The sequence below is a fragment of the Amycolatopsis taiwanensis DSM 45107 genome, assembly GCF_000519205.1.
Classification (GTDB): domain Bacteria; phylum Actinomycetota; class Actinomycetes; order Mycobacteriales; family Pseudonocardiaceae; genus Amycolatopsis_E; species Amycolatopsis_E taiwanensis.
This window is the reverse complement of sequence record NZ_JAFB01000004.1, coordinates 1-56,486: the sequence shown is the minus strand read 5'-3', so window position 1 is coordinate 56,486 and position 56,486 is coordinate 1. Positions and strand designations below refer to the sequence as shown.

Annotated in this window: 56 protein-coding genes (1 of these 56 running past the window's edge); 32 read left to right on the top strand and 24 right to left on the bottom strand. The window is 69.5% G+C overall.

The window, feature by feature from the left end:
* Together A3CU_RS0102645 and A3CU_RS0102640 are read right to left on the bottom strand one after the other, a co-directional pair.
* Positions 1-744, bottom strand: partial view of a carboxyl transferase domain-containing protein gene (locus A3CU_RS0102645; RefSeq protein ID WP_027940949.1) — the 5' portion only. 582 nt of this gene lie to the left of the window's left edge; the window shows 744 of its 1,326 coding nt (coding positions 1-744); the start codon lies at positions 742-744; the stop codon falls past the left edge of the window.
* Positions 741-2,201 (bottom strand): acyl-CoA synthetase, encoded by a 1,461-nt coding sequence (locus A3CU_RS0102640; RefSeq protein ID WP_027940948.1) that lies wholly within the window; start codon positions 2,199-2,201, stop codon positions 741-743. Before A3CU_RS0102640 ends, A3CU_RS0102645 begins: the two co-directional genes overlap by 4 nt.
* A gap of 134 nt (positions 2,202-2,335) precedes the next feature.
* Here A3CU_RS0102640 and tsaB point away from each other — a divergent pair, with 134 nt between their 5' ends.
* From tsaB to A3CU_RS0102620, 4 genes are all read left to right on the top strand, one after another.
* Entirely contained in the window at positions 2,336-2,989 is a 654-nt protein-coding gene (gene tsaB, locus A3CU_RS0102635) for a tRNA (adenosine(37)-N6)-threonylcarbamoyltransferase complex dimerization subunit type 1 TsaB (protein ID WP_027940947.1), read from the top strand.
* Between the two features lie 55 nt (positions 2,990-3,044).
* Positions 3,045-3,512: a ribosomal protein S18-alanine N-acetyltransferase gene (gene rimI / locus A3CU_RS0102630; protein WP_027940946.1), complete on the top strand. Its 468-nt coding sequence runs from the start codon at positions 3,045-3,047 to the stop codon at positions 3,510-3,512.
* Positions 3,513-4,559: a tRNA (adenosine(37)-N6)-threonylcarbamoyltransferase complex transferase subunit TsaD gene (gene tsaD, locus A3CU_RS0102625; RefSeq protein ID WP_027940945.1), complete on the top strand. Its 1,047-nt coding sequence runs from the start codon at positions 3,513-3,515 to the stop codon at positions 4,557-4,559.
* Between the two features lie 155 nt (positions 4,560-4,714).
* On the top strand, positions 4,715-5,026 hold the full coding sequence (locus A3CU_RS0102620) for a TetR family transcriptional regulator C-terminal domain-containing protein (protein WP_084143059.1): 312 nt from the start codon (positions 4,715-4,717) through the stop codon (positions 5,024-5,026).
* Between the two features lie 15 nt (positions 5,027-5,041).
* On the opposite strand, the gene A3CU_RS0102615 is transcribed toward A3CU_RS0102620, so the two are convergent.
* Entirely contained in the window at positions 5,042-5,632 is a 591-nt protein-coding gene (locus A3CU_RS0102615) for a TetR/AcrR family transcriptional regulator (protein ID WP_027940943.1), read from the bottom strand.
* 103 nt (positions 5,633-5,735) lie between these two features.
* On the opposite strand from A3CU_RS0102615, the gene A3CU_RS0102610 reads away from it, so the two are divergent.
* Positions 5,736-6,704, top strand: a complete 969-nt coding sequence (locus tag A3CU_RS0102610; protein WP_027940942.1) for an ATP-binding cassette domain-containing protein — start codon at positions 5,736-5,738, stop codon at positions 6,702-6,704.
* 21 nt (positions 6,705-6,725) lie between these two features.
* A complete protein-coding gene (locus A3CU_RS0102605) occupies positions 6,726-7,487 on the top strand; it encodes an ABC transporter permease (RefSeq protein ID WP_027940941.1) in 762 nt (253 codons plus the stop codon).
* Between the two features lie 46 nt (positions 7,488-7,533).
* On the opposite strand, the gene A3CU_RS0102600 is transcribed toward A3CU_RS0102605, so the two are convergent.
* From A3CU_RS0102600 to A3CU_RS0102585, 4 genes are all read right to left on the bottom strand, one after another.
* On the bottom strand, positions 7,534-7,902 hold the full coding sequence (locus A3CU_RS0102600; protein WP_027940940.1) for a VOC family protein: 369 nt from the start codon (positions 7,900-7,902) through the stop codon (positions 7,534-7,536).
* Positions 7,903-7,912: 10 nt separating this feature from the next.
* Positions 7,913-8,167, bottom strand: a complete 255-nt coding sequence (locus tag A3CU_RS0102595) for a hypothetical protein (protein ID WP_027940939.1) — start codon at positions 8,165-8,167, stop codon at positions 7,913-7,915.
* 5 nt (positions 8,168-8,172) lie between these two features.
* On the bottom strand, positions 8,173-9,324 hold the full coding sequence (gene wecB / locus A3CU_RS43250) for a non-hydrolyzing UDP-N-acetylglucosamine 2-epimerase (RefSeq protein WP_043840560.1): 1,152 nt from the start codon (positions 9,322-9,324) through the stop codon (positions 8,173-8,175).
* Positions 9,325-9,959: 635 nt separating this feature from the next.
* Positions 9,960-10,316, bottom strand: coding sequence for an MmcQ/YjbR family DNA-binding protein (locus A3CU_RS0102585; RefSeq protein WP_027940938.1), 357 nt, complete (start codon positions 10,314-10,316; stop codon positions 9,960-9,962).
* 239 nt (positions 10,317-10,555) lie between these two features.
* Between A3CU_RS0102585 and groES the strand changes: the two genes are divergently transcribed.
* Positions 10,556-10,849 carry a co-chaperone GroES gene (gene groES, locus A3CU_RS0102580; protein WP_027940937.1) on the top strand — a complete coding sequence of 98 codons (294 nt, stop codon included), beginning with the start codon at positions 10,556-10,558 and terminating at the stop codon, positions 10,847-10,849.
* Positions 10,850-11,064: 215 nt separating this feature from the next.
* A complete protein-coding gene (gene groL, locus A3CU_RS0102575; protein ID WP_027940936.1) occupies positions 11,065-12,678 on the top strand; it encodes a chaperonin GroEL in 1,614 nt (537 codons plus the stop codon).
* Positions 12,679-12,732: 54 nt separating this feature from the next.
* On the opposite strand, the gene A3CU_RS0102570 is transcribed toward groL, so the two are convergent.
* Positions 12,733-13,473: an SDR family NAD(P)-dependent oxidoreductase gene (locus tag A3CU_RS0102570; RefSeq protein WP_027940935.1), complete on the bottom strand. Its 741-nt coding sequence runs from the start codon at positions 13,471-13,473 to the stop codon at positions 12,733-12,735.
* Positions 13,474-13,568: 95 nt separating this feature from the next.
* Here A3CU_RS0102570 and A3CU_RS0102565 point away from each other — a divergent pair, with 95 nt between their 5' ends.
* The gene (locus tag A3CU_RS0102565; protein ID WP_211246328.1) at positions 13,569-14,162 is read left to right on the top strand and encodes a TetR/AcrR family transcriptional regulator; all 594 of its coding nucleotides are present in this window, start codon (positions 13,569-13,571) and stop codon (positions 14,160-14,162) included.
* Between the two features lie 45 nt (positions 14,163-14,207).
* On the opposite strand, the gene A3CU_RS0102560 is transcribed toward A3CU_RS0102565, so the two are convergent.
* On the bottom strand, positions 14,208-14,510 hold the full coding sequence (locus A3CU_RS0102560; protein ID WP_027940933.1) for a WhiB family transcriptional regulator: 303 nt from the start codon (positions 14,508-14,510) through the stop codon (positions 14,208-14,210).
* Positions 14,511-14,724: 214 nt separating this feature from the next.
* On the opposite strand from A3CU_RS0102560, the gene A3CU_RS0102555 reads away from it, so the two are divergent.
* The 5 genes from A3CU_RS0102555 to A3CU_RS43245 all read left to right on the top strand — a co-directional run bounded on the left by A3CU_RS0102555 (position 14,725) and on the right by A3CU_RS43245 (position 18,914).
* Positions 14,725-15,651, top strand: a complete 927-nt coding sequence (locus A3CU_RS0102555; protein ID WP_043840559.1) for a MerR family transcriptional regulator — start codon at positions 14,725-14,727, stop codon at positions 15,649-15,651.
* On the top strand, positions 15,632-16,492 hold the full coding sequence (locus A3CU_RS0102550; RefSeq protein ID WP_052371408.1) for a hypothetical protein: 861 nt from the start codon (positions 15,632-15,634) through the stop codon (positions 16,490-16,492). Before A3CU_RS0102555 ends, A3CU_RS0102550 begins: the two co-directional genes overlap by 20 nt.
* A 120-nt stretch (positions 16,493-16,612) precedes the next feature.
* On the top strand, positions 16,613-17,209 hold the full coding sequence (locus A3CU_RS0102545; RefSeq protein ID WP_027940930.1) for a response regulator transcription factor: 597 nt from the start codon (positions 16,613-16,615) through the stop codon (positions 17,207-17,209).
* A gap of 208 nt (positions 17,210-17,417) precedes the next feature.
* The gene (locus A3CU_RS0102540; protein WP_027940929.1) at positions 17,418-17,990 is read left to right on the top strand and encodes a sigma-70 family RNA polymerase sigma factor; all 573 of its coding nucleotides are present in this window, start codon (positions 17,418-17,420) and stop codon (positions 17,988-17,990) included.
* Positions 17,991-18,914: an anti-sigma-D factor RsdA gene (locus A3CU_RS43245; RefSeq protein WP_425388215.1), complete on the top strand. Its 924-nt coding sequence runs from the start codon at positions 17,991-17,993 to the stop codon at positions 18,912-18,914.
* A 135-nt stretch (positions 18,915-19,049) separates the two neighbouring features.
* On the opposite strand, the gene A3CU_RS0102530 is transcribed toward A3CU_RS43245, so the two are convergent.
* Positions 19,050-19,445, bottom strand: a complete 396-nt coding sequence (locus tag A3CU_RS0102530; RefSeq protein ID WP_169739586.1) for a DUF5319 domain-containing protein — start codon at positions 19,443-19,445, stop codon at positions 19,050-19,052.
* Positions 19,446-19,607: 162 nt separating this feature from the next.
* Between A3CU_RS0102530 and guaB the strand changes: the two genes are divergently transcribed.
* The 3 genes from guaB to A3CU_RS0102515 all read left to right on the top strand — a co-directional run bounded on the left by guaB (position 19,608) and on the right by A3CU_RS0102515 (position 24,181).
* Positions 19,608-21,110: an IMP dehydrogenase gene (gene guaB, locus A3CU_RS0102525; protein ID WP_027940927.1), complete on the top strand. Its 1,503-nt coding sequence runs from the start codon at positions 19,608-19,610 to the stop codon at positions 21,108-21,110.
* Positions 21,111-21,180: 70 nt separating this feature from the next.
* A complete protein-coding gene (locus tag A3CU_RS0102520; protein WP_027940926.1) occupies positions 21,181-22,311 on the top strand; it encodes a GuaB3 family IMP dehydrogenase-related protein in 1,131 nt (376 codons plus the stop codon).
* Positions 22,312-22,522: 211 nt separating this feature from the next.
* A complete protein-coding gene (locus tag A3CU_RS0102515) occupies positions 22,523-24,181 on the top strand; it encodes an FAD-dependent oxidoreductase (protein WP_027940925.1) in 1,659 nt (552 codons plus the stop codon).
* Here A3CU_RS0102515 and A3CU_RS0102510 read toward each other — a convergent pair.
* Positions 24,176-25,621 carry an aldehyde dehydrogenase family protein gene (locus A3CU_RS0102510; RefSeq protein ID WP_027940924.1) on the bottom strand — a complete coding sequence of 482 codons (1,446 nt, stop codon included), beginning with the start codon at positions 25,619-25,621 and terminating at the stop codon, positions 24,176-24,178. The two genes, A3CU_RS0102515 and A3CU_RS0102510, sit on opposite strands and share 6 nt — an antisense overlap.
* A gap of 103 nt (positions 25,622-25,724) precedes the next feature.
* Between A3CU_RS0102510 and guaA the strand changes: the two genes are divergently transcribed.
* The gene (guaA, locus tag A3CU_RS0102505) at positions 25,725-27,281 is read left to right on the top strand and encodes a glutamine-hydrolyzing GMP synthase (RefSeq protein WP_027940923.1); all 1,557 of its coding nucleotides are present in this window, start codon (positions 25,725-25,727) and stop codon (positions 27,279-27,281) included.
* A gap of 275 nt (positions 27,282-27,556) precedes the next feature.
* Here the strand turns inward: guaA and A3CU_RS0102500 are convergent, their stop codons facing one another.
* Entirely contained in the window at positions 27,557-27,781 is a 225-nt protein-coding gene (locus tag A3CU_RS0102500) for a hypothetical protein (RefSeq protein WP_027940922.1), read from the bottom strand.
* On the bottom strand, positions 27,774-29,021 hold the full coding sequence (locus tag A3CU_RS0102495) for a PspC domain-containing protein (protein WP_156960205.1): 1,248 nt from the start codon (positions 29,019-29,021) through the stop codon (positions 27,774-27,776). Before A3CU_RS0102495 ends, A3CU_RS0102500 begins: the two co-directional genes overlap by 8 nt.
* 116 nt (positions 29,022-29,137) lie before the next feature.
* Between A3CU_RS0102495 and A3CU_RS0102490 the strand changes: the two genes are divergently transcribed.
* On the top strand, positions 29,138-30,439 hold the full coding sequence (locus A3CU_RS0102490; protein ID WP_027940920.1) for an ATP-binding protein: 1,302 nt from the start codon (positions 29,138-29,140) through the stop codon (positions 30,437-30,439).
* Positions 30,436-31,095 (top strand): response regulator, encoded by a 660-nt coding sequence (locus A3CU_RS0102485; RefSeq protein ID WP_425388214.1) that lies wholly within the window; start codon positions 30,436-30,438, stop codon positions 31,093-31,095. Before A3CU_RS0102490 ends, A3CU_RS0102485 begins: the two co-directional genes overlap by 4 nt.
* 91 nt (positions 31,096-31,186) lie before the next feature.
* Here the strand turns inward: A3CU_RS0102485 and A3CU_RS0102480 are convergent, their stop codons facing one another.
* The 7 genes from A3CU_RS0102480 to A3CU_RS0102450 form a co-directional block, all read right to left on the bottom strand.
* Positions 31,187-32,119: a serine/threonine-protein kinase gene (locus tag A3CU_RS0102480; RefSeq protein WP_027940918.1), complete on the bottom strand. Its 933-nt coding sequence runs from the start codon at positions 32,117-32,119 to the stop codon at positions 31,187-31,189.
* A 47-nt stretch (positions 32,120-32,166) separates the two neighbouring features.
* Positions 32,167-33,639: a serine/threonine-protein kinase gene (locus tag A3CU_RS0102475; RefSeq protein ID WP_027940917.1), complete on the bottom strand. Its 1,473-nt coding sequence runs from the start codon at positions 33,637-33,639 to the stop codon at positions 32,167-32,169.
* Between the two features lie 250 nt (positions 33,640-33,889).
* Positions 33,890-34,735 carry a hypothetical protein gene (locus A3CU_RS49610; protein WP_052371407.1) on the bottom strand — a complete coding sequence of 282 codons (846 nt, stop codon included), beginning with the start codon at positions 34,733-34,735 and terminating at the stop codon, positions 33,890-33,892.
* A 134-nt stretch (positions 34,736-34,869) separates the two neighbouring features.
* The gene (locus tag A3CU_RS43235) at positions 34,870-35,979 is read right to left on the bottom strand and encodes a hypothetical protein (RefSeq protein WP_052371406.1); all 1,110 of its coding nucleotides are present in this window, start codon (positions 35,977-35,979) and stop codon (positions 34,870-34,872) included.
* A gap of 356 nt (positions 35,980-36,335) precedes the next feature.
* Positions 36,336-36,641, bottom strand: a complete 306-nt coding sequence (locus A3CU_RS0102460; RefSeq protein WP_027940916.1) for a hypothetical protein — start codon at positions 36,639-36,641, stop codon at positions 36,336-36,338.
* A gap of 54 nt (positions 36,642-36,695) precedes the next feature.
* The gene (locus A3CU_RS0102455; protein ID WP_027940915.1) at positions 36,696-36,989 is read right to left on the bottom strand and encodes a chorismate mutase; all 294 of its coding nucleotides are present in this window, start codon (positions 36,987-36,989) and stop codon (positions 36,696-36,698) included.
* A 164-nt stretch (positions 36,990-37,153) separates the two neighbouring features.
* A complete protein-coding gene (locus A3CU_RS0102450) occupies positions 37,154-37,537 on the bottom strand; it encodes a DUF1707 SHOCT-like domain-containing protein (RefSeq protein WP_027940914.1) in 384 nt (127 codons plus the stop codon).
* Positions 37,538-37,647: 110 nt separating this feature from the next.
* Between A3CU_RS0102450 and pcrA the strand changes: the two genes are divergently transcribed.
* The gene (gene pcrA / locus A3CU_RS0102445; RefSeq protein ID WP_027940913.1) at positions 37,648-40,032 is read left to right on the top strand and encodes a DNA helicase PcrA; all 2,385 of its coding nucleotides are present in this window, start codon (positions 37,648-37,650) and stop codon (positions 40,030-40,032) included.
* 236 nt (positions 40,033-40,268) lie between these two features.
* Here the strand turns inward: pcrA and A3CU_RS0102440 are convergent, their stop codons facing one another.
* A complete protein-coding gene (locus tag A3CU_RS0102440; RefSeq protein WP_027940912.1) occupies positions 40,269-40,946 on the bottom strand; it encodes a M23 family metallopeptidase in 678 nt (225 codons plus the stop codon).
* Positions 40,947-41,580: 634 nt separating this feature from the next.
* Here A3CU_RS0102440 and A3CU_RS43230 point away from each other — a divergent pair.
* The 5 genes from A3CU_RS43230 (at position 41,581) to A3CU_RS0102415 (ending at position 48,075) form a co-directional block, all read left to right on the top strand.
* Entirely contained in the window at positions 41,581-43,323 is a 1,743-nt protein-coding gene (locus A3CU_RS43230; protein ID WP_052371405.1) for a hypothetical protein, read from the top strand.
* Positions 43,324-43,489: 166 nt separating this feature from the next.
* Positions 43,490-44,659 carry an ADP-forming succinate--CoA ligase subunit beta gene (gene sucC, locus A3CU_RS0102430; RefSeq protein WP_027940911.1) on the top strand — a complete coding sequence of 390 codons (1,170 nt, stop codon included), beginning with the start codon at positions 43,490-43,492 and terminating at the stop codon, positions 44,657-44,659.
* A gap of 5 nt (positions 44,660-44,664) precedes the next feature.
* Positions 44,665-45,555: a succinate--CoA ligase subunit alpha gene (gene sucD / locus A3CU_RS0102425; RefSeq protein ID WP_027940910.1), complete on the top strand. Its 891-nt coding sequence runs from the start codon at positions 44,665-44,667 to the stop codon at positions 45,553-45,555.
* 198 nt (positions 45,556-45,753) lie between these two features.
* A complete protein-coding gene (locus A3CU_RS0102420; RefSeq protein WP_027940909.1) occupies positions 45,754-46,449 on the top strand; it encodes a DUF5336 domain-containing protein in 696 nt (231 codons plus the stop codon).
* Positions 46,450-46,584: 135 nt separating this feature from the next.
* A complete protein-coding gene (locus A3CU_RS0102415; protein ID WP_052371443.1) occupies positions 46,585-48,075 on the top strand; it encodes a cell division protein PerM in 1,491 nt (496 codons plus the stop codon).
* Here the strand turns inward: A3CU_RS0102415 and A3CU_RS0102410 are convergent.
* Positions 48,072-48,893, bottom strand: a complete 822-nt coding sequence (locus tag A3CU_RS0102410; RefSeq protein ID WP_245616855.1) for an alpha/beta fold hydrolase — start codon at positions 48,891-48,893, stop codon at positions 48,072-48,074. The genes A3CU_RS0102415 and A3CU_RS0102410 overlap by 4 nt on opposite strands.
* 185 nt (positions 48,894-49,078) lie before the next feature.
* On the opposite strand from A3CU_RS0102410, the gene purN reads away from it, so the two are divergent.
* A complete protein-coding gene (purN, locus tag A3CU_RS0102405; protein WP_027940906.1) occupies positions 49,079-49,696 on the top strand; it encodes a phosphoribosylglycinamide formyltransferase in 618 nt (205 codons plus the stop codon).
* On the top strand, positions 49,693-51,243 hold the full coding sequence (purH, locus tag A3CU_RS0102400) for a bifunctional phosphoribosylaminoimidazolecarboxamide formyltransferase/IMP cyclohydrolase (protein ID WP_027940905.1): 1,551 nt from the start codon (positions 49,693-49,695) through the stop codon (positions 51,241-51,243). The genes purN and purH overlap by 4 nt, the downstream gene beginning before the upstream one ends.
* Before the next feature lie 50 nt (positions 51,244-51,293).
* Here the strand turns inward: purH and pip are convergent, their stop codons facing one another.
* On the bottom strand, positions 51,294-52,247 hold the full coding sequence (gene pip / locus A3CU_RS0102395) for a prolyl aminopeptidase (protein ID WP_027940904.1): 954 nt from the start codon (positions 52,245-52,247) through the stop codon (positions 51,294-51,296).
* Positions 52,248-52,287: 40 nt separating this feature from the next.
* On the opposite strand from pip, the gene A3CU_RS0102390 reads away from it, so the two are divergent.
* Positions 52,288-52,773: a MarR family winged helix-turn-helix transcriptional regulator gene (locus tag A3CU_RS0102390; protein ID WP_027940903.1), complete on the top strand. Its 486-nt coding sequence runs from the start codon at positions 52,288-52,290 to the stop codon at positions 52,771-52,773.
* Here the strand turns inward: A3CU_RS0102390 and A3CU_RS0102385 are convergent.
* Positions 52,736-53,473, bottom strand: a complete 738-nt coding sequence (locus A3CU_RS0102385) for a methyltransferase (RefSeq protein WP_245616854.1) — start codon at positions 53,471-53,473, stop codon at positions 52,736-52,738. The genes A3CU_RS0102390 and A3CU_RS0102385 overlap by 38 nt on opposite strands.
* Positions 53,474-53,828: 355 nt before the next feature.
* On the opposite strand from A3CU_RS0102385, the gene A3CU_RS0102380 reads away from it, so the two are divergent.
* The 3 genes from A3CU_RS0102380 to A3CU_RS52145 all read left to right on the top strand — a co-directional run bounded on the left by A3CU_RS0102380 (position 53,829) and on the right by A3CU_RS52145 (position 56,375).
* Positions 53,829-54,518, top strand: coding sequence for a hypothetical protein (locus A3CU_RS0102380; RefSeq protein ID WP_027940901.1), 690 nt, complete (start codon positions 53,829-53,831; stop codon positions 54,516-54,518).
* A gap of 136 nt (positions 54,519-54,654) precedes the next feature.
* Complete coding sequence (locus tag A3CU_RS0102375) at positions 54,655-56,229, top strand: DNA polymerase Y family protein (protein WP_027940900.1); 1,575 nt, start codon at positions 54,655-54,657, stop codon at positions 56,227-56,229.
* A complete protein-coding gene (locus tag A3CU_RS52145; protein ID WP_156960204.1) occupies positions 56,229-56,375 on the top strand; it encodes a hypothetical protein in 147 nt (48 codons plus the stop codon). The genes A3CU_RS0102375 and A3CU_RS52145 overlap by 1 nt, the downstream gene beginning before the upstream one ends.
* Positions 56,376-56,486 lie beyond the last annotated feature (111 nt).

Sequence of the window (56,486 nt, the reverse complement as noted above, 5' to 3'; positions counted from 1 at the left end):
GGCGGCGAGCACCGACGCCCACCCGGTCGCGGGTGGCTTCCGGGCGCCGAGCGCGGTCGGCGGCTCGGCGGCGACCCCGTCGGCACCGGTGAGCAGGGCCAGCCACCGCGCGAGTCGTTCGGGCAACTCGTCCGGTGCGACGATCTGGTCCACCTGCCCGGTGGCCAGGTGTGACTCCGCGGTGTAGGCGTCGGCGTCTCCCGGCGGGCGCACCCGGGAGCCCGCGAAGCCGGCCTGCGCGCCGGGCAGCGCGAGGATGACGTCCGCCGCGGCGCCGAGCGTGGCCCACCCGCCGCCGGTGGTCGGGTCGCGCAGCACCGCCAGCTGCGGGATCGCCGCGGCCCTGGTCAACGCGATCTGGTGGGCGATGCGCTGGAGTTGGGACAGCGCCGCCATGCCTTCGTACATGCGGCTGCCCCCGGTGGCGATCAGCGTGACCATCGGCGTGCCGAGTTCGCGTGCATGGACGAAGGCCGCTTCGATCCGGTCGCCGGTCGCCCGGCCAAGGGACCCGCCCATGAAGCCGAACTCGAACGCGATCAGGGTCGCCTCGACGTCGCCGACCTTGCCCGCGCCGCAGACGACCGACTCGCGCTCACCGGTTCGTTCGATCGCCCGCCGGCGGGCCTCGCGGTATCCCGGCCAGCCGATCGGTCCGTCCGATGTGGACTCCGGGGTGGGCACGGGGAACTCGGTGAAGCCCGTCGCGACGGACTCGACGAGTTGCCGCGCGTTAACGGTCATGAGGTCTCTCGGGGTTGCGGCAGGGAACGCTTGAGCACCTTGCCCATCTCGTTGCGGGGCAAGGCATCCAGGAAGCGCACGACGCGCGGACGCTTGTGCGGTGTGAGCAGCCGCGCCACGTGGTCGATCAGCTCCTGCTCGTCCGGCGCGGCCTCCACCGGCACGATCCAGGCGACGATTCGCTCGCCGAGGTCGGGGTCTTCTTCGGCGGTGACCGCGACTTCGGCCACCCCCGGATGTTCCAGCAACGCGTTTTCGATCTCCCCGGCGCCGATCTTGTACCCGCCGCTCTTGATCAGATCGGTCGCCTTGCGGCCGACGATCCGCAGGTAGCCGTCGGTGTCTCGCACGGCCATGTCGCCGGTGCGAAACCAGCCGCCGGTGAACACCTCGGCGGTGGCGTCGGGGCGGTTGAGGTACTCGGTGAACAGGTTCGGGCCGCGGACCTGGATCTCGCCCACAGTCTCGGCCGCCTCGACCACGTCGCCCGCCTCGTCGACCAGCCTCAGCTCCACGCCGCGCAACGGCACGCCGACGGTGCCCGGCTTGCGCTCCCCGTCGGCACGGACGCTGGTGTTCATCAGGGTCTCGGTCATGCCGTAGCGCTCCACGACCTGCTGCCCGGTGGCGGCGGTGATCCGCTGGTGGTCGTGCACGGGCAGTGCCGCCGACCCCGACACGAGCAGCCGTGCGCGGCCGAAGGCCTTGGCCAGTTCGGGATCTTCGCCGACCTCGCCGGCGATGCGGTGGTACATGGTCGGCACGCCGAACATCATCGTGGCGTCCGAGGCCAACTCCTTCGCGGCGGCCTCGGTGGAGAAGCGGCCCAGGTGGCGCACGCTGCCACCCCGGCGCAGCGGGCCGAGGATGCCCAGGATCAGGCCGTGGACGTGGAACAGCGGCAGCGCGTGCACCAGCACGTCGTCGGCGGTCCACTGCCACGCGTCCTCCAGCGCGTCGAGCGTGCTGGCGATGGCGCGGCGGGGTACCACCACGCCCTTGGGGGGCCCGGTCGTGCCGGAGGTATAGACGATCAACGCGGGTGTTTCGGGGCCGGGTTCCGGGGGCAGCTCGCCCGGCGTGCCGGTGAGTTCGATGTCCTTGCGCGGCAGGGCCGCCAGCGCCGAGGGCAGCACCGCTCCGGGTTCGGCGAGCACGAGCGACGGCGTGCTGTCGGACACGATGTGTGCGAGCTCCCGCTCGCCGATCTTCGGGTTCACCGGCACCGCCGGTACCCCGGCGAGTAGCGCGCTGACGACCGCAACGCTGGTGTGCAGGGTCGGCGTCGCCCACACCGCCACCCGTGGCGGGGCGCTCGCGCGAAGCTCGCGGGCCAGCGTGCCGGCCACCGTGGACAGTTCCGTGTAGTCGAGGGCCAGCTCGCCGAATCGCAGGGCGGTCTTGGCTGTGTTCAGGGGCTGGCGTGAGATCAGCGCCGGGAACAAGGGTTCTGCCATTACCTCACGATAGAGGCCGCAGGCCCGTTCAAAAGCCCGTGTTTTTGTTCGGCGAGCGGAAGAGCGCTGCCGAAGGGCTCGCTCGCCAGGGATGTCCATCCCGTCCCGGCCGGGCGCCGGTACCCTGGTAAACCGTGCTGGTCCTTGCCATCGATACCGCCACGCCCGCCGTGACCGCTGGGGTTGCGACGCTGGCGGGCGACGACGTCACCGTGCTCGCAGAACGCGTCACGCTGGACGCGCGCGCCCACGGCGAGTTGATCATGCCGCATGCCCGGGATGCGCTCCAGGAGGCCGGGGTCGCCCTTGGCGAGCTGGACGCAATCGTTTGCGGAGTTGGCCCCGGCCCGTTCACCGGCCTGCGTGCGGGCATCGCGACGGCCGCGGCTCTCGGCCACGCGCTCGGGCTCAACGCCTATCCGGTGTGCAGCCTGGACGCGATCGCGGCGGGCGTGGACACGGGCGAGCCCTTCCTCGTCGTGACCGACGCGCGTCGCCGCGAGGTCTACTGGGCCGCTTACGACGCGTCGGGAAAGCGTGTCGACGGCCCGTGTGTGCAGACTCCGGCGGACCTCGGCCACACAGTGGCCGCGGGCGACGGTGGCCGGCTGTATGCCGACCGGCTCGGTGTCCGCATGATCGAGCCGTACTACCCGGCCACTTCCGGCCTGGTCGCCGCGGCCTCGGCGGCCCTGCTCGCCAAGGCGGCGCCGGGCCCGCTGACCCCGCTGTACCTGCGCCGCCCCGACGCCGTCGAACCCGGGGCGCGGAAGCGGGTGACCGCATGACACCGCTCATGGCGACTCGCGGCAACGCGCGCGAACTCGCGGAGGGGGCAGCGTGATCAAGCTGGGCACGCTGCGGCGCAAGGACATCACGCGCTGCGTCGAGCTCGAGAAGCGGTTGTTCGTCGGGGACGACCCGTGGTCCGCGCGCGCCTTCCACTCGGAACTCGACGCCGGCAACTACTACCTGAGCGCCTACGACGAGGACGTCCTGATCGGGTACGCCGGGCTCGCGGTGGTCGGCCGCCCGGGGGACTTCGAAGCCAGCGTGCACACGGTCGGCGTCGACCCGGCATACCAGGGGCAGGGCATCGGCACCGCTCTGTTGCGCGGCCTGCTCACCCGTGCCGACGAGCTGAACGCGCCGGTCTTCCTGGAGGTCCGCACGGACAACGACCGGGCCGTCGGGCTCTACGAGCGGCACGGCTTCACTCGGATAGGCCTTCGTAAGGGCTACTACCAACCCTCGGGCGCCGACGCGTACACCATGAAGCGTGAGGCCCGCGCGGGCCAGGAGGTGAGCTGAATGTCGCGGATCATCATGGGCATCGAGAGTTCCTGCGACGAGACCGGCGTCGGCCTGGTCCGGCTGCACGACGACGGCACCGTCGAGCTGCTCGCCGACGAGGTCGCCTCCAGCGTCGAGCAGCACGCCCGGTTCGGCGGCGTCGTCCCCGAGGTCGCCAGCCGGGCGCACCTGGAGGCGCTGGTGCCCACCGCGGACCGTGCGTTCGCCGCCGCCGACCTCAAACTGTCCGATGTGGACGCGATCGCGGTCACCGCCGGGCCGGGCCTGGCCGGGGCGCTGCTCGTCGGGGTCGCCGCCGCCAAGGCGTACGCCACCGCGCTGGACGTTCCGCTGTACGGGGTGAATCACCTTGCCGGGCACATCGCCGTGGACACCCTGGAACACGGCCCCCTGCCGTCACCGTGCCTGGCGCTGCTCGTCTCCGGCGGGCACACCCAACTGCTGCGCGTCGACGACATCGCCACCACGATCACCGAACTGGGTTCCACGGTGGATGACGCGGCGGGCGAGGCGTACGACAAGGTCGCCCGGGTGCTGGACCTGCCCTACCCCGGTGGTCCGCCGATCGACAAGGCGGCCAAGCAGGGCGACCCGGCCGCCATCGCCTTTCCCCGCGGCATGACCGGCCCTCGGGACGCCAAGTTCGACTTCTCGTTCTCCGGCCTCAAGACCGCCGTCGCGCGCTGGGTGGAGGGCGCCGAGCGCCGCGGCGAGGAGATTCCGGTGAACGATGTCGCGGCCTCTTTCCAGGAGGCTGTCGCCGACGTGCTCACCGCGAAGGCCGTTCGCGCGGCGAAGGAATCCGGTATCGGCACCCTGGTGATCTCCGGCGGCGTCGCGGCCAACTCGCGGCTGTCCGCCCTTGCCCGCGAGCGGTGCGCGGAAGCCGGGATCGACCTGCGCGTGCCCAGGCCGCGACTGTGCACCGACAACGGCGCCATGATCGCCGCGCTCGGTGCGCACGTGGTCGCGGCCGGGGTCGGTCAGTCCGCTTTGGACATTTCGGCGAATCCGGCGCTCCCGGTCGACGTCGTCTCGATCTAGACAGTGTTTCAAAGTGCGCGCGATCGGATTTGGGTAGCCAGACCGTGATTCCCGCGTGGCCCTTGCCGTCCCAGGCCGGCGGCCTGCCTCCCCAAATCCGAGGCCTCCGGGGCTGGCCGTCGCCGAACGGATGATCGGCGAGTTGCTGCCGCTCAATGCGCGCAGCACGCAGGAGACCACGGTTTGGCTGGAGTTCGCGATGGCCGCGCATCACGCCCGCCTTCCACGACACCGCTACCCAACTGCATACTGGCGTGCGCGCGCTGACCACGACCCTGTTGCGCAGCGCACGGCTGGTGCCCGACGAACTCGTCGAGGTCGAGGCGGAACGGTTCGCCGCGCTCATCGACAGCCTCGCCTTCGCCGGCACGCTGCACCCCGCCGAGTTGGGCGCAGACCTGGCGTGCGCGGTGGTACACCGGCACCTCGCCACGCTCGTGCCGGATCACCCGGCGGGTGAGCGCTGACGCACCGACCTCCTGTTAAGCCATGTCCGACCGGTGCATCGTGATTCCGTTTTCCAAGGTGCGGATGACCGTCGCCGTGATGTCGTGCCGGGGCAGGCGCCCGCTTTCCACCTCCTCAAGGCCGGTGTAGACCAGGGCCCAGAGCGTGTGCCGGATCCAGACCGGGCTGACCTCCGGGTCGAACACCTTCTCGTCCTGTCCCCGCCGGATGAGCGAGACGACCGCGTCTTCCAGTGGCGCATCGGTCTTGGCCACCCCGTAGGTCTCCAGCACGCGTGGATCGCCGAACACGAACATCAGCCGGTCGCCGACCGCGACCATCGCCGCCACCAGCCGGCGCATGGCTGCCAGCGGTGGCCCGGTTTCGATCGCCGCTTCCGCGGTGGATGACTCGATCGCCTCGAGCGAGTCATCCACCGCGGCCTTGATCAGCGTTTCCCGGTCCGGGAAGTAGCGGTGCAGCGTGGTGCGGCCGACCTGGGCGGCATCCGCGATCTCGGCGAGTGTCGCCGACCAGTTGCGGGCCAGCACGGAGCAAGCCGCACTCAAGATGGCGCGACGCGTGCGGTTGCGAGTTCCCGACTGGGCGCTTGCGGTGCCACTCATGCCGGCCAGCCTACGTTGCAAGTCCCGATATGGACCGCTAGAGTCCACTAGTGGAACATCAATGTTCCATTATCTAACATCTCTGACCCGTATAGGGAGTTCTGTGATCCACGCAGAGGGTCTCACTCGGCAGTTCCGGGTGAAGAAAACAACCGTCGAGGCGGTCCGGGGCATCGACCTCCACATCGAGGCCGGTGAGTTGGTGGCGCTCCTCGGCCCCAACGGCGCGGGAAAGTCGACATTGCTGCGGATGCTCACCACGTTGCTTCCGCCGACCTCCGGCCGGATGAGCGTGGCAGGCCACGATGTCCTGACCGATCCCGCCGGAGTGCGTACGGCCATCGGCTACGTGGGGCAGAAGAACAGCGCGGGCGAAAACTTCCTGGTCCGGGACGAGTTGGTCACTCAGGCCCGCACCTATGGCCTGCCCAAGGCGCAGGCCCGGCAGCGCGCCGACGAGGCGCTCCGCCTGCTGGATCTGCAACCGCTGGCGGCGCGCAAGCCGGCAACCCTCTCCGGCGGGCAACGCCGTCGGGTGGACGTGGCCATGTGCCTGCTCCACCGGCCCCGGCTGCTGTTCCTGGACGAGCCCTCCACAGGGCTGGATCCGCAGAGCCGCGCCAATCTCTGGGAGCACATCCTGCGCCTGCGCGAACAACACGGCATGACCCTGTTCCTGACCACTCACTACCTCGAAGAGGCCGACCGGATGGCCGAGCGGGTACTGATCATCGACCGCGGCCGGATCATCGCCGACGGTACGGCCGAGGGGCTGAAGCGCGAACTCGCCGGGGACCAGGTCGTGATCAGCGTCGTCGACCCGGCGGAGGTCGCGACCGCTGCCGCTATCGCTGAGCGGATACCGGAAGCCGTCGCGGTGGAGACCGACGCGACGACCGTCCGGCTCCGCGTGCCCCGCGCCAATACCGTGCTTCCCGAGTACCTGCGTGCGCTCGACACCGCCGGCATCAAAGCCATCACCGCCGAAAGCAGACAGTCCACTTTGGATGACGTCTTTCTCGCCCTCGCCGGCCACAGCCTCCGCGAAGGCCACAACGCCGATCAGCTCTAGGTTCGAAGGAGAAGTCGCAGCATGGTCAAGCTCTTGCGGGACACCACGATCGTTTTCTCCCGGGAGTTCACGCCCCAACTTCGCCAGCCGCTCGGCCTGATCTTCGCCATGATCCAGCCGCTGCTGTTCATGTTCCTGTTCGGCGGGCTGCTGGCCGGAGCGAGCGGATATGGTGCCGCGAGCGGTTCATCCTGGCAGTGGTTCGTGCCCGGCATCCTGATCACGATGTCCCTGTTCGGGCCGATGGCGGCCGGGCATTCCCTGCTCGTCGAACTGATCGGCGGGGCGACCGAACGAATGATGGTCACCCCGCTGAGCCGCACCGCGATGGTGATCGGCCGGACCATGAAGGAATCGGTCATCCTGCTCACTCAGGCGATGGTCATCGTCGCCCTGGCCCTGCCGCTGGGTTTCCGGCTCCACCCCGCGGGTGCGCTGGCCGGGCTGGCCCTGCTCGTGGTGTTCGGCATCGGCCTGAGCGGCATGTCTTTTGCGCTCGCGATTGCCGCCCAACCCAACGGCACCCTCTTCTGGATGGTCACGCAGGTACTGATGTATCCGCTGCTCCTGCTCTCTGGAGTGCTGTTGCCGATCGAGGATGGCCCGGGATGGGTACAGGCCATCGCCAAGGTGAATCCGATCGCCTACCTCGTCGACGCCGAACGCGTCCTCTTCGCCGGTGAGCTGGCTGATCTTTCCGCGCTGTACGGGCTGATCGCCGCCTGCGCCGTCGCGGTCCTCGGCCTTTTCCTCGGCACCCGTGCCATGCGCCGGGGGGTCTAGCTGGCTCCGCCCCCAGGTCGTCCCGTACGACGGGAAGTGACGCGGCTCAGCTCCGCAGGCACACGCAGAACGGGTGCCCGGCGGGATCGGTGAGCACGCGCCACTTGTCGCCGCCCGGCTGGAACTCGGGCTTGCCCGCGCCCGCGGCGAGCAGTTTCTTCTCGGTGGCGTCCAGGTCGTCGACCACGAAGTCGAGGTGGAACTGCTGCGGGACCTCTGCGCCTGGCCAGCGCGGCGGCGCGAACTCGTCGGCGCGCTGGAAGCCGATCGGGACCTGGCCTTCCTGGGAAACCATGGCGTAGTCGACCTCGCTGTGCGCGATCTCCCAGCCGGTCACCTGGTGGTAGAACTCCGCGAGGACGCGGGGGTCGGGGCAATCGAGCGTGACCATGACGAGCGTTGCGGTTGATGTCATGCGCGCAACGCTAAACGGCATACCTGACAGGTAACGTCAGGTATTTCCCGAGATTTCCCTGATGGCCACCATGACGGCACTGGACGCCCGGAACTCGGCCTTTGCTACGGCCCTGGGTGTACTCGGTGCTGCCGCGTTCGAAATCGGGTTCGCGTCCGGGCGCGGTGGACCCGCTCGTCGGGCTGACGAGCACGTCCACCTCGGCCAGCAGGGTGTCGACGTCGGGCCGGAACTGTTCGCGCGCGTGCATGGCGGCGGCCAGCACGCCGCTCAGGACAGGGCTTCCCAGGTGGAGAAGTGTTCCTCGGCGATGCCCAGCAGATCCTCCAGCGCGATGACCGACCGGGCGGCGGCGTTTCCGTCGCCGTAGGGGTTTTCCGCCGTGGAGACCTGGCGATGGCCGATGAGGACCTCGGTCGCGGCGATGTGGACGGTGTCGGAATCGGTGCCGACGAGCCAGGCGAAGCCCGACTCGATCGCTTCCCGCCGCTGCGTGTAGTCCCGCAGTACGAGCACGGGCGCGGCGAAGGCGGGGGCCTCCTCCTGGATGGCGTCGGAGTCGGTGAGCACGAGCGAGGAAAGCCGCAGGGCGCGCACCAGGTCCGGGTAGTCGAGCGGTTCGGTGATCGTCACGCGGGCCAGGTCGCCCACCCCGCCGACGACCTGTTCCCGCAACGCGGGGTTCGGCGGCACCGGGAACAGCACCTGCACGTCGTAGTGTTCCTCGACCAGCCGCCGGACCGCGTGCAACGTCCGGTCGAGCGGCTCGCCCCAGGACTCGCCGCTCTCCCAGACGACCAGGACCAGCCGCTGCCCGGCCTCGTTGACCTCCATCTCCAGTAGCGCCAGTTCCGCGCACCGGGCCGGCAGGTCACGCTCGGCGAGGTAATGGACGGCGTCGACGGCGGTGTTGCCGACGATCGTGATTCGTTGCCGCGCCACGCCTTCGGCGCGTAGGGCGGCGCCCGCGGCGGTGGTCGGAGCCAGGTGGAGGGCGGCGATGCGGGCAACCATCTGCCGCACGTTTTCGTGTGGGAACGGGTCCAGGTCGTGCAGGAGGAGCCCGGCGTCGAGGTGAACGACCGGGATGCGCGCCCAGAACGCGGCCAGCGCGCCGGCGAGCGCGGTGATGGTGTCGCCCGTCACGACCAGTGCGGCCGGCCGGTGCCGCCGGAACACCTCGTCGAGCGCGGGCAGCAGGCTGGCGAGCAGTTCGGCCTGCCGGTCACCGGATCGCGGCCCGACGCCCAGCCAGATGTCGACGGCCAGCCCGAACGGCGCGAGCGTGTGATCGGCTCCGCTGTCCGGGCGGTCACTGTGCACGACGACCGGCCGGAGCACCCCGTGCCCCTCCAACGTCATCGCCAGTGGCGCCAGCTTCACCGCCTCGGCCGAAGTGCCCGCCAGCAACATCACGTCCACGTTGTCTCCTCCGGAAGTTCACCCGCCCGCGAGCTGAAGCCTTCGCGGCGGTGGAGATCCGGATGGTGGCGTTGCTTCAGCGTTCGCATGCACTCTCCCGTCTGGCGCGCGAAAACCGACCGCCGTAGTTGGCGGTCGGATTGGCCATCCCTTGGACGATCTATCGGCGAGATTGTCGTGGCGCACACGGAAAATGACCGATGATCACGCCATCGTGCTACGCCACCAATTCCTTCGGGGGATTGACTCGTCCGTTTCGGGTGAGAACCGTTGGCGCTCCGGGACTTTCGTAGCGTCCATTGTGGATGGTGACCGGGCTGACCGGCGCGGGATGATCAGGTGGGGTTTCCCAGCCCCCTGACCCGGCCGGTGAGCCGGAGAGCCGGAGAGCACGGCCTCCGGCTCGCCGTTTCGGTGCGGGCTGCTTCAGCCGCACTTGCTACAGCAGCCGCATCCGTGACCGGTGCACGAGCTGCAGCAGTTGCATCCACCCATGGAAAACACCATCCCTTCGAACTTGTCTCCGGGCCGTCTTTCCACGGTAGGAACCCCTGGTCGGTGTGGGCACCGCTCAAAGGGTGAGCCGGCGGCCGGGCCTGTGGAAGCGGCCGGAGCGGTTCCGCGTTGGGCGCGAGCTACCGACCTCGGTCGTGCTCGGCGACCAGCCGTTTCGGAGCTTGCTGGCGCCACGCTTGGTCGACCAGAGCCCTGATGCGCTCCTCGGGCACGTCGCCCAGTTCCACCTGCAGTCCGAGAAAGCTTCTCCGCGCGTCCTGACGCCGGACGGCCACGCAGGTGTCGGGGTCGGTCGCTGCCGCGTCCTGAGCTTCATGCTCGCCGACGCAGAACACCGCTGTTGTCTCGTCCTTCCCCATGCCGAGGAAGGTCCGGCCGCGGACCTTCCAGAGGGGGACGCGGAACCGGAAGTGGCTGGTCTCCTCGACCTCCGGCAGCGCCATGGCCCAACGCCGGAGCTCATCCGTGATCGTCATGTGCGCACCCTACTCGGGCCGCCGCGTATCCTCGGGGAACAAAGGTGCCGGTCAACGGCGCTGCCGACACGTTCCGGCGCGGTAACCGGGACCTCCTTGCGCGGCTAGCACTCGCGTGGCTAGAGTGCTAATTGCACGGCACCGCACACGCCCCGGCACCCGCGACGGCGGGGGTGGTAGGAGCCGAAACCCAAGTAAGTACCTGCCAACGCTTTCGACGACCCGTGGAGGTCAACCCGGTGAGCGTGAACATCAAACCGCTCGAGGACAAGATCGTTGTCCAGACGAGCGAGGCCGAGGAGACGACGGCTTCCGGTCTCGTCATCCCCGACACCGCGAAGGAGAAGCCCCAGGAGGGCAAGGTTCTGGCCGTGGGCCCGGGCCGTGTCGACGACAAGGGCAACCGCATTCCCGTGGATGTCAAGGTCGGCGACGTCGTGATCTACTCGAAGTACGGCGGCACCGAGGTCAAGTACAACGGTGAGGACTACCTGATCCTTTCCGCCCGCGACGTGCTGGCTGTCGTCAACTGACGCCGGCATCAGCCTTGAGCGCCCCGGGCCCCGCGTAATACCGGGGACCGGGGCGTTCTTGCTACCAGAGCAGTCATCCGGGACGCGACGCTGATTGCGCGGGAGCCGGGTGCGTGCCGACGCGGCCACCGGTCGGTGGCCAGGGCGTACGCACGACCGGGCGACCCGCGCTCGCGCGTGCGTTCGGCGATGGCACTGCGAGAGAGGTTTCTTCAATGCCCAAGCAGATCAATTTCGACGAGGAATCTCGTCGAGCGCTCGAGCGTGGCGTGAACAAGCTCGCGGACGCGGTCAAGGTCACTCTCGGCCCGAGCGGTCGCCACGTCGTGCTGGACAAGAAGTTCGGCGGCCCGACGATCACGCTCGACGGCGTGACGGTGGCGCGCGAGATCGAACTGGAGGACCCGTTCGAGAACCTCGGCGCCCAGCTCGCCAAGAACGTGGCCACCAAGACCAACGACGTGGCCGGTGACGGCACCACCACGGCCACCGTGCTGGCGCAGTCGCTGGTCCGGGTCGGCCTGCGCAACGTGGCCGCGGGCGCCAACCCGACCGCGCTGGGACAGGGCATCGAGGCGGCCGCGGAAAAGGTCGTCGAGGTGCTCAAGGCCAAGGCCACCCCGGTCAAGGGCCGGGACAACATCGCCCAGGTCGGCACCGTGACCTCGCGGGACGCCAACATCGGCGCGCTGCTCGGCGAGGCCGTGGAGAAGGTCGGCGAGGACGGTGTGATCACCGTGGAGGAGTCCTCCACGCTGGCCACGGAGCTCGAGATCACCGAAGGCGTGCAGTTCGACAAGGGTTACCTGTCGGCGCACTTCGCGACCAACGCGGAGGAGCAGCGGGCGATCCTGGAGAACGCCTACGTGCTGCTGCACCGGGAGAAGATCTCGGCGCTGGCCGACCTGCTGCCCGTCCTGGAGAAGGTCGTCGAGGCCAAGAAGCCGCTGCTGATCATCGCCGAGGACGTCGAGGGCGAGGCGCTGGCCACCCTGGTCGTCAACAAGATCCGCGGCACCTTCAAGTCCGTCGCGGTCAAGGCGCCGGGCTTCGGTGACCGTCGCAAGGCGTTCCTGGACGACCTCGCCGTGGTCACCGGCGGGCAGGTCGTCTCCAGCGAGGTCGGGCTCAAGCTGTCCGAGATCGGCCTCGACTCGCTGGGCACCGCGCGGCGCATCGAGGTCACCAAGGACACCACGACGATCGTCGACGGCGCCGGCACCAAGGCCGACATCGACGCCCGGATCGCCCAGATCCGCAAGGAGATCGAGACCACCGACTCCGACTGGGACCGGGAGAAGCTGCAGGAGCGGCTGGCCAAGCTCGGCGGCGGGGTCGCGGTGATCAAGGTCGGCGCGGCCACCGAGACCGAGCTGAACGAGCGCAAGCACCGCATCGAGGACGCCGTGGCCTCCACCAAGGCGGCCGTCGAGGAGGGCATCGTGCCCGGCGGCGGTTCGGCGCTGGTACACGCGGTCAAGGAGCTGGACGACCTCGGTCTGACCGGGGACGAGGCGCTCGGGGTGAAGATCGTCCGTGACGCGCTCACCGCACCGCTGCACTGGATTGCCAGCAACGCCGGCTACGAGGGCGCGGTCATCGTGTCCAAGGTGCAGGAGCATGGCTGGGGCCAGGGTTTCAACGCGGTCACCGGTGAGATCACCGACCTGAGCGCGGCCGGCATCGTGGACCCGGTGAAGGTCACCCGCTCCGCGGTGGCCAACGCCGCCTCGATCGCCCGTCTGGTGCTCACCACGGAGAGCTCCGTGGTCGACAAGCCGGAGGAAGACAAGGACGACACCGGCCACGGTCACGGCCACTCGCACTGACCTCCGCCCCAGTTCCCCAATGTGGCCGGGCGCCACATTGGGGAACTTTCTTTTTCAGGCGTTGGATCCGCCGTCCACGGTGATCGCCGAGCCGGTGATGAACCGGCCTGCGGGACCGGCGACGTGGGCGACGGTGGCGGCGATGTCCGCCGGGTCCGCGTGCCGGTCCAGGGCGTTCATGGCCCGGACAGCGGCCGCACGCGGACCGTTCGCCGGGTTCATGTCGGTGTCCGTCGGGCCCGGCTGTACGAGCACTGCCGTGACACCCCGCGCGCCGAGGTCTCGCGCGATGCCCTTGGTCAGCCCCGACAAGGCGGACTTCGTCGCGGCGTAGATGCTCATACCGGCCCGCGGGACGCGCTCGCTGAGCGTGCTGCCGATAGTGATGATCCGCCCGCCGTCGGGCAGGTGCTTCGCCGCCGCCCGGACACCGACGATGACCGCACGCAGGTTGACGGCCAGCGCCCGGTCGATGTCCTCGAGCCCGATCTCGCCGATGGAGCCGGTCGGGAACACGCCGGCGTTGTTGACCAGGATGTCCAGCCCGTCCAGCGTTTCGGCGGTGCGGTCGACCGCGGACGTCACGGCTGCGGCGTCCGCGCTGTCGGCCTGGATTGCGAGCGCCTTCCGGCCCAGGCCCTCGATCCTGGCCACGACCTCCTCCGCGCGCTCCCGCGACTTCTCATAGGTGATCGCCACGTTCGCGCCGTCCTCGGCCAGCCGGACGGCGATCGCCGCCCCGATGCCCCTGCTGCCGCCGGTGACCAGCGCGGTCCTGCCCTCGAGTGGCCTCATGCCAGTTCCTTTTCTGTAGTGATTGGCACAAAATTAGGATCGGCCCGTGCGGAAGGTCAAGGACTTTCTGTGCCGATCGATATAGAATGAGTCGCGTGTCACCTCGAGGTCGCCCCCGTGCCTTCGATCGCGATGCCGCGCTCGATGCGGCCATGTACGTGTTCTGGGAACGCGGCTACGAAGGCACGTCAATGGCCGACCTCGCGGCCGCGATGGGTATCAACTCGCCGAGCCTGTACGCGGCTTTCGGTGGCAAGGAATCGCTGTTCCATGCGGCGGTCGAGCGTTACGGGCAGCGGTATGGGCAGGAGTTCCCGGACCGGGTGACCGCTCGGGAGGCTGTGGCGGCCTGGTTGGGGTCGAGTGCGAAGGCGTTCACGGATCGCTCCGCCCATCCCCCTGGGTGCATGATCGTGCTAGCCGGCGTCAACTGCACACAACAGAATCGGCGGGTACGCGAATTTCTTGCCGAAAAGCGGAGGAATAATCTTGAAAAACTCCGCGCAAGGCTGGCGCGGGGCGTGCTCGATGGCGATATTCCGGAAAATGTCGATCTTGACCGGATGGTCACGTTCTATGGCACCGTGCTGCACGGGTTGTCGATTCAGGCACTGGACGGCGCGACGGAACGTGGACTGGCCGAAGTGATCGACGTTGCGATGGCGAGCTGGAAAATCTTTCAGGTATGAAAAGAGGTGGCGCTCCACCGAGTGCCACCCGCTTCCTTCTCTCGATCACTGACCGGAAAGGCTCAGATGTCGCTTTTCGGTTTTGAGGATGGTCTCTCGTTCCGATTCGGACAGTCCACCCCAGATCCCGTAGGGCTCGTGCACGGCGAGCGCGTGTTCACGGCAAAGCCGCAGGACGGGGCAGGTTTGACAGATCGCCTTCGCGCGCGCTTCCCGCCTGGCTCTGGCGGGTCCGCGTTCCCCGTCGGGGTGGAAGAAGGCGGCGCTGTCCATTCCCCGGCAGGCTCCCTCAAGTTGCCAGTCCCAGATATCGGCGTTCGGGCCGGGGAGTCTGCGCGTGTCTGCCATCGTGACCGCCTCCGTTATTCGGTCGTGACCATGCCTCGACTACTCCATTTGGTGCAATGCTCGCTACGTTAGAAGCGCGCCAATAGTTGTTCAAGGGAATCGCGCCGATTCATCCATTAGGTGTCCCCCGGGAGCGTGAGGAGCGCTTCTTTGCCTGGTCGCGGCGTCGCAGATCGAGTTGCCGGTGGATCGGCTCGCCGGGATATTGAAGCGAATGGATGCCGGGCGCGCGGAGCCGACGATGCCGGTGGCCGCGGTGGCCCGGCGGCTCGGGGTCGCGCCGTCCACATTGCGCACCTGGGACCGACGCTACGGCCTTGGCCCGGGCCGGCACACCGATGGGAAGCACCGCCGCTACGGCGCGGCGGACATCGCTCGTCTCGAACTGATGCAGCGCGCCCTGCTTCGCGGGGCATCGACGGCCGAGGCCGCGCGCTACTGCCTGGACCAGTTGCCGAAGTCGGCGCCCCCGCCGGCCGAGTTGCCGGCCGGACCCGAGCCGGCGCCGGCGGCCACCGGGCTGTCCGGCAGCACCATGGCCCGGCGGCTGCGAACCGCGGCACTCGCCATGGACGCATACGCCGTGCAGCGAACCCTTGCCGAGGCCGTCGCGGATTCCGGCGTGCTGGCCGCGTGGGACGGCGTCATCGAACCGGTGCTGGCCGCGCTGGGGGCGGGCTGGCGCGGCACTCGCGCGGGCCCGGAAGTCGAATACCTGCTCGCCGAGTGCGTGCTCGGTGCGCTGGTGCGCGCCACCCCGGTGCTGGACAGTCCACGCAACCAGCGGCCCGTGCTGCTCAGCCCGGTGCCGGGCCGGCGCGGCGCGCTCCCGCTCTACGCACTGGCCGCGTCCTTGGCGGACCGGCACATCGCCACCCAGCTACTCGGCCGGTCGCCGACGCCTGAGGTGCTCTCGACGACGGTTCGACGCAGCGTACCGGCGGCCGTCGTGCTCTACGCGTGCGACGGCGACGCCGCGGACGTCGTGCTCTTCGCCGACGACCCCCGTGGCCGGGCGCGCCGCCGCATGTTCGCCTGGGGGCCGGGCTGGCGGCGCACGCCGTTGCCCGCACAGGTCGAGCTGCTGGCCGACCTGCGAGGCGCCGTCGAGCGCCTCGAATATGTCTTACTGGGCCAGTAGGGTGACCGGCGTGGAAGGCGAGCTGCGGCGGGCAGCGTTCGGTGACCTGCTCGCGCCTGCTGCTGTCCTGCTCGCCGCGCCGGATTCCGCGAGGTCGAGGCTGCTGGCCGCGATCGTGTCCGGTGCCCAGGGCCGTTACGCGGCCGCCGCGACGTGGCTCGGCGAGCTGGGCCGGGGAGCCGATCCGGTCCTCGCGGCGCTGGCCCTGACCACGCTCGCTTCGCATCGTCGCCAGCTCGGTGGGCACGCGGCCGCACTGCGGCTGGACGCCAGAGCGCTGCGGCTGGCCTCCGGCGCTGGGGGCGGCGAGGATCTCGACGGGCTGGACGGCCGCGGAGCGTTCGTCGACGCCCTGCTCGGCCTGGCCGCCGACAACCTCGGCACCGGCCGGCTGAGCGCGGCCCGCCGCCTGCTCGCCGCGGCCGCGCCGCTCGCGTCCGGCTGGCGGGCGAGGGTGCGGACCGGCTGGGTCACGGCCGAGATCGAGCTGGCCTCCGGCCGGCCGGAGGCGGCCGGCGCACCCGCGGAGGCGGCGCTCGAACTCGCCACGGCCGCGAGCGCCCGCCGGCACGTGATCAAGTCGCAGCTCGTGCTCGCCGCCGCCCTGATCGCCGCCGGCGCCCCGGCGCGCGCCGAGGAGCTCGTTTCCGCGGCGCTGGCGGAGGCCGAGAAGTTCGAGTTACGGTCGCTGGCCTGGCCCGGCGCCCTGCTCGCCGGGCAGCTGTGGCCCTCGGCTTCTCAGTATCGATTCAGGGTCGACGCGGTGTTGCACGCTGTGTTACTACGGTCTGACGCGGAGGGGAGGATTCTTGCTCGTGAGTCGGCGTGGGTACCGGTCTGACGTGCGTTGGGACATCCGAGCGAAGATCTTCCAAAAAAAGCCACCGGATCGTGTCAAGGTGCGGCCTAAAGCGTCCGATAGGGGATATGGAATGTCACCCGGCTGCAGGAAGGAAACCCCGTGACGACGGTCTTGATCTGCGACGACCGACGCAGTGTTCGGGAAGGGCTTACCCGCGTGATGTCTGCCGTTCCCGGTGTCAGTCGCATCGACTGTGTAGCGCACGGTGACGAGTTGCTGGCCCGGTACTCGCGGCAGCCGGTCGACGTCGTGCTCGTCGGCACCCAGCGCGCGATGCCGGCCGGTGTGGAGGCGACTCGACGGCTGGTGTCCGCGAACCCGCAGGCCAACGTGATCGTCTTCGGCGCGCCCGACGATGCCAGCAGCATCGCCGCGGCGATCGCCGGTGGCGCTCGCGGGTACCTGCGATGGGACGCGTCCCGGCCCGAACTCGTCGCCGCCCTCGCGCACACTCTGGCCAGCACCTCGGTCCCGGCACCGCGGCAGCCCGCGGATCCCGGCGTCCAGCTCACCGAGCGCGAGCTGCAGGTGCTGCGCGGCATGAGCCAGGGCAAGAGCAACGGCCAGATCGGCCGCGAGCTCTACCTGTCCGAGGACACGGTGAAGACCCACGCCCGGCGGCTGTTCCGCAAGCTGGGTGTGCGGGACCGTGCGCAGGCCGTGGCGCACGGCTTCCGGCGTGGCCTCGTTTCCTGACCGTGAAACCGCAGGCCCGTCGTTCGATGAAGGTTCTGCCGACCCCGCCGGAGCCGCCGGCGCCACCGCCAGGCGGCGCGCCGGGCCGACCGTGCAACAGCGAGGCGGGGGCCGGAAGGTACGGTAGGCATCACCGGCGTGAGGGATGTGGACGTCGCACGCCGTCATTCTTGTACGCCTACACGTAACGCTGGGACTGTGGTCTGCGATGACCAATGTGGGGGATGGGCTGGACGAGCCAGTCGCCGCCGCCGTCGAGGGTGATCCCGAGGCGGTGGAGCGGCTGCTTGCCTCGATTCGTCCCCTTGTGGTGCGGTACTGCCGCGCCCGGGTTGGCCGGCAGGAGCGTTCGTTCGCTTCGGCAGACGATGTGGCTCAGGAGGTGTGTCTCGCGGTGCTCACGGCTCTGCCTTCGTACCGTGACCAAGGCCGCCCTTTCCTGGCCTTCGTGTACGGCATAGCCCAGCACAAGGTTGCCGATGCGCACCGGGCGGCGGCTCGTAACCGGGCCGAGCCGGTCGCGGAGATTCCCGACGAGGTCGAGCGGGGCATAGGTCCGGAGCAGCACGCCCTACAGGGGGAGCTGAACGGCCGCATGGCACAACTGCTTCAGGTGTTGCCGGACAAACAACGCGAGATCGTGGTGCTCCGAGTGGTCGTAGGTCTATCCGCGGAAGAGACCGCGGAAGCAGTCGATTCGACCCCGGGCGCGGTCCGGGTGGCCCAGCATCGCGCCCTCGCGCGACTCCGCAAGGCGCTGGCGTCTGAGGAGGTGGCCTGAGTGGCCGACCGCGAAAGTCGCGACGAGGTCAGACATCAGCTCGAGAAGCTCGGGCTCGACGACACCATGGGCGCCTCGCAAGCCGCCTTCGAGGCCGACCTGTCCGCGATCAACGCCGACGAGGCGCTGTTGGACGCGCTCGGCGGTTCCGACCCCGAGCTGGCCGACGACCTCGGCGATCAGGAGCTCAACGCGCTGCTGCTGGCGTGGCGGCGGGACATCGACAGCGAGCCGCTGGCGGAACTGGTCGACACCGACACCGCGGTCACCACGGTGAAGACCGCGTCGCTGGCAAAGCGGCACGGGAAGCGGGCCCGCCGGCGTCGCCTCCTGGTGCCGGTCGCGGCTGCTGCCGCGGTGCTGGCGATCGCGTTCACCGGCACCAGCATCGCCGCGCGCAGTGCGCAGCCCGGCGACACGCTGTGGGGCCTGACGAAGGTGCTGTACGCCGACCACGCGCGTTCGGTCGAGGCGGCCTCGGCTGCCCGCACCGATTTGCAGCAGGCCAGCATCGCGATCGCGCAGGGCAACATCATCGCCGCCCAGCAGGCGCTCGCGGCGGCGGCGGTGAACCTGAAGGACGTCGCCGAGGAGGACAACCTGCGCCAGCTGATGGCCGAGCACAGGCAGCTCAGCGAGCGGTTGCAGAACCCAGGGCAAGTGACATTGCCGCCGGTGTCCACCAGTCCGCCGGCGTCCTCCGAGTCCTCGTCGGCCTCGCCCACGAGCACTACGCCGACGACCACCACGACGCCGCCCTCGTCGACGACGACGCCCAGCACGTCGCCGAGTTCCGAAACTTCGGCGCCCACCACCTCGACCCAGCCCCCGGCGGGCGGGAGCGCGGGCCGTTCGGACACGACCTCGGGCGCCGGCGGCGGGCCCGTCGCACCGTTCCACAACGAATCTTCCGGCGATAACTGACCCGAGCCCACGAATGCGGCCGGTGAAACCGGCCGCATTCGTGGTGTGCACGCTATGCGTGAGAACGGGGGCGCGCCTGCCTGGCTCGGCTCCGGTTATCCGTAGCAAACGCCCCTTCCTCGCTTTCGCGAGCGGTCAGTAGGCGCTTTCGGTGGCCGTGACGCCGTCGGCGAAGCCGCGGCAGTAATCCCAGCTGACGTAGTTGGCCGGGTCGGGATCGTAGGCCGGCTCGTGTGGCCGCATCCGGCCGTCCGACAGCAACTGTTCGAGGCTGGCGCGCAGCAGGTGCCAGTCGTGGTAGTGCGGCTCCTCACACTCACCGCAGTCCACGACGATTCCGCGGATTCCCCGGGGCTCCAGCAGCGCCTGGTAAACCGCCAGGTCGGAGAGGTCGGCGAGCAGGTCGGCGCGGGTTTGCGCGTCGATCTGCTCGGCCGGCTCGTCCTCGAAGGAACCCAGGCCTGCGGCCGGGTCGTCGGGGTCGTCGGCAAACGGGTCGGGAGGCAACACATCGTGCGGCACGCGTGGCACGGTACCCGGCCGGGACCATCTCCTGTCCAGTGCCTTTCCCGGAATGCCCGTGAGCAGTGGTTCTTCTCGTCACGTTGTGCCCGTCCCGAGGCTCTGCCGTCGCCGTCGGCGGATACCATCAAGGCAGGTTTACCGGAAGCCGAGGAAGGTCAATCGCCAGCCATGACGAGCGAGTTCGCCCCCCATGACAAGTTCGCGATGCTGGGCCTGACCTTTGACGACGTCCTGCTGCTGCCCGCGGAGTCGGACGTGGTGCCCAGCGCGGTGGACACCTCGACCAGGTTGTCCCGCAACATCACGCTGCGTGTCCCGCTGCTCTCGGCGGCCATGGACACCGTCACGGAGTCCCGCATGGCCATCGCCATGGCCCGCCAGGGTGGCATGGGTGTGCTGCACCGCAACATGTCCATCGAGGAGCAGGCGGCGGCGGTCGAGGTGGTCAAGCGGTCCGAGGCCGGCATGGTCACCGACCCGGTGACCTGCTCGCCGGACGACACCCTCGCCGAGGTGGACGCGCTGTGCGCGCGGTTTCGCATCTCCGGCGTGCCGGTCACCGACGCCTCCGGCACCCTCGTCGGCATCATCACCAACCGCGACATGCGCTTCGAGGTGGACTACAGCCGCCCGGTCAGCGAGGTGATGACCAGGCAGCCGCTGATCACCGCACAGGTCGGGGTGACCGCGGACGCCGCGCTCGGGCTGCTGCGCCGCAACAAGATCGAGAAGCTGCCGATCGTCGACGGCGCGGGCAAGCTGCGCGGCCTGATCACCGTGAAGGACTTCGTCAAGACCGAGCAGTACCCCAACGCGACCAAGGACCCCGACGGCCGGTTGCTCGTCGGTGCGGCGGTCGGGATCGGCGCCGCCGGGCACCAGCGGGCGATGGCGCTTGCCGACGCCGGGGTGGACGTGCTGATGGTCGACACGGCGCACGGCCATTCGCGCGCCGTCGTCGACATGGTCAAGCTGCTGAAGAAGGAGTTCGGCGACTCGGTCGACGTCGTCGGCGGGAACGTGGCGACCCGCGCCGGGGCGCAGGCACTGGTGGACGCCGGTGCGGATGCGGTCAAGGTGGGGGTCGGGCCGGGCTCGATCTGCACCACCCGGATCGTGGCCGGGGTCGGTGTGCCGCAGATCTCCGCGATCTACGAGGCCGACCAGGCGTGCCGCCCGGCCGGCGTCCCGGTGATCGGCGACGGCGGCATCCAGTACTCGGGTGACATCGCCAAGGCCATCACGGCCGGCGCGTCCTCGGTGATGCTGGGCAGCCTGCTGGCCGGCACCGCGGAGGCGCCCGGCGACCTGATCCTGGTCAACGGCAAGCAGTTCAAGACCTACCGTGGGATGGGCTCGCTGGGGGCGATGCAGTCGCGCGACGGGCGGAAGTCCTACTCGAAGGACCGTTACGCGCAGGACGACGTGCTCTCCGAGGACAAACTGGTGCCCGAGGGCATCGAGGGGCGCATCCCCTTCCGCGGGCCGCTGGTCAACGTGGTGCACCAGTTGGTCGGCGGGTTGCGCTCCGGCATGGGTTACGCGGGCGCGGAGACCGTGGCCGCGTTGCAGGAGGCGCAGTTGGTGCGGATCACCGCTGCCGGGCTGAAGGAAAGCCACCCTCATGACGTCACGATGACTGTCGAGGCCCCGAACTACACCTCGCGGTAAGCTGTCCGGCCGCGTCGAGTCACCGGGCGAGAACGGGCCGCCGGGATCGGCGGCAGGAAAGGATCTTTACGTGCGGGATCTGGTCGAGATCGGCATGGGGCGTACCGCGCGGCGGGCGTACGACCTCGACGACGTGGAGATCGTCCCGTCGCGGCGGACGCGCTCGTCCGCCGTTGTGTCCACCGCCTGGCAGATCGACGCCTACCGGTTCGACCTGCCGCTGGTGACGCATCCGACGGACGCCGTCGTGTCGCCGGAGAGCGCGGTGGCGATCGGCAAGCTCGGCGGGCTGGGCGTGCTCAACGCGGAGGGCCTGTGGGCCCGCCACGCCGACGCCGAGGCGGCGATCGGCCGGCTTGCCGAGACGGCCAAGGACGAGGATCCGACCGCGCTGGTGCGGCTGCTGCAGGAACTGCACTCGGCGCCGGTGCAGCCCGAACTGCTCGGCCAGGCGCTGCGGACCGTGCGCGAGTCCGGTGCCACCGTGGCCGCCCGGGTGAGCCCCCAGCACGCCGCCGAGCTCACCCCGCACCTGATCGCGGCCGGGGTGGAGATCCTCGTGGTGCAGGGCACGATCGTGTCCGCCGAGCACGTCGCCCGCGACGACGACCCGTTGGATCTCAAGGACTTCATCGGCCGGCTGGACGTGCCGGTGATCGCCGGCGGGGTGGCCGACTACCGGACCGCCATGCACCTGATGCGCACCGGCGCCGCCGGGGTGATCGTCGGCCACGGGTACACGCCGGGCATCACCAGCACCGACCGCGTGCTGGGCATCGGCGTGCCGATGGCGACGGCCATCATCGACGCGGCCGCGGCCCGGCGGGACTATCTCGACGAGACCGGTGGCCGGTACGTCCACGTGCTGGCCGACGGGGGCATGACGTCGTCCGGCGACATCGCCAAGGCCATCGCTTGTGGTGCGGACGCCGTGATGCTCGGCGCGCCCCTCGCGGCGGCCTCCGAGGCGCCGGGACACGGCCTGTACTGGACGGCGGCCGCCGCGCATCCCTCGCTGCCGCGGTCGCGGGTCGCGGCCGGGCCCGACCTCAAGGTGGATCTCAAGACCCTGCTGTACGGGCCTTCGTCGGACGCCGAGGGTGCGGTGAACCTGTTCGGCGCCCTTCGTCGCGCACTGGCGAAGACGGGCTACTCCGACCTCAAGGAGTTCCAGAAGGTCGGCCTGTCGGTCCGTAGGTAACCCGTGCATGAGTGGTCCGTCCATGCCGAAAGTCCAGGCATGAGTGAGGAGTTCATGCCGATTTCGGGGAGTAACGGGTCACTCATGCCCTAGCGGTTTTGACTAGGCTGCACCTGTGACCACGGGTAACAGCAACGCCGCTGACTCTGCCTTCTGTGGGGGCTCTGCCCCCACGCCCCCGACTGGGGGCAAGCCCTCAGACCCCTTTGACGTGATCGTTGTCGGTTCCGGCTTCGGGGGCAGCGTCGCCGCCCTGCGGCTGACCGAGAAGGGCTACCGGGTAGCCGTCATCGAGGCGGGCCGCCGGTTCGCCGACGACGAGTTCGCGGAGACCTCCTGGGACCTCAGGCGATACCTGTGGGCGCCCCCGCTCGGCTGCTTCGGCATCCAGCGCGTGCATCTGCTCCGGGACGTCATGATCCTCGCCGGCGCGGGTGTCGGCGGCGGATCGCTGGTCTACGCCAACACGCTGTACCGGCCGCTCAAGCCCTTCTACACCGACCGGCAGTGGGCGCACATCACGGACTGGGAGTCCGAGCTGGCGCCCTACTACGACCAGGCGAGCCGCATGCTGGGCGTGGTCACCAATCCCACCATCACGCCGTCGGACGAGGTGATGCGCAAGGTCGCCGCCGATCTGGGGGTGGCGGACACCTTTCGCCCGACGCCGGTCGGGGTGTATTTCGGCAAGCCCGGCGAGACCGTCGACGATCCGTACTTCGGCGGCGTGGGTCCCCGGCGCACCGGCTGCACCGAATGCGGGTCGTGCATGACCGGCTGCCGGGTGGGCGCGAAGAACACCCTGGTCAAGAACTATCTCTACCTGGCTGAACGCGGCGGCGCGAAGGTCATTCCGATGACCACGGTCACCGCCGTCCGGCCGCACGGAGACGGCCGGTTCGAGGTCGACATCCGCCGGACCGGCAGCTCGTCGTCGCGGTGCCGGCGAACGCTCACCGCGGAGAAGGTCGTGCTGGCCGCCGGCACCTGGGGAACCCAGCGTCTGCTGCACCGGATGCGGGACACCGGCGCGCTGCCCCGGCTGTCACCGCGGCTGGGCGAGCTCACCAGGACCAACTCGGAGGCGATCATCGGCGCCGCCCGGCGCACGGTCGACCCCGACCGGGATTTCAGCCGGGGCGTGGCCATCACGTCGTCCATCCATCCCGACGAGACGACTCACATCGAGCCCGTGCGCTATGGCAAGGGCAGCAACGCGATGAGCCTGCTGCAGACCATCGCCACGGATGGCGCCTCGGCAGTGCCGCGGTGGGTCCAGGCCCTGCGATTCGTCGCGAGGCACCCGCGGCAAACGGTGTCCCTGCTCAACAGCCGCAGGTGGAGCGAGCGGACGGTCATCCTGCTGGTGATGCAGAGCCTGGACAACTCGATCACCACCTTCACCAGGCGAGGACTGTTCGGCCGCCGGTACACCTCGAAGCAGGGCCACGGCGAGCCGAATCCCACCTTCATCGAGGCCGGGCACCGGGCGAACCTGCGCACGGCCGAGCACATCGGCGGCGTGGCCGGTGGCACCTGGGGCGAGATCTTCAACATCCCGCTGACCGCGCACTTCATCGGCGGCGCGCCGATCGGGGCGAACGCTTCGGAGGGCGTCATCGACCCGTACCACCGGGTGTTCGGCTATCCAGGGCTGTCCGTTGTGGACGGTACGGCGATCAGTGCGAACCTCGGTGTCAACCCGGCGCTCACCATCACCGCCCAGGCCGAGCGAGCGTTCTCCCTGTGGCCGAACAAGGGCGAAGCCGATCCGCGCCCGGACCAGACCGCGGGCTACCGCCGGCTGGACCCGGTCGCGCCGAAGGAACCGGCCGTTCCCGACGGTGCCCCGACGGCCCTGCGGCTATAGGTCGATCCCGGCGAACACCGTGACCCGGTCCTCGGTGAGGTCGCGCATCGCCGCCAGCACGCCTTCGCGGCCGACGCCGGAACCTTTCACCCCGCCATAGGGCATCTGATCGGCCCGGTACGACGGCACGTCGCCGATGATCACCCCGCCGACCTCCAGCTCCGCGGAAGCCCGGAACGCCAGCGGGAGATCGCGGGTGAAGATGCCGGCCTGCAGACCGAACGCCGACGCGTTGACCGCCGCCAGGGCCTCATCCGCACTGTCCACAACGGATACCGCGAGCACCGGCCCGAAGATCTCGTCCGCCCACGCCCTGGCATCCGGCGGGACGTCGGTGAGCACGGTCGGCTCGACGCTCGTGCCTTCCCTCGTGCCTCCGGTGAGAACCTTCGCGCCACCGGCCACCGCCTCCGCGATCCAGTCCATGATCCGCTTCGCGGCGGCTTCGTCCACCACCGGGCCGACATCGACACCGGTGTCGTACGGGTCGCCGGTGTTCAGCGCCGCCACGGCGGACACGAGCGCGGGCACGAATTCGTCGGCGACCGAGCGCTCCACGATCACCCGCTGCACCGCGATACAGGATTGTCCGGCCTGATAGTTGCCGAAGGTGGCGATGCGGGCCGCCGCTCCGGGCAGGTCGGGCCAGTCGCCGAGTACGACGGCGGCCGCGTTTCCGCCCAGCTCCAGCACCACGTGCTTGCGCGGCGCCGCTTCGGCCAGCGCCCAGCCCACCGGGCCCGAGCCGGTGAAGGAGACCACCGGCAGCCGAGGGTCGGCCACCAGCGCCCTGGTTTCCTCATTGCCGAGCGGCAGCACGGAGAACGCGCCTTCCGGCAGGCCTGTCTCCGCGAGGAGTTCGCCGAGAATCAGTGCGGACAGCGGGGTGCGCGGCGCGGGCTTGACGATGATCGGGGCGCCCACGGCAAGCGCCGGGGCCACCTTGTGCGCCACCAGGTTGAGCGGGAAGTTGAACGGCGAGATCCCGAGCACCGGTCCGCGCGGCACCCGCCGGATCATCGCGAGCCGGCCCTCTCCCGACTCGTCGGTGTCGAGCCGTTGCAGGTCGCCGGTGAACCGGCGCGCCTCTTCCGCGGCGATCCGGAACACCGAGATCGCGCGGCGGACCTCGGCTTCCGACCATTTGAACGGCTTGCCGTTCTCCGCGGTGATCACCTCGGCCAGTTCCTCGGCGCGCTCGGCCAGGCCACGCGAGAGGAGATCGAGCGCATCGGCGCGCACATGCGCGGGCGCCCGCCGCAACTCCGGTGCCACGGCCGCGGCCGCGGCGACCGCACGCTCGACCTGCTCCGTTCCGGGCACCGCGACGGCGGCGACCTCGGTGCCGTCGAAGGGATGGCTGACCAGGAGCGTTCCCTCGCCCTGCTCGGGCCGGCCGGCGATCCAGGCGGGCCGCGGCTGCGGAGTGATCGTGTCCATGCGCCCACCGTAGGCTCGCCGGGCGCGGACCCGGGCCGGGGGCACGGTGGCGCAGCTCACCTGGGACGATGGTGGTAAACGCCGGATGTTCGAGGAGATGCAGGTGCCCAGTCCGACAGGTCCCGTCGTGGTCGTCGACTTCGGCGCGCAATACGCGCAGCTGATCGCCCGCCGGGTCCGCGAGGCCCAGGTGTACTCCGAGGTCGTGCCGCACACGGCGACGGTCGAGGAGATCCTGGCGAAGAAGCCGGCCGCGATCGTCCTCTCCGGTGGCCCGGCGAGCGCCTACTCCCCAGGGGCGCCGGGCATGGATCCGGAGCTGGCCAGGACCGGCGTGCCGATCTTCGGCATCTGCTACGGCTTTCACGTGCTTGCCCAGGCACTCGGCGGCGTCGTCGAGGCCACCGGCGCGCGTGAGTTCGGCCGCACCGAGATCAACCTCCTCGGCGACGGCGGCGTGCTGCACCGCGAACTTCCCGGCCGCCACCAGGTCTGGATGAGCCACGGCGACAGCGTCACGAAGGCTCCCGACGGTGCCGCGGTCACCGCGACTTCGGAGGGCGCCCCGGTCGCGGCCTACGAGAACCCGTCCGAGCGGTACGCCGGCGTTCAGTACCACCCGGAGGTGCTGCACTCTCCGCACGGCCAGGAGGTGCTGCGCCGGTTCCTGCACGAGATCGCCGGCATCCGTCCGGAATGGACCACCGCGTCGATCGTGGACGACCAGGTCGCCAAGGTCCGCGCACAGGTCGGGGATGGCCGGGCGATCTGCGCGCTGTCCGGTGGCGTGGACTCGGCGGTCGCCGCGGCGCTCGTCCAGCGTGCCATCGGGGACCGGCTGACCTGCGTTTTCGTCGACCACGGGCTGCTGCGCGCCGGTGAACGCGCTCAGGTCGAGCGGGACTTCGTCGCGGCGACCGGGGTGAACCTGGTCACCGTCGACGCCCGCGAACGCTTCCTCGACGCGCTGGCGGGCGTCAGTGACCCGGAGGAGAAGCGCAAGATCATCGGTCGCGAGTTCATCCGGGTGTTCGAGCAGGCCGAGCGGGACCTCAAGGCCGAAGGGGACTACCGGTTCCTGGTCCAGGGCACGCTCTACCCCGACGTGGTCGAATCCGGCGGCGGGACCGGCGCCGCCAACATCAAGAGCCACCACAACGTCGGCGGCCTGCCCGAGGACCTGCAGTTCGAACTGGTCGAGCCGCTGCGCCTGCTGTTCAAGGACGAGGTGCGCCGGGTCGGCCTGGAACTGGGCCTGCCGGAGACGATCGTGCACCGGCAGCCCTTCCCCGGCCCGGGGCTGGGCATCCGGATCATCGGCGAGGTCACCGCGGACCGCCTGGAAACGCTGCGTGCCGCCGACGCGATCGCCCGCGAGGAACTCACCGCCGCTGGTCTGGACCGGACCATCTGGCAGTGCCCGGTTGTTCTGCTCGCCGAGGTCCGCAGCGTCGGGGTGCAGGGCGACGGCCGGACCTACGGGCATCCGGTGGTGCTGCGGCCGGTGTCCAGCGAGGACGCCATGACCGCCGACTGGACCCGTCTGCCCTACGAAGTGCTCGAGCGGATCTCGACCCGGATCACCAACGAGGTGCCCGAGGTCAACCGGGTGGTCCTGGACGTGACCAGCAAGCCCCCGGGCACCATCGAGTGGGAGTGACCGCGAGTCCCACCTTCAAGGTGCGCGTGTCCCACACTCAGGGCGCGTGAGTTCCACATTCAAGGTGCGCGAGTTCCACACTCGTTGAGCCGCAAGCACGGTCGGCCTGACCTATCTCGACTGTTCGGTCCGACCTGGCATGGCCATCGATTCGATGGGTAGGAGCCAATGCCGGCTCATTCTGAGCCGCGGACGACCTACCACAATTGCCTCCCCCGGGTTGGCGTTCCGGGGGAGGCTGCCACTCTGTAACCGGTCAGTGGCGCAAAAGTGTGCTACTTCCGGCGCATCGAAGCGCCGAGCATGAGCGTCCCGACGAGCACCGCGCCGCCCGCGAGGATCCAGCGCAGGTCCAGGTGGGGCAACCAGGTCGCGCCATCGGTGAGCACGTAGGCGGACACCAGGAGTGTGGCCACACCGAGGATCAGCGTGAACAAGTTCACCCGGCGACGCTGCGGGGACTGCTCGGTTTCCTCGCACTGGTACGGGTTTTCAGTCACGACGCACCTCCACGCTGCCCGCGGCCTGCCTGATGTTCAGGGTGATCTGTGGCCCGCCGACACCGTCCGGCCCGAGATCCGTGCCGGTGACCGCTGCCCTCCCCACACCGTCGCTCTGGTTGCCCAGGCAGTCGACGTTGCCGGCCTGGACCTGGCAGCTGTACCGGACGTCCGCATTGGCCGGCACGACGACGGTGGTGTTTCCGGCGCCGTTGCGGACATCCGTGGTGACCGGGGCCGTCGCGTCCAACCGGGTGAGGTCGAGGTCGATGTCACCCGCGGTGTGCTGGTACACCCGCTGAACCTCGGCGGCGGTGTGTGGCACGGCAGTGATGTTCCCGTAGCCGCCGGTGTAGTCGCTGATCGGCACCGCGGTCGTCACCAGCCCGGCGATGGACAGCGGGATCGCCCAGCCGATCAGGCCCCGGCCGCCGTTGAGGAAGGCGCCGGTGACCATGCCCACCCCCAGCACGCCCAGCGCCAGGCCGATGATGTGCTGCACCGAGAACCAGGTCACCCCACTGCTGCCCAGCGCCGCTCCGACGCCGGCCACGACCAGTGCGACCGCGAAGGTGGCGAGGCCGACCGCGGAATTGCGCCGGCGCGATGGTGCGGGTTTCCGTGGGGGTGGTGGTGTCGGCGCGGGTGCGGGATCCGGCAGATCCCAGCCCAGCGGCGCCGCGCCGAGCGGGTCCCAGCTCGACGATCGTTCCGCCGAGGGCGCCGACGACGACATGGAGAAGGCGGCGCCGGTCGCTTTCTCGACGACTGGAGCGACCGGCCGGTTGAACTGCCCGCGACTGCGGTGCAGCAGGTAGAGCGCGGTCACCAGCATCGCCAGTCCGATCACGCCGCCCCCGCTGAACCACCCACCGGCGAAGGCCCAACTGGTGAGCGGGAAGAACAGGACGATCAGCGCGATCGTGAAGCCCTTGGACATCGAGCTCCGGTGGTGTCCGGCCAGCGCCTCGATCGGCGAAACTTCGTCGTACTCCCCGGGGAACAGCAGCCAGGACAGCAGATAGAGGGACACGCCGGCGCCACCGAAGATGGTGGCGGTCACGAACGCCACCCGGACGAGCACCGGGTCGATGCCGTACCGGTTGCCGATTCCGGCGGCGACCCCGGCGACCTTGCGGCCGTGAATCGGACGTCGCGGGCGGCTGGCCCAGAAGTCCTTGAGAGTCTCCTCGAAGCCGCCCGGTCCAGGCGAGCTCGATGCTGCGTTTGCGCCACTCATGACCAAGAGCATGCGGCAGTCCGCGTGCGTACGCATCGGGGAACCTCCCTGAGATTCCGGATCAGGGTCATTCCCCGATGCGTCCTTGCTTGCGGGCATGTGACCATGTCAGAACCATGGACACCGTGCAGGAACAGGTTCGGGAACCGGCCGTGACGCCGGCCACCGCCACGCGCTCGCCGGCCGAGCTTGACGAGTCGCCGAAGCTGTACCGCCGCCGCTCCGGCCGCGCGGTCGCCGGGGTGTCCGGCGGGCTCGCCGACCATCTCGGCGTCCGGGTGCTGTGGGTGCGTGCGGCCTTCGCCGTGCTCGCGGCCTTCGGTGGCGCGGGCATGGTCGCGTACGGCCTGTTGTGGGTTTTCGTCCCGCAGCAAGCCAACGAGGAGGCCACCGAACCGGCCTCCACCAAGGAACGACAGCAAGCGCTTGCGCTGGTCCTCCTCGGCATCGGCCTTTCCGTCGGCAGCAGCATGCTCAGCGGCGCGATCAGCGGCTGGGTGGCCGTTCCGGTGGCGGTCGCCCTGGTCGGCGCCGCGGTGGTCTGGCGGGAGGCCGACGAGTCCCAGCGCCGGCGATGGCGGGACGGGGCGCGATCCGGTGTCGCGGGAGTCGTCGTCGGGGGTGGCGGCTGGTCCGCCATGGTGCGGGTGCTGGCCGGTGCCGCGCTGGTGGTGACCGGCATCGGCGTGGTGGTGGTGCGCAGCGGGAGCTTCGACCAGATCAAGTTCGCGCTGATCGCCGTGCTGGCCACGCTGGTCGGAGTCGCGGTACTGACCATCCCGTTCTGGGTGCGCATGGTGCGCGATCTCGGTGAGGAACGCCGCGCTCGCATCCGCACCGAGGAGCGCGCGGAGATCGCGGCCCACCTGCACGATTCGGTGTTGCAGACCCTAGCGCTGATCCAGAAACAGGCCGAGGCGCCGAAGGAGGTCGCGCGGCTGGCGCGCGGCCAGGAGCGCGAACTGCGTGGCTGGCTGTACGGGCCGTCCGGTTACGGCGAGCGCCAGAAAGTCGCCAGCGGCCAGCTTTCCGTGGCGCTGGCCGCGGCCTGTGGCGAAGTGGAGGACTCCTTCGCGATCTCGGTGTCGCAGGTCGTCGTCGGCGATGCGGAGCTCGACGAGCCGCTGACCGCGCTGGTTCAGGCCGCCCGGGAAGCGATTGTGAACGCGGCCAAGCACGCGGGCGTCGAAGAAGTAAGCGTGTACGCCGAGGTGGAACCGACATCGGTTACGGTGTTCGTGCGTGACCGGGGCAAGGGCTTCGATCCGGAGACAGTGCCGCAACACCGCCACGGGCTCGCCGATTCGATCCGCGGCAGGATGGAACGCAATGGCGGCACCGTCCGGCTGCGTACCGCGCCCGGCGAGGGCACCGAGGTACAGCTTGAGATGCCGGTGGCGAAGAAGGGATCCTCGTGACTGACAGCCCCGTGACCGTCTTCCTGGTCGACGACCATGCACTGTTCCGCGCCGGTGTGCGCACGGAACTGGATTCCATCACCGACGAGGTGCGCGTGGTCGGCGAGGCGGGCTCGGTGGCCGAAGCGGTCGCCGGGATTCTCCGCGTGAAACCGCAGGTGGTGCTGCTGGACGTGCACATGCCCGACGGCGGTGGCGCCGAGGTGTTGCGGCGGGTCCGGACGGAGCTGCCGGACGTGGTGTTCCTGGCGCTTTCGGTGTCCGACGCGGCCGAGGACGTGATCGCGGTCATTCGCGCCGGTGCCCGCGGCTACGTCACCAAGACGATCTCCTCCAAGGAACTGGTCCGGGCCGTTTCCCGGGTGGCCGACGGGGATGCGGTGTTCTCACCGAGGCTGGCCGGGTTCGTGCTGGACGCCTTCGCCGACCGCCCGGGGTCGGCGCCGATCAGCGACCCCGAACTGGACCTGCTCACCCCGCGCGAGCGGGACGTGCTGCGCCTGCTCGCGCGGGGCTACGCGTACAAGGAGATCGCGTCGGAGCTGTTCATTTCGGTGAAGACGGTCGAGACCCACGTGTCGAGCGTGTTGCGGAAGACCCAGCTGTCCAACCGCTATGAGCTTTCCCGTTGGGCCTCCGACCGCCGGCTCGTCTGACGGCCGGCGTGTCCCCGGTCCAGGCATCCGAGTTCCGGCTTCAGGCATCCGAGTTCCGGCTTCGGGAGGGCCAGCCGTAGGGCCCGGCCGCTCAGAGGAACAGCAGTTGCGTGATGCCGATTCCGATCGCGGCCGCGCACAGCACCGCCATCACGGTGAGGATCACCGCGCGCACCTTGGACGGTGAAATCGTGACCACCGGCGGCCTGGGCGCGACCATCGGCTGGCTGGGCGGCATGACCGGCACCGTTGGCATGACCGGTGCGGTCGGCGGAATGAACGCCGTCTGACGTCCTTGCGTGATGGCCTGGAAGGCCGTGATGCTGTCGGCCAGCGTGGGCCGCATGATCGGGTCTTCGCGCAGCAGCTTCATCAGCGCACCGGTCAGCTGCCCGGCCCGTTGCGGCTGTCGCACCGTCCCGTCCTCGCCGATCGGCGGCACGCCTTCGACCGCCACGTAAAGCGTGGCGCCCAGCGAGAACGCGTCCGTTGCGGGTTCGGCCGGCTGTCCCTTGGACAGTTCTGGCGCCTGGAACGACGAGTTGGGGCCGGCGCCCCAGATGCCGATGTCGGTGACCTTCACCCCGCCGTCGTCGGCGAGCAGCACATTGCCCGGTTCCAGGCTGCGGTGCAGGAGGCCCACCCGATGCGCCGCGGTGAGCGCGGACGCGAGCTGGATGCCGAGGAAGGCCGTCTGTTCGGGAGTCAGAATGCCGTGTTCGGCAAGGAAATCCGCCATGTTGCGCGACGGGACGTACTCCATCACCAGCCACGGCTCGGATCCGTCGACCACCACGTCGTACACCGTGATCGCGCAGTTGTGCTGTACGCGAGTCGCGGCCCGGCCTTCCTGCACGGCGGTGTCGACGGCCTGAGGCACACCCGGCTGCACGTACATCCGCTTTGCCGCAACAGTTCGGTTCAACTGCGTGTCGTAGGCAAGCCACACGATCCCAGCACGGCCGCGGCCGATCGGCTGGTCGAGCCGGTACCGACCGCCGACGAGCGAGCCCTCAGTACCCACGGAACCCTTTCGACGCCAGAACGATCAGACTTTCGCCCTCCACCCTACTAATCACCGGCTGGGCTGGTCGAAGTCCCGGTCGGGGTCTTGGGCGGGCTCGATGGGGCGGACGAGGAGGATGAGTGCTTGGAACTCGAGGTGTTCGAAGTCTCGTCGCTGTTCGACGGTTGCGTGTTCGTACTGCGTTTCGAAGACTTGGTGTTCGCGCTGGGAGACTGGCTGCTGGAAGCGGTGACCGTTTCGGTCGCGGTTTCAGTGGTCTGCACCATGCTGCTCGACGTGGCCGGCGGCGGGGGCGTGTTCGTGTTGTTGTTGCTGTTGTTGTCGACCTTGCCCGGACCACTGAACAGCCAGACCACCAGGCCAACCAGTACGGCGGCCGCGCCACCGGCGATCGCGGCCGCCTTCCACTTGCCGCTCTTTCGCTCGTTCTGGCCGGGCTCACCGTCGGGCGGGTACCCGTCATGTCCACCCGCGACCGGCGCTCGCCTGGTCTGGTCGTAGTCGTTGGCCGGATAGGCCGTCGTGCGACCGTACCCGTCGTCATAGTCGTAGTCGTCGTAGAAGCCATCCGACGGGGTGCCGCCGGGCGCCACGGCGTCGGACGGCAACGCCATGGTGGCCCCCGGGCCGCCGAGCAGCCCGGCCGCACTGGCCAACTGGGTCGGGTCGCCGGCGGTACCGCCGAGCGGGGTCTCACCGCGCGCCACCGCGCTGAGCAGTTCCTCCGTCTCGGCCGCGGTCGGGCGGTGCTCGACGTCGGGGTGCAGCAACACGGCGAGCACGCTCGCCATGGGGCCGGACTGCCGGGGCGGATTGATCTGCCCGGCCGCGACCGCATGCAGCAGGCCGAGCGTGTTCTCGCTCAACCCGAACGGCGGCTGGCCTTCGCAGGCCGCGTACAACGTGGAGCCCAGTGAGAAGATGTCGGACTCTGGACCTGGATCGCTGCCAATGGCGACCTCGGGCGCGAGGTACGCCGGGGTGCCCGCGATCATCCCGGTCTTGGTGACCGTGACGTCGTCCTTGGCCCGCGAGATGCCGAAGTCGGTGATCTTCACCAGCCCGTTGTCGGCGAGCAGGATGTTGCCCGGCTTGATGTCGCGGTGCACGATGCCGACCGCGTGCGCCTCTTTCAGCGCAGCGGCGATCTGCGCGCCGATCCGGGCCACGTCCATCGGCGGCAGGGTTTTCTGGTCGCGGAGCACCTCGGCCAGGCTCGTCGACTGGAGGTACTCCATGACCAGACAAGGGTGCCCGTTGTCGTCGGTGACGACATCGAAGACGGTGATCGCGTTCGGGTGGTGCAGCCGGGCGGCGATCCGGCCCTCCCGCATCGTGCGCTGCTTCGCGTCCTCGGCTTCGTGCTGATCGAGTCCGGGCTGCAGCAGCAGCTGCTTGATCGCTACCGTGCGCGCGAGCACTTCGTCATACGCCTGCCAGACCGCCCCCATGGCGCCACTGCCGATCCGCCGCACGACCCGGTAGCGGCCGGCGACCAGGCGACCCTCGTCGCTCACGCTTGCTCCTCCGCGAGTGCGGCGCCGTGGTCACCTTGATTGCCGTGACTTGACACAAGGCTACTCACGCGACCTCCTTCTCCGGCTGCCTACAGGGCACGACAGCACGCCGCACGCCTGGAGCGTAGGCCACATATCGCGGTCCGTGGGGCCAGCTCAACCGAGACCAGCTCGGACAAGGCTAGGATGCTCACTCTGTGCACATTCACTTGGCACGCTCTGGTGCGCACCGGGGTGGCCTGGTATGGGGCTACAGTTGTTCGGCGGAGAGCAGGACCGCCTGCTCGATGAGTCCGCCGGTCAGCTCCAGCACCTGGGTGACCCGCAGGTGCGTGCCGTCCCGCCTGACCATGTCGACCACGGCGAGCACCGAACCGTCCGGCTGCACGTGGACGTCCTTCGCCTCGACCTGGCTCATCGAGCTCCACGCCCGCACGAGATCGCCCGGCTGGTCACCGGCCAGGGCCGGGGCGAGCATGGCCAGTGCGTCCTGTGGCCGCTGGGAGCCCATGAGCTGGTAGAACTGGTTCACCGTGGTGAGCTTGTCGTCGACCGGTGCCTTGGTCGTCGACGGGGCGGGCGAGGCGGGCGGGGCCTCCGACGTCCCCGTGGCGGACCACGCGAGCCCGGTCGGGGACGGTTGTTCCGACGTAGCCGGCTTCTGCGTGTGTGTCGTGGCCGGGGACGAGTGCCTGTCGCGGCCGGGCTTGACCGAGTCCTGCATCGCGAAGCCACCGAGAGCGGCCGCCCCGGTGATCGCGGGCGGGGCCGGCGTCGAGCGCCCGGTCTGCTCGGTTCGCGCCCGGGTGACCATCGAGGATGCGACGACCGCGCCCACGAGCAAAGTGCTGGCCGTGGTGAGCCCGGCCAGCTTGGCCACCTTCGAAAACCGGCTTTCCGGCTCGCGCGGCGGCGAGATGTGCCGTCGCGGGCGAACCCGGGGCGGAGGCAGGAAGGTGCGCGGCTCGCGCGCGGTTTCGGTGAGGGATCTGCGCCCCAGCAACTCCACGCCGAACGTCTCCTGGATCGGGAGATCATCGACGCCGAACTCGTCCGGCAACTGCCGGTTCGGTCGGCCCTCGGGCACCACTCTCATGGCCTCTGTTCCGTGGTCGGGGTGTTTGGCACGTCTATCAGCCAACCGTGCCGGATCGTTACCGGCCAGTCTCAGTCGGTGGAGTGCCGTCACTGGACGACGAACGGTGTTCACTTCCCACCCGGCCGGACCGCTCAGGTGGCGCTCTCGATCTTGCCGTGGGAGAAGGTGAGCATGCGCTGCTCAGTGGTCCGCGTGCCGTCCTTGTACACCGTTCGCATCGTGCAGACCGTCTTGCCCTCGTACTGGTGGACCTGGACGTGCTCGACCTCGAAGTAGGCGACGTCGCCGTACTGGCGGGCAAGCGCTCCGGTGCCCTCGCTCTGGAGGTCTCCGGTCGTCATCTCGTACGCGGCCTCGGGGTTCTCGGTAACCGTCTCGAAGAACTTCTGCGTGTCTTGGGCGAAGACCGCGGGCGCGCCCTGCGGTAGTCCGACCCGGAGCGGGTCCGTGTCGTAGGGGGCCGGCCTCGCCGGTGGTCTCGGCGGAACGACCGCATCCGGCTGCACCGGCGCCGCGGTCGTTGGCGTAGCCGTTGTCGTGGCCGTCGACGTGGACGAGAGCGTGGGATCCCCGGGGGCCACCTCGTCCGCCGGGTCGTGCACATCGGCCGCCGGCCGGACGGACGTGCTGGAATCGGGCGGCTCCATGGTCTTCGTGGTGAGCTGAGTGCCCAGCACGGTCGCCCCGTCACCGGGGCTGGGGGCCTGCTGCCGGTCGCCGAGGGCGGACTGACCACCGCCCTCCAGACCGGGCACCCAGCCGGTTACGGCCTGGTCCGGGGCCGGTTTGCCGACCAGGGCCGAGCCGGCGAACAGCAGCGCGACCACCACGCCACCCGATGAGGCGGTCGCGAACCAGGCGGCCCGGCGCCAGCTTCGGGGTGGCGTCACCGACGCCGGCACGCTGCCGAGATCGAAGGTGCCGAGGCCCGAAGCCTGCGGGGCCAGATGCACGGTGACGTCTTCGGGTTCCACCCGCTCGACCGGGGCGAGCGTGACCTTGGTCCGGCGGCACCCGGGCAGTTCGCCTCGGGAGGGCGGATACCCGGCGTCGGTGTCCTGGTCGGCCGGGGTGACCGGCAGCAGGCCCCGGCTCGGGGGGTCGACGGGGGCGGGCCTGCTCGCGTGGCGGGCGGCGGAGGTCCTGCCGGGAACGCCGGGCGTCCAGGTTCGGCCGTCACCGCGCCGATGGCGGCCACCATGGGTGGGAAAATAGTCAGGCGTTCTATCCCCGCCGTTCATGTCGACCTGACGCCCCCTCCCAGCTTCGCCAAGATCGAAGCGGGGGCGTCGAACCAGTGGGAAAGACGGGGTTTCGCGCCGCGCAAGCGAGCAGGCACCGAGCGCGTCAAGCAAACACCGTGAATTTCCACGCGTCAAGGGTATGGATCTGGCGGCGCGAGGAAAGTGAGACGGCCCAAGTTCACTCGGTCGGAGCGCACTCGATCGTGCAGGTACGGCTTGCCACGGATCACCGTGGCGGCCACGGCACTACCGCCGCCCGACGCTATCCACGCCGTGGCCGGCGAACGCGCGGTCGTTCGGCGACGGAAGCGACAGCCACGCGGAGCGCGTCCGTTGAGTGGGCGACGGTGGAACTAACCGCCGCTGCGGAACTTGGCCTGGGTCGAGCGCAACGCCTTCGTGGACACGGCGCCACTGCCGACCGCGAGGAGGATCGAGAGCACGTCCATGGCCGAACCACCCGCGGTGAGCAGCCACGCGAGCAGGGCCACCGCCGTGGTCCCACCGGCGACGGCCCACCGGCTGCGGACGTACTCGGCGATCGGGGCCCCGCCGGCACGCTTGGTAGCCGCACTGTTGAGCAGCGCGAGATATCCGACATGGCCGAGCGCGGCGAGCACACTGGCTATCGCGATCACGACCGCGATGAGATTGAGCATGCCTCCAGTGTGCCCGTAACCGGTGCCCCTGCGCTCGGGGAAAGTCCCTGAATTTCAGCGACCGAGCCGGCCGCGACCCAGGTTGAGGAGCGCCATCGCCAGCTGGCGGCCCTCCGGGCCCAGGTCGCGGTAGCGGGCGAGCACGTCCATCTCACGGTTGTAGACGATGCGGGTGCCGCCGGCGGCCATCCGTGCGGCACCGATTCGTTTCGACACCTCGACCCGGCGCTTGACGAGCCGCAGGATCTCGGAGTCGAGCCAGTCGATCTCCTTGCGCAGGTCGGAGACCTCCTCGGCCGAGGCGATCGGTTCCGCCGACGAGGGCCGTTCGTTCGTTTGCGAGTTCATCTTGCGACCTCCGGTCGGGCCGAAATCCCACCGGGCCCCGAGCCGACGAAAGCCCCGGGTCCGTGGACTCCGGGGCTTGTGGTGATGGCGGTTGACACTACGCGATCACGGAAGTCGGAGTCCGGCTTCCGTAAAAAAATCGGTACGCGTGGTGTCGCACGGCTTCAGTATGGCACAGCATTGTGGCGTGATCGGACGGCAGCGTGCACCGCGAGGCTGAGACCGAGCCAGAACATCGGTACGACGGGCCAGAAGAACGGCACACCGGAGATGACCCAGCGGACGACGAGTAGCACGGAGAGGACGCCGACGATCGCCGCGTGCAGGTGCAGCGGGGTCGGGAAGCGGCTCGGCTCGGGCTGTTGCAGCGGTAGATCGGCGGTCAGGGCGTCGAGTTCGTCGAGATATTTCGCGGCGTAGACGGCGCCGAGACGGTCCTCGGTCTCGTCGAGCGTCAAGCGACCCTCGCCACTCGCCTGCTGGACGTGGGCCGCGACCCGTTGCCGGTCGGCGTCGGAGGCGCGGATTCTGGTAGGTGCGTCGCTCATGCCAACGATGGTCCGCGGCATCGGCCGCCACGGCATCGGGCTGCGAGCGTCAGTTCCGAGTACGTACACCGCGGTAGGCCCTCAGCCGGTCCGAGTAGCGTGGATACCCGATGAGCACCCTTTTCGATCTCCCGTCCCCGCAACCGGCGTCACACGGCCGTGCCGACCTGCTCGCCGACCTGAACCCGGCGCAGGCCGAGGCCGTCACGCACACCGGTGCGCCGCTGCTCGTCGTCGCCGGCGCCGGCTCAGGCAAGACGCGTGTGCTGACCCGCCGAATCGCCTACCTGCTTGCCGAGCGGGGCGCGCACCCCGGGCAGATCATGGCGATCACGTTCACCAACAAGGCCGCGGCCGAGATGCGCGAAAGGGTCGCCGACCTGGTCGGCCGCCGGGCGAACGCGATGTGGGTGTCCACCTTCCACTCGATGTGCGTGCGGTTGTTGCGACGCGAAGCCAAGACGCTCGGCATGTCCTCGAGTTTTTCGATCTACGACGCCGACGACACCAGGCGCCTGATCACGCTGGTCGCCCGGGACCTGGACATCGATGCCAAGCGGTACCCGGCGCGCACTCTCGCCGTGCACATCTCCAACCTCAAGAACGAGCTGGTGGACGCCGAGTCCGCCGCGGCGGCGGCCACCAACGACCTGGAGCGCCGGGTCGCCGAGGTCTACGCCGAATACCAGCGCAGGCTGGTGCTGGCCAACGCGATGGACTTCGACGACCTGATCATGCGGTCGGTCGGGTTGCTCCAGACGTTTCCGGACGTAGCCGAGTATTACCGGCGCCGGTTCCGGCACGTGCTCGTCGACGAGTACCAGGACACCAACCACGCGCAGTACACGCTGGTCCGCGAGCTGGTCGGCGTCGAGCCGACCGAATCCGGGGTCGAGCCGTCGGAGCTGTGCGTAGTGGGTGACGCCGACCAGTCCATCTACGCCTTCCGTGGTGCGACGATCCGCAACATCGAGGAGTTCGAACGGGACTTCCCGAACACGCGGACGATCCTGCTGGAGCAGAACTACCGATCCACGCAGACGATCCTGTCCGCCGCCAACGCGGTGATCTCCCGGAACCCGAACCGCCGGGACAAGCGGCTGTGGACCGACTCGGGAGAGGGCGAGAAGATCGGCGGCTACGTCGCCGACAACGAGCACGACGAGGCGGCCTTCGTCGCGGGTGAGATCGACGCACTGGCCGACCGTGGCGAGGCGCGTTATTCCGATGTCGCGGTCTTCTACCGGACCAACAACCAGTCCCGGGTGTTCGAAGAGATCTTCATCCGGCTCGGCCTGCCCTACCGCGTGGTCGGGGGCGTGCGCTTCTACGAGCGGCGCGAGGTGCGGGACGCCCTCGCCTACCTGCGGGTGATCGCCAACCCCGAGGACACGGTCAGCCTGCGCCGGATCCTGAACGTGCCCAAGCGTGGCATCGGCGAGCGGGCCGAGGCGGTGGTCGCGGCACATGCCGAGCAGGAGCGGATCTCGTTCGCGGCGGCACTGCGCGAGGCGGTCGAGGGCAGGGTGGCGCTGCTGAACCCGCGGTCGGCCCGCGCGATCACCGGTTTCGTCGAACTGCTGGACGGTTTTCAAGCGCTTGCCGACGAGGGCGCCGAGGTGGCCGACATCCTGGAAGCGGTCATGGAGCGCACCGGCTACCGGGCCGAACTCGACGAGTCCGACGACCCACAGGACGCTTCCCGGCTGGAGAACCTGGACGAGCTGATCACCGTTGCCCGGGAGTTCACCGAATCCGCGGCGGAGGTGCCCGGGGCGGCGGAGGACGAAGACGCCGGGGTACCCCAGGCTGGTTCGCTGGCGGCCTTCCTCGAACGCGTTTCGCTGGTAGCCGACGCGGACTCGATTCCCACGCCCGACGGCGAGGACGACCAGGACGACGCGGGCGTGGTGACACTGATGACGGTGCACACCGCGAAGGGGCTCGAATATCCGGTGGTGTTCTGCACCGGCTGGGAGGACGGGGTCTTCCCGCACCTGCGTGCCCTCGGGGAGCCGGCCGAGTTGGCCGAGGAGCGCCGGCTGGCCTACGTGGCCATCACCAGGGCCCGCAAGCGGGTGTATCTGTCCAGGGCGATCACGCGATCGGCCTGGGGCCAGCCGATGACCAACCCGGCTTCGCGTTTCCTGGACGAGATCCCGGCCGAGTTGATCGACTGGCGGCGGGAAGAGCCTTCCTCGTCCGCGGGCTCGCCGCGCGCCGCGACCACCTGGGGGAGGCGCTCGATCGGCGGTGACTCGGCCCAGGCCGGGCTCGCGGGCCGGGGCATGCGCACGACCTCGTTCAAGGGCTGGCAGAACACCGCGGCGTTGAAGCTCGAAGTCGGCGACCGGGTCAGCCACGACAAGTACGGGCTGGGCACGGTGGTGGAGGCGGATGGTGACGGTCCGCGTGCCACCGCGACCATCGATTTCGGCGGGTCGGGCCGGGTCAAGCTGATGCTCCTCGGCAGCGTGCCGATGGTGAAGCTTTAGACATCCAATTCACCACGGCGGCGCTGTCCTCGCGAGAAGACGCCTGAGAATTCGGCTGCAGAGTGCAAGTTGGCGGCCCACAGCAAGCGGCTCCGCCGCTTATCAAGCTCAAGCTGGCCCGCTCGTCACCCCGCAGCGCGCCGGCCGACTGCGCGGGTTTTGTCGGACCCCTCTGGTACACCTGACTCGAACAATGGTTCGAGTGATGGGGAGGTTCGATGTTTCGGGAAGAGGCCTCAGAGGTAAATGCCGCGGGCGGCCAGCCAGGGCCGGGGGTCGATCTTCGTGGTGCCGTTGCGCCACACCTCGAAGTGCAGGTGTGGACCGGTGGACTGGCCACGAGAGCCGATCACCGCGATCTGCTGTCCACAAGTGACCTTCTGGCCGACGCGTACCGAGAAGCTGTTCATGTGGCCGTAGACCTGAATGGTCCCGTCGTCCATCTGAATCCGGACCCAGAGGCCGAAACCACTGGCCGGCCCCGCGTCGATCACGGTTCCGTCGGTCGCGGCATAGATCGGCGTGCCGATCGAGTTCGCGATATCGATGCCGTAGTGGGTCGTTCCCCACCGGGAGCCGAAACCGGAGGTGAACGTGCCGTGTGCGGGAAGGCAGGTCTTGGGCTTGCGCGCTTCCTCCGCCGCCGCGAGGGCGGCGGCCGCCTCCCGGTCCTGACGGGCCTGCGTGACCTGCTGGCTGTCGGTGAGCTTGCGGACCTCGGCCGTGGCGTCCGTGTTGTGCGTCGCGGGGAGCAGTTCGGGGGCACCGGCGATCGCGTCGCTGCCGAGGGCCAGGGAGGCACTCGCGTCGTGAGCGTCGGCCAGCGGGGTGACGGACCCAGACGGTTTGAACGCGTGGAGAGTCTGTCCGGCTGCTGCGGCGGCGAAGGCGCCGGCCGCGACGGCGGCGACCACAACTCGGCCGCGCACCACGGAAGATGGCGCGGGAATCCGGCGACCGTCTCGGACGCGGATGGCCGCACCGTCCAATGCGGTATCAAGCTCCGGGGAAGGGGCCTGGCCGCCGGGGGAGCGGTATCGAGCCAAGTCGGGGCCTTTCATCGGGGGTCGGATCGGCGGGTTCCGGGTGGGGCCCGGTGAGCAACCTCGGGGGTGGTTGCCCGTTTCCCGCTTCGTGATCTGACCGTAATGGGGACGGCGGGACACTAACGAAAGGACGGTGTTATCGGCAAGGCGTGGTTGGCGTTCCTTGGAGAGGTGATCACTTCGCGTGCTCGCTAGCAGGGCGGATTACGCTCAGTCTGTGGAGTATTACTGTTGAAATGTGATGCACGTTACGTGCGTTGTCGGCGTGTTGCCGGTTGACTGTGGGCCGATAACGGTTCTGAGTCGATCTTGAGGTCTCGGCTGGAGTTGGCCTGAGGCGAGGCGCGATTCGGTGGTCGCCCGGTGGGCGGTAACCGCCGGGTGAGGCGATGGCCCCGCGGGAAATGGCCACGGGTGCCACCAGGGCGCATATCTCGTGTTTTGAATGGTGTTCACCCTCTATGGGGCATGAGTAGCGCGGACTTGCTAGCGTGCGGCATCAATGACGAGGACTAACTGGCCTCTCGGCGGCCGACTTTCGCGCCTTGATCCGCGTACCTCTGGTACCGGCGAAGGGTCGCCGACCTCGGCGTTTCCCATCGCTCTCGGCTTCGGCGCGCTGGCCGCCGTGTTGCTCGCGTTGGGTGCTTTCGTGCCCGTGGTGGCCGGGGCGGCTCCCGGTTTCATCAGCGCGCCGCTGCTGATCGTGCTGGCGTTGGCGCCGATGGTGCTGGTCGTCGTCTTCCTTGCGCGTGGCCGGTCCGCGGCGGCCGTGGGCGTGCTCGCGGGAACGGCCGCGCTCGCGCCCGGGCGGTTGGTGACCGACCTCGAGTTCCTCGCCGACCCGTCGGCATCCGCCCGGCCGGAGCTGTATCGGCCCGAGGTCTTCGCGCTGCCGGGCCCCGCGGCGGGGCTCTGGTTACTGCTGGCCGGGCTCGTGGCAACGGCCGCTGCCGGCGGTTTCGCCCTGCGGGCGGTTGGTGCTCGATCCGACGGGCAGGCCGGCCGGGGAGTGCTGCTCACCGGTCTTCTCGGCGCGATGATCGCCGCGGTCGGCGTGATGATGGCGCCGTTTTCATCGGAGGACGCCTTCGTCCCGGTCGGCAGCGCGTTCGAGAGCCCGGGCCTCGTGCTGGCCGGAAGCCTGCTGATGGCGTTCGGTCTGCCGGTGGCCGCGGCGCTCTCGATCACCTCGGGTACGGAGTTCGCCCGGGGCGGTCTGCTGGGGCTCGGCGTCGGTGCAGCCACGCTGGCGTTGCCGAACCTGGTGTCCGGGCTGGCCGTGCCCGCCCTGGGGCTGACGGCCGGTCCGATCGTGACGCTGGTCGGCACCGCCGGCCTGGTCGCCGTCGCGTTCGTGCGCAAGCGTGACGCGTCCGCCGCATCCGCGGATCAGGGCAGCGACGAGTCCGGGGAGGCGAGCTTGCCCGGCTCGTCCCGGTTGCGGGTGACCGCCGGGGTGCTGGGCCTGTTGACGATGCTCACGGCGCTCGTCGGGGCACTGCTTCCTTCGGTGATGATCGGTGATCTGCCGGGCCCGCACAGCCCGGCCCGGTGGCTGCTGTTCGCCGCTGGACTACTGGTCGGTGTGCTGGGCATCACGATGTTCATGCCGCCGCTGACCGAGAGCGTCCGCCCGGCGTTGTCGGTCAGCTGGTCCGGTGTGGCGCTTGCTGCCACGGCCGTCCTGACGAACTCGATCACGGCCAGCGAACTCGGGGCTGGGCTCGGGCCCGGCCCGGCGGTGCCGTGGATAGCGGTGTCCGTGGTGCTCGCCGGTGCCACCGCCTGCTGTTCCGTGGTGGCCGGCATGGTCGAACGCGACGACCGGGAAGAATCGGACGAGCTGGTTTCTCCTCCGGCGCTGCTGATTCCGTTGCTGGCCGGTGGTGTCCTTGCGATCGGGGCTTACGGAATGCCCACGATCGTCTCGCCCGACTACACCGAGCCGGCGTTGTGGTCGAATTTCGGCACGCCGTCGTGGGGTCTGCTTATCGCACTGTGCACGGTGCTGGGTGTGACCTCACTCGCACTACGGTCCAGACCAGCGCGTGCCTCGGCGTTGCTGGCCGGGGCGGCCGGAGTCACGCTGCTGCGCCTGCTGACGCTGCCGTTGGCGAGTGGGCAGATTCCGGGTGCCCGTGCCGGGCTCGGTTGGTGGCTGACTCTGATTTGTGGCGTCGCTCTCGCCATTTCCGCAGTCACGGCGGTTACCGCAACTGCGGTTCGCAGATCGAAGAAATAGCCGGGCGCGGCGACCGTGGGCGGACTCACAGCCGTCCCCCGCAGACGGTGACCGAGTTCACCGGGGTATGGTCCCCGCGCTTCTGCCCAGGTCGCTAGGGTCGTTTGCGTCCGGCAGCGCGGTTTTACGCAAATCCCACCAGCATGTGTCGTCAGGAGACGGAGTAGTGGACCTCTACGAGTATCAGGCGAAGGATCTTTTCGCCGCCCATGATGTGCCGGTATTGCCCGGCGCGGTGGCGACCAGCCCGGAAGAAGCGCAGGCCGCGGCTGAGAAGATCGGTGGCCAAGTGGTGGTCAAGGCCCAGGTGAAAACGGGCGGCCGCGGTAAGGCCGGCGGGGTGAAACTGGCCGAGGGTCCGGCCGAGGCGCGGGAGAAGGCGCAGGCGATTCTGGGCCTGGATATCAAGGGACACATCACCCGCCGGGTGTTGGTGACCGAGGCGTCGGACATCTCGGAGGAGTATTACGTCTCCTTCCTGTTGGATCGGGCGAATCGCACCTTCCTCGCCATGGCGTCGGCCGAGGGCGGCATGGAGATCGAGCAGCTTGCGGTGGAGCGCCCCGAGGCGCTGGCGCGGGTGCCGGTGGACGCGATCGCCGGCGTGGACAAGGCGAAAGCGCTGGACATCCTCACCCAGGCGAAGTTCCCGGAGGCCATTCGCGATCAGGCCGCCGACGTCGTGGTGAAGCTGTGGGAGACCTTCGTGGCCGAAGACGCCACTCTGGTGGAGGTCAACCCGCTGGTCCGCGACCCGCAGGACAAGATCGTCGCCCTGGACGGCAAGGTCACCCTCGACGAGAACGCCTCCTTCCGCCACGCCGGGCATGCGGACCTGGTGGACAAGCAGGCCGAGGACCCGCTGGAGGCCAAGGCCAAGGCGAAGGACCTCAACTACGTCAAGCTCGACGGTGAGGTCGGCATCATCGGCAACGGCGCGGGCCTGGTCATGTCGACCCTGGACGTCGTCGCTTACGCCGGGGAGAAGCACGGTGGCGTGAAGCCGGCGAACTTCCTGGACATCGGCGGTGGCGCCTCGGCGGAGGTGATGGCCGCTGGTCTGGACGTCATCCTCAACGACCCGGCCGTGAAGAGCGTGTTCGTCAACGTGTTCGGCGGGATCACCGCCTGCGACGCGGTCGCGACCGGGATCGTGGAGGCGTTGAAGATCCTGGGGGACGAGGCCAGCAAGCCGCTGGTGGTCCGGCTGGACGGCAACAACGTCGAGGAGGGCCGGGCGATCCTCGCCGAGGCCAGCCACCCGCTGGTCACGCTGGTGGACACGATGGACAACGCGGCCGACAAGGCCGCCGAGCTTGCCGCAGCTGGAGCGTAACTGACATGTCGATTTTCCTGGATTCCAACAGCAAGATCATCGTGCAGGGCCTGACCGGCTCGGAGGGCACCAAGCACGCCACCAAGATGCTGCAGGCCGGCGCCAACGTCGTGGGTGGCGTCAACGCCCGCAAGGCCGGGCAGACGGTCACCATCGCCGGCAAGGAGCTGACCGTGTTCGGCACCGTGCAGGAGGCGATGAAGGAGACCGGCGCCAACGTGTCGGTGATCTTCGTGCCGCCGCGGTTCGCCAAGGACGCGGTCATCGAGGCCATCGACGCGGAGATCCCGCTCGCGGTGGTGATCACCGAGGGCATCCCGGTGCACGACTCCGCCTACTTCTGGGCGCACAGCGTGGCCAAGGGCAACACCACCCGCATCATCGGCCCGAACTGCCCCGGCATCATCTCCCCCGACAAGTCGCTGGCCGGCATCATCCCCGCCACCATCACCGGCCCCGGGCCCATCGGCCTGGTGTCGAAGTCGGGCACGCTGACCTACCAGATGATGTACGAGCTGCGTGACATCGGCTTCTCCACCGCCATCGGCATCGGTGGGGACCCGGTCATCGGCACCACCCACATCGACGCGCTGGAAGCGTTCCAGGCCGACCCCGACACCGAGGTCATCGTGATGATCGGCGAAATCGGCGGTGACGCCGAAGAACGCGCCGCCGAGTACATCAAGGCCAACGTCACCAAGCCCGTCGTCGGCTACGTCGCCGGGTTCACCGCCCCCGAAGGCAAGACCATGGGCCACGCCGGCGCCATCGTCTCCGGCTCCAGCGGTACCGCCCAGGCCAAGAAGGAAGCCCTCGAGGCCGCGGGCGTGAAGGTCGGCAAGACGCCGTCCGAGACCGCTGAACTCGCCAGGGAGCTGTACAAGAGCCTGCACTAACCGTGTGGTGAGACGCTGCCAACGATTCGCGGAACGGCCGGGCACCAGACAAGGTGCCCGGCCGTTGCTTTTTGTCACAGCAGCGCGGGGGGAACCGTTTGCCGTCGTCGAACGTCGCATAGCCGGAGGAGAAGCCGTGCGCTAGCTTCTTCCGGCATATATCGACCCCCTCGTACGGCCAACGACAGGAGAACACGGATGACCTTCCCCAGCGGTGGGCCGGGTTACCCCCAGCAAGGCGGCGGCGCACAACCCAACCCACAGGCGCCCGGCACGGGTGGATTCCCTCAGCAGCATGCGCCGGTCGCGACGCTGTCTTCGGCCAATCTGACGGTGCTGCTCTCGCTGGCGGTGACCCTGCTCGGTCTGATCAACTACTTCATCGCGTTTTCCGATGAAACGGCCGGCGCGGATTTCGCCATCATCTTCCTCCTCATCGGCGGCCTGCTCGCCGCGCTGCGGGTGCTTCCCGGAGGACCGAAGGTGCTGCCTTTCGTGGCCTTGACCAGCGTATTCGGTGCGCTGTGGGCGATACTGGAGGTCGTCCGCGCCTCGGTCGTGCCAGGCATCGTCACCGTGATCCTGATCCTCGGGATCCTGCAGATGCTGGTGGCGGTCGCCACGCTGCTGTTCGACCACGGCGTGCTCAAGATGCCCGCCCAGCGGCAGCAATACCCGCCGTACGGACAGCCCTACGGACAGCCCACTCAGCCGCCGCAGGGACCGGAGCAGCAGGCCGGGCCGTCCGGCACCCAGTACGGACCGCCGGTGACCCCGCCCCCGGGCCAGACCCCGCAGTCCACGGTCTACGCGCCCCAGCAGGGCCAGTTCTACCAGCCGCCATCGGAATCCGGCCCGCAGCAGCAGCCGCCCGCGGGCGGAAACCCGAGCTGATCCGGTCCACCCGGGCGGGGCGAGGCCGAGCTACGGCGCCTCGGTAACCCGCTCGGGTGAGGCACGGAGCCGGCCGTGACCGGGCGGCGGCGTGGCACACCCGGATGGTCCAACCGGGATGCGAGGGTGCGAAGCGTGCAGCTTCTCACCCGCAACCGCGATCTCGGGCGGACGGTGGCTGTTCCGGACCGTTCAAGCGAGCCTGCGCCGGCCGCCGGGGTGAGAACGGTGGTCGCGGCGGCCTTGGGGCCGTTGATCGCCGGTTATGCCGCGGTCGCCGCCGTGCTGGGACTGGTCACCGCGATCGCCTCGGTGGCGACGTTCACGGTGTCCGGTGTGCTCCAGGCGGCCGGTCCCGGCTGGCTTGCCGCCTACCAGGTTCCGCTCACGATTTCCGGTCGCCCGCTGGGAGTTCTCCCGCTTACCGCGACGTTCGCCATGTGCCTGCTGGTGGCGTGCTCCGCCGCCCGCGCAGCACGGCGGCTCGACTGCCGCGAACCTCGCCAGATGGTCAACCTGGTGGGGTCGATGGCGGGCGCGCACGCGCTGCTCGGCGTGGTCATCGCGGTTTTGCCGGGGGACACCGTGGTGAGCGCGGAACCTCTCGCCGCCTTCTTGATCCCCGGACTCATCGCTGCCGTTTCGGCCACCCTGGGCCTGGCCCGAGGCTGTGGCCTGGTCCGCGCCGCCGGGGAACGCCTCGACCCCGCGGCTGTCCGTGGGCTGCGGGCCGGCGTGCTCGGCATGGCGGGGCTTCTCGCCGCGGGCGCGCTGGTCGTCACGTTGAGCCTGGTGCTGTCCATGCCGACCGTCGGCCGCCTGTTCGGCGCGAGCGCTCCCGGCTTCGGCAGCGGCGCCGGAATGTTGTTGCTGTCCTTGGGATACTTCCCCAACGCGATCGTCTGCGCGTTGTCTTTCGCCGCCGGACCCGGGTTTTCGCTTGGTTCGGTTTCGGTGGGGCCGTTCTCCTTCAGCGGCGGTGTCGTGCCAGGAGTGCCGTTACTGGCGGGAATTCCGGAGCATCGGGCGCTTTGGTGGGGGGTCCTGATGTTGCTTCCTGCCGCGGTCGGCGCGTTGGTCGGCTGGACCGTGCGGGACAGCGACGCGAACTTGCTCGCCCGCCTGCGCACGGTGGCGATCGCGGGCGGACTGGCCGGGTTGTGCTGCGTGCCGCTGAGCAGCTTGGCCGGCGGCCGCCTTGGCGCCGGCCCGTTCGATCCGGTCGCCGTTCCGGTTGGACTGCTGTCCCTGGCCGCCTTCTGCTGGATCGCCGTTCCCGGCGGGCTGGTCGCCTGGCTCGCCGGGCCGCCGCCCGCTCCGGCCACGACGGATACCCACCCTGAGGACTCGGCGGGCGACAGCCCGGGCGACGTGGCGGATGACACCCCGGACAGCGCCCCGGACGACCTCCCCGACGACCTCTCTGACGACGCCGAGAGCGAAACCGCAAGTGACGCCGAAAGCGAAGCGGCAAGCGACGCCGGGGACGGCGAGGAGGCGGCCGACGAGAGCTCCGAACCGGCCGAATCCGAGGAGCCGGACATCCCGTTGTCCGAAAACACCGCGGAGGAGCCGGAAGACGACCAGACTTCGCCGGGCGCCGAGACACCCGAACAGCCCAGCTAGAGACGTGATTCGGCGGCCACGCGGTCGAGCCACTCGAGCATCAACGCGTCGAACAGCGCCGGCTGTTCGATCTGGAGGTTGTGTCCGGCCACGTCCAGTACCGCGAAACTCGCCCGCGGGTAGTGCGGGAGCAGCGCGAACTGATCCACGTAGCCCACGCTGTCATCCTGCCGTCCGGTGAGGATCAGGGTCGGCCTTGCGAAGGGCTCACCGTCCTCGGGAGGCTCGGTGAGCTGCCAGCGCTGCCGGATACGAGCCAACGCTTCCGTGTCAGCGACGGCGAGGCCGGGCATGATCTCGTCGCGGAATCGCCGCACGGTTTCCGGTGTCTGCACAACCGAGATGTCGGCGAACTCCTTGCCGAGCCGGTCGTCCAGCGAATCGAGCAGCTCAGGGTCGGCACGCAGGACCTGACGGTCGGGGACGGTGCGTTCGGCGTTCTCCACCGCCGTACCCACCGGGCAGATCAACGCCAGCCCGAGCACCTGCTCGGCGCGGGACCTGACGAGTGCGCGGGCGAGGTAGCCGCCGTAGGACTCGCCGACCAGGAGGAACGGTGCGTTGCCAATGGTGGCGTCCACGAAGTCCCCAACGGCGTCGAGCAGGTGATCGGCGCTCGCGATGGATGGCGGGGCGGGCGACCGGCCCATCCCGGGGAGATCCGGGTACAGCCGTCGGTACCCCGCACGTCCGGCGAACACTGGCTCCAGGCAGCCCAGCATCAGACGGTGGTCGGGCGGCCACCCGTGCAACGCCAGCACCGGGATGCCGGCGCCTTTCTCGACGAAGTTCAGCGTCACGGACGCGCGGTCGGGCACAGTGGATCCTTATTGCTCTTGGACTATGGCCTTGCGCCCGCATCCTGCTACGGCCCACCGACACTTTTCCGCGCCGCGGCCTCACCCGCCGGCCCACCACCCTCAACGGCGTGCTCCGTGCGGCGGTTAGGCTAGGTGACGACGGTAAGTTCGGCTGAAGGAGTATGGCGTTGGAGTCCAGTCGGGTGGACCTGCCGACGCCGGCGAAGTTGGTTGTGCTCGCGTCCGGATCCGGCACGCTGCTGCAGGCGCTGCTCGATGCCGTCGAACGGCCCAGCTACCCGGCGAAGGTGGTCGCCGTCGGCGCGGACCGCGACGGGATCAAGGCGTTGGCGAGGGCGGAGAAGGCCCACGTCCCCCACTTCGTGGTGCGCTTGGACGATCACCCTGACCGCGCCGCCTGGGACAAGTCACTCACCGAGGCCGTCGACGCCTACCAGCCGGATCTGGTGGTGTCCGCGGGTTTCCTCAAGATCCTCGGGCCCCGTTTTCTCGAACGTTTCGCGAACCGGGTGATCAATACTCATCCGGCGCTGCTGCCCTCGTTCCCGGGGATGCACGCGGTGGCCGACGCGCTCGCGCTGGGAGTCAAGGTGACCGGTTCCACGGTGCATTTCGTCGACTCCGGAGTGGACACCGGGCCGATCATCGCGCAGGAGGCCGTCGCGATCGAACCCGACGACGACTCCGCAAGCCTGCACGAGCGCATCAAGGTGGTTGAACGGCGGCTGCTCGTCGACGTGGTGGAGCGGCTGGGCCGGGGTGGTTGCACGGTGGAGGGACGGAAGGTGGGTTTCCGGTGACAAAGCGACCGGTGAAGCGGGCCCTGATCGGGGTCTCCGACAAGACAGGGCTGCTCGAACTCGGAACCGGGTTGCATGCCGCCGGTGTGGAGATCGTCTCCACCGGTGGGACGGCGAAGGTGCTGGCCGACGCGGGGGTGCCGGTCACGCCGGTCGAGCAGGTCACCGGGTTCCCGGAATCCTTCGACGGGCGGGTGAAGACCCTGCACCCGCGGGTGCATGCCGCCCTGCTCGCGGACCGGGATCGGGCCGAGCACGTCGAGCAGTTGCGGGAGCTGGACATCGCGCCGTTCGACCTGCTGGTGGTCAACCTCTACCCCTTCCGGGAGACCGTTCTTTCCGGCGCCGGCCACGAGGAAGTGGTGGAGAACATCGACATCGGCGGACCGGCGATGGTGCGCGCGGCGGCCAAGAACCACGGCTCGGTCGCCGTGGTGGTCGATCCGGCGCGCTACGCCTGGGTCCTGGAGAGGGTCCGTGACGGCGGGTTCTCCGTCGATGAGCGCAAACGCCTTGCCGCGCAGGCATTCGCGCACACCGCCGCCTACGACACCGCGGTCGCCGCCTGGTTCGCCAACGCCTACGCTCCGGTCGACGACTCGGGCTTCCCGGACTTCACCGGCGCCAGCTGGGAACGCGGGGAAATCCTGCGGTACGGCGAAAATCCGCACCAGCGTGCCGCGGTGTACAAGCACTGGCGGGATGGACTGGCGCATGCCGAGCAGTTGCACGGCAAGGCCATGTCCTACAACAACTATGTCGACACCGACGCTGCGCGCCGGGCCGCTTACGACTTCGCAGGTCCCGCCGTGGCGATCATCAAGCACGCCAACCCGTGCGGCATCGCGGTCGGTGAGGACATCGCCGAGGCGCACCGGAAGGCGCACGCCAGCGACCCCGTTTCGGCCTACGGCGGCGTGATCGCGACCAACCGTCCGGTCACGTTGGAGGCCGCGGAGCAGATCGCCGAGGTGTTCACCGAAGTTGTGCTCGCTCCCGACTTCGACGACGACGCGCTGGATGTGTTGAAGCGCAAGAAGAACATCCGGCTGCTCCGCCTGCCCGAGCTGCGCAACCCGGATCCGATCGAGTTCCGGCCCATTTCCGGCGGCATGCTCGTGCAGACCGTGGACCGGATCGACTCCCCCGGTGACGATCCGGCCAACTGGACGCTGGCGACCGGCGAGGCCGTCGACGCCGAGACGCTCGCGGACCTCGAGTTCGCGTGGCGTGCCGTGCGTGCGGTGAAGTCGAACGCGATCCTGCTGGCGAACGGCCGGGCCACCGTGGGGGTCGGCATGGGCCAGGTCAATCGCGTCGACTCGGCCCGGCTCGCGGTGCACCGTGCGGGCGATCGGGTAAAGGGTTCCGTAGCGGCGTCGGATGCGTACTTCCCGTTCCCGGACGGGTTGCAGGTTCTGATCGACGCCGGGGTGCGTGCGGTCGTGCAGCCCGGCGGGTCGATCCGCGACCCGGAGGTCATCGCCGCGGCGGAGGAAGCCGGGATCGTCCTGTACCTCACCGGAACCCGCCACTTCGCGCACTGACGCCACGTCACGCGGATCGCCGGCGGTGCCGGTGATCCGCGTGACGGAGGTCAGCGCTGAGCGAACCTGTCGAGCGCGCGGCGCCATTCCGCGCGCATCGCGTCGCTGCCGGTGTGCCCGGCATCGGCCACGGGGACGAGTTCGGCGCCGGGCCAGGCACGGGCGAGCTTCCATGCGACTTCCAGCGGGCCGCTCAAGTCCAGTTGACCGTGGATGAGGACGCCCGGAATGCCGGCGAGCCGCCCCGCGTCGCGGAGCAGTGCGCCTTCCTCCAGCCATGCGCCGTTCGAGAAGTAATGCGTGCAGATGCGGACCAAGGCCACGGCGTCCGGCTGGGGGCGGTCGCTGAAGACGTTCTTCTCTCCGTTGGGTTCCAAGGAAAGGACCGTGTCTTCCCAGGCACACCAGTCCTGGGTGGCCTTTTCCCGTACGGCGGCGTCCTTGCTTTCCATCAGGCGTGCGTAGGCGGCGACCAGATCGTCGTCGTCCGTTTGGGCGTTGGCGCGGAACCGTTCCCACTCCTCGGGGAAGAATCGTCCGACTCCGCCGTACAGCCAGTCGATTTCGGAGCGGCGGGTGGTAGTGACTCCACAAAGGACGATCTCGGAAACCCGGTGCGGATGCCGCTGCGCGTAGGCGAGGATGAGCGTCGAACCCCAGGAGCCGCCGAGCAGCAGCCAGCGCTCGATGCCCAGGTGTTCGCGCAGCAGTTCCATGTCGGCTATCAGATGCTCGGTGGTGTTGACGCTCATGTCCGTGTCGGGGTCGCTCGCGTGCGGCGTGCTCCGGCCGCAGCCGCGCTGGTCGAACAGGACGACGCGGTACCGCTCGGGGTCGAAGTAGCGGCGAAGCCCGGTCGACTTGCCGGAGCCGGGCCCGCCGTGCACGACGGCAGCCGGTTTGCCGTCGGGGTTTCCGTAGACCTCCCAATACATGTGGTTTCCGTCGCCGACGTCGAGCAGTCCGTGCTCATACGGTTCGGTCGGTGGATAGAGCTCGGTCATCGATTCCTCCAAATCACAACAGCGCTGTTATATTAGCGCTGTGACATCCTCCGGACCAGAACTGCTCGGAACCCGCCTGCGCCACCTGCTCGACCAACTCGACGCCGCGGTCGGCCAGGTCTACGCCGACCTCGGGCTCCCCGGCTTCCGGGTGCGCTTCACCCCGATCATCCGAGTGCTCGCCGCCGCCGGGCCCAGTTCGATCCGGGACCTGGCCGAGGCGATCGGCGTAACGCATTCAGCGGCGAGTCAGACGGTCGCGCAGATGGTGAAGGAGGACCTCGTCGTCCGGGTGCCCGGGGACGACGCGCGTCAGCGGATCGTCCGGCTGACGCCGAAGGCGCAGCGGTTGCTTCCGATGCTGGAGAGTGAATGGGAAGCGACCAAGGCCGCGGCCACCGCGCTGGAGGCCGAGTTGCCGTTCCCGCTCAGCCACCTGATCGACGAGACGCTCGCCGCGCTGGGCCGCCGGTCCATGCACCGGCGGATCAGTGACGCGCTTTCGGAGCGGTCAACCGGTAAGTGAAGTAGTCGACCTGCGTTCCGTCCTTGACCACGCCGTGCTGGGCAAGGGTTTCCCGCCGGAACCCGGTGGCGTCGGCGAGTTGGTGGAGGTAGGCGAGGTCGCCGGAACTGCCGAAGAAGACCAGCATCCGGCCGTCGTCGGCCAGATGTCGCCGCGCCTGACGGAAGAACCTGGTCAGGGTGGCGTAGTTCTCGTCCGTGGTGGCGGCTTCGATCAGGCTGTGCGGGGTGAACCAGCGGAAGGGCGGGTCGAAGACGATCAGGTCGAAGACCCCGTGGACATCGCTGAACACGTCGCTGTGGCGGACCTCGACGCGGTCGGCGACTCCGTTGCGCCTCGCGTTGTCGCGAGCCGCGTCGAGCGCGTGTGGGTTGATGTCGACGGCGAGCACGGCGGCTGCTCTGTCCGCGGCCAGTACGGCATTGACGCCGCTGCCGGTGCCCATGTCCAGCACCCGGTCCCCGTCGCGGACCTCGGCCAGCACCGCTTCACCGAGCAGGTGGGACACCGGGGTGATGGGCATGACCTGCGGCGGCACGACCAGGGTGCGGCCGAGGTAGGAGAAGGTCTGCTCGTGTGCTGTCCCGTCCCGTAGCCCCTGGATGGCGCCGAGGTGCCACTGTCGGATGCGTTCGGCGCGCTCTTCGGACATCAGCGGCCGGTGGCCGCTGCCGTTGGTGGGAAAGCGATCACCGGTCATGACGGCAGCGTATTCGCTGCGGCGCCGACCCTCTCTTTTATTCAGAACGTGTTCGGGTGGCCAGGCCGTGACACCCGTTGCCTGCTGCCGGTCGATTACGGTGGCCGCCTGCCTCCCCGCCCACGTGCAGCGTTGTGGTGTGTCACCAAGCGTGCTCATCTTGCGTTCAAACAGCCCCCGCTCTCTTGACCTGTCCACAGCGGACCACGTTCCGCTTGACAGGTGGCGGCGGCGGAGGCAGACTGAATATGTCGAACTGATGTTCGAGTCATCGTCTTCCCCGCGATGTTCTTTCCATGTTCGCACGTGTCCGCGTGCGTGAGGTGAAGTTGCCGTCTTGGGGAGGTGATATGTGGTGAGCGGCACGGTGGCCGAGGCGCCGATCGCGCGGTTGGCGGCCCTGCCCGGGGTGAGCACGGCAAGCGGTGTGGCGGTCGCGGCCGAGCAGGCCCGGGCGAGCGGGCAGGTGCTTCCGGTGCTCCCGGATCTGCGGGAACTGCTGCCCGCGGCGGGCCTGCGGCGGGGAAGCACCGTCGCGGTGCGCGGATCGGTCTCACTGCTGCTCGCCTTGCTGGCCGAAGCCACCGCGACCGGGTCGTGGGCGGCCGCGGTGGGAATGCCGGACCTCGGCCTGGTCGCCGCCCGGGAAACCGGGGTGGAACTGAGCAGGTTCGCGCTGGTGCCCCGGCCCGGCCCCGAGTTCGCCGCGGTCACGGCCGCGCTGCTGGACGGAATGGATCTGGTCGCGGTCTCCGCCGCCGGCGCGGAGCCGTCGATGGCCCGGCGGCTTTCCGCGCGAGCCCGGCATCGCGGCGCCGTGCTGCTGTCCTTCGGTTCGTGGCCGGGTGCGGAGTTGGACCTGAGCTGCGAAACCTCACGGTGGACCGGGCTGGAATCAGGCTCCGGGTACTTGCGTGAACACCAGATCGAAATCCAGGTCGTGGGCCGGGGATCGGCGGCACGGCCGAGGCGGACGATGCTGACTCTGCCGGGGAACGGGCGGGCGGTCACCGAAACCGACTGGACGGCGGAGGACGTGGGATGAGCAGCCAAGTATCCCCCTTGCTATCGGGGCGGCAGGGCGCCTTCGTGGCTGAGGTGACCCGAGTTCGTCAGGAGCGCCCTGGCGACCCGATCGCGGTCGCGCGCAAACTCGCGGAGGAACCAGCATGAGCATGCGAATGCTGGTGCTGTGGTGTCCGGACTGGCCGGCGGTCGCGGCGGCCATGGCGGCGGGCGTGTCCGTACACCACCCGGGCGCGGTGTTCTCCGCCAACCGGGCTCTGGCCTGCTCCGCGGCTGCCAGGGCAGCTGGCGTCCGCCGTGGCATGCGGCGCCGTGACGCCCAGTCCCGCTGTCCCGAGCTGACGGTGTTCGGGGTCGATGAGGGCCGGGACGCGCGGCTGTTCGAACCGGTCGCCGCGGCCGTGGAAGAGTTGGTGGTCGGGGTCGAGGTCGTGCGGCCGGGGCTGGTGGCGGTTCCGGTCAGTGGCGCGGCCGGGTTCTTCGGTGGCGAGGTTCGGCTGGTGGAGCTGCTGCTGGACCACGTCTCCGCCCGTGGGGGCGTGGAGTGCCAGATCGGGGTGGCGGACGGGTTGTTCGCCGCGACGCTCGCCGCGCACCGGTCGGCGCTGGTGGAGCCGGGGAAGGCGCCGGAGTTCCTGGCGCCGTTGAGCATCGCCGAGCTCGACCAGCCGGGAGCGGAGCGCACGGAGTTCGTCGATCTGTTGCGGCGCCTGGGGTTGCGCACTCTCGGAGCCTTCGCCGCCCTCACCGAACGGGACGTCGTCTCTCGGTTCGGGAGTGTGGGGCTGCTGGCGCACCGGCTGGCTCGTGGGCTTTCGGAGCGACCGCCGAACCGCCGCCGCCCGCCGCCCGAACTGGCGGTGACCGAGGAGTTCGACCCGCCGCTGGATCGGGTGGATGCCGCCGCGTTCATGGCGAAAACCCTGGCCGGCCGGTTTCACGCCGGGCTCGCCGCGCACGGGCTTGCCTGCACCAGGCTGGGCATCCACGCCGGGACCGAGCGCGGCGAGGAACTCGGCCGGGTGTGGCGGTGCGCGGAACCGCTTACCCCGCAAGGAATCGCCGACCGGGTCCGCTGGCAGTTCGAGGGCTGGTTACGGGCCGGCCCACAAGGCCGGCCGAGTGCCGGGGTCGGCTGGCTCCGGCTGGAGCCGGAGGAGACCGTCGAGGGGCGGTCCCTGCAGCTCGGGCTGTGGCAGTCGAGTCAGGGCGGGGGCCTGGGCGACGAACAGGTTCTCGCGGCGGAGCGGGCGGGCCGGGCGCTGGCCCGTGTGCAGGGGCTGCTCGGCCCGGAGGGGGTGTTCACCGCGGTCCTCGACGGTGGGCGCGGCCCTGCCGAACGGGTACGCCTGGTGCCGTGGGGAGATCCTCGGGCGCCGGAGAGCCCATCGGAGCAGCCCTGGCCGGGACGGCTGCCGGCGCCGTCTCCGGCGACCGTGTTCGAGCACGCGGTGCCGGCCCGGCTGATGGACGCCGCGGGGGAGCGGGTCGGGATCACGGACCGGCGCGAGCTGACCGCGGTCCCGCACGCGGTGGCCGTGGCGGACGACCCACCGCGGCGGGTCGTGGACTGGGCCGGGCCATGGCAGGTGGACACCGGATGGTGGGCATCGGGCGGGCCCGGGGTCCGAACCCGGATTCAAGCGCTGCTGGACTCCGGCGTCGCGGTGCTGCTCACCGCGCAGAGCGAGAAGAGTCCTCAGTGGACTGTGGAAGGAGTTTACGACTGATGGACGAGGATTATCTCCGGAACATCCAGCACTGGCTGCGCGCCGAACTCGCCCTTCCGCGGAAGCTGGTGGACGCGGTCTGGGACGCCGGTGCGGACATCGAGGCCGCCCCGATGATCCCACCGCCGAGAACTCCCCTGGAGTGATCGAATGAGTAGGCCCGTGGCAGGGCGCGGCAATCAAGGTGACCACCACGCGCGCCCCCGAAGGCCCGCTATCGGGGCGGCGGGGCGCCTTGGTCGGGGGACGTGGCTTGG

Coding starts and splice junctions, on each gene's coding strand:
- A3CU_RS0102640 (WP_027940948.1), bottom strand. CDS start 2,201: ATGGCAGAACCCTTGTTCCCGGCGCTGATCTCACGCCAGCCCCTGAAC.
- tsaD (WP_027940945.1), top strand. CDS start 3,513: ATGTCGCGGATCATCATGGGCATCGAGAGTTCCTGCGACGAGACCGGC.
- A3CU_RS0102620 (WP_084143059.1), top strand. CDS start 4,715: ATGCGCGCAGCACGCAGGAGACCACGGTTTGGCTGGAGTTCGCGATGG.
- A3CU_RS0102615 (WP_027940943.1), bottom strand. CDS start 5,632: ATGAGTGGCACCGCAAGCGCCCAGTCGGGAACTCGCAACCGCACGCGT.
- A3CU_RS0102605 (WP_027940941.1), top strand. CDS start 6,726: ATGGTCAAGCTCTTGCGGGACACCACGATCGTTTTCTCCCGGGAGTTC.
- A3CU_RS0102600 (WP_027940940.1), bottom strand. CDS start 7,902: ATGACATCAACCGCAACGCTCGTCATGGTCACGCTCGATTGCCCCGAC.
- A3CU_RS0102585 (WP_027940938.1), bottom strand. CDS start 10,316: ATGACGATCACGGATGAGCTCCGGCGTTGGGCCATGGCGCTGCCGGAG.
- groL (WP_027940936.1), top strand. CDS start 11,065: ATGCCCAAGCAGATCAATTTCGACGAGGAATCTCGTCGAGCGCTCGAG.
- A3CU_RS0102570 (WP_027940935.1), bottom strand. CDS start 13,473: ATGAGGCCACTCGAGGGCAGGACCGCGCTGGTCACCGGCGGCAGCAGG.
- A3CU_RS0102560 (WP_027940933.1), bottom strand. CDS start 14,510: ATGGCAGACACGCGCAGACTCCCCGGCCCGAACGCCGATATCTGGGAC.
- A3CU_RS0102555 (WP_043840559.1), top strand. CDS start 14,725: ATGGATGCCGGGCGCGCGGAGCCGACGATGCCGGTGGCCGCGGTGGCC.
- A3CU_RS0102550 (WP_052371408.1), top strand. CDS start 15,632: ATGTCTTACTGGGCCAGTAGGGTGACCGGCGTGGAAGGCGAGCTGCGG.
- A3CU_RS0102540 (WP_027940929.1), top strand. CDS start 17,418: ATGACCAATGTGGGGGATGGGCTGGACGAGCCAGTCGCCGCCGCCGTC.
- guaB (WP_027940927.1), top strand. CDS start 19,608: ATGACGAGCGAGTTCGCCCCCCATGACAAGTTCGCGATGCTGGGCCTG.
- A3CU_RS0102510 (WP_027940924.1), bottom strand. CDS start 25,621: ATGGACACGATCACTCCGCAGCCGCGGCCCGCCTGGATCGCCGGCCGG.
- A3CU_RS0102495 (WP_156960205.1), bottom strand. CDS start 29,021: ATGAGTGGCGCAAACGCAGCATCGAGCTCGCCTGGACCGGGCGGCTTC.
- A3CU_RS0102490 (WP_027940920.1), top strand. CDS start 29,138: ATGGACACCGTGCAGGAACAGGTTCGGGAACCGGCCGTGACGCCGGCC.
- A3CU_RS49610 (WP_052371407.1), bottom strand. CDS start 34,735: ATGAGAGTGGTGCCCGAGGGCCGACCGAACCGGCAGTTGCCGGACGAG.
- A3CU_RS43235 (WP_052371406.1), bottom strand. CDS start 35,979: ATGAACGGCGGGGATAGAACGCCTGACTATTTTCCCACCCATGGTGGC.
- A3CU_RS0102460 (WP_027940916.1), bottom strand. CDS start 36,641: ATGCTCAATCTCATCGCGGTCGTGATCGCGATAGCCAGTGTGCTCGCC.
- A3CU_RS0102455 (WP_027940915.1), bottom strand. CDS start 36,989: ATGAACTCGCAAACGAACGAACGGCCCTCGTCGGCGGAACCGATCGCC.
- A3CU_RS0102450 (WP_027940914.1), bottom strand. CDS start 37,537: ATGAGCGACGCACCTACCAGAATCCGCGCCTCCGACGCCGACCGGCAA.
- pcrA (WP_027940913.1), top strand. CDS start 37,648: ATGAGCACCCTTTTCGATCTCCCGTCCCCGCAACCGGCGTCACACGGC.
- A3CU_RS43230 (WP_052371405.1), top strand. CDS start 41,581: ATGACGAGGACTAACTGGCCTCTCGGCGGCCGACTTTCGCGCCTTGAT.
- sucD (WP_027940910.1), top strand. CDS start 44,665: ATGTCGATTTTCCTGGATTCCAACAGCAAGATCATCGTGCAGGGCCTG.
- A3CU_RS0102420 (WP_027940909.1), top strand. CDS start 45,754: ATGACCTTCCCCAGCGGTGGGCCGGGTTACCCCCAGCAAGGCGGCGGC.
- pip (WP_027940904.1), bottom strand. CDS start 52,247: ATGACCGAGCTCTATCCACCGACCGAACCGTATGAGCACGGACTGCTC.
- A3CU_RS0102385 (WP_245616854.1), bottom strand. CDS start 53,473: ATGACCGGTGATCGCTTTCCCACCAACGGCAGCGGCCACCGGCCGCTG.
- A3CU_RS0102375 (WP_027940900.1), top strand. CDS start 54,655: ATGCTGGTGCTGTGGTGTCCGGACTGGCCGGCGGTCGCGGCGGCCATG.
- A3CU_RS52145 (WP_156960204.1), top strand. CDS start 56,229: ATGGACGAGGATTATCTCCGGAACATCCAGCACTGGCTGCGCGCCGAA.